Raw genomic sequence first — 57,671 nt, forward strand, 5'->3', positions numbered from 1 at the left:
GCCGTCGCGTCCGGTGGATTGCACGATCCGGTGGGTCTGGTCCCCTCCGCTGTCGAGCACCGTGCGTGCGGTGCCGTCGATGGTGACCAGGTGGGAGGTGTCGTTGACGCGGAGGACGTCGCTGCCTGCGACGGTGTTGCCGTGGACGTCCATGAGCCGGGGCGTGCCGTTGGCGGGGGCCCACCAGCGGTACGCGGACCGCAGGCCGCCCAGGGTGGGGTCGTTGCTGACCAGGTAGGTGGTGCCGTCCCTGACGACGAGGTGGTCGCCGCTGGCGAGGGGGGTGATGGTGCCGGGGACGGGGTTTTCCTCGGCGTCGACCAGGCGGAGGGGGTTGCCGGGGCCGGTGTCCAGGATCTGGAGGTCGCCGAGCGGTCCTCCGGTGAGTTGGGTGACGCGGTGGTGGAAGGTGTCGTCGAGGGCGTGCTCGGTGGTGTGGTTGCCGGATTGGATGGTGACGGTGTTGTCGTCGGACCACGCGCGGTCCGAGATGTCCTGGCCGCCCCGGTGGACGGTGGGGTGGCCGTCCGGGTCCAGGGGGTAGGCCCTGACGATGTCGCCGGGTGTGCCGTCGGGGTTCGGTGGCCGTACCGCGTCGTGGGTGTGCGCTCCCGTGCTGTTGACGACCTGGCGTCCGACGTTGTCCACCTCGATCAGGAACATGTCGTCGGCCAGGCGTTCGACGCGTGCGCCCTCGAAGGGGAGGCCGTTCGCGTCCACCACGTCCGGCAGGCCGCCGCCCGGCGGCAGGATCAGGGAGTAACCGGACAACGTGCCGTTCAGCGGCTCCATCGTCTCCATCGACGTCAGCGCGGGCCGGGCGGTCGCATAGGAGTTGTCCTGCGACCGCACGGTGTACCAGCCCTCGCCCAGCGGGGTGACGGTTGTCCCGGGTACGGGGTGGTCGCCGGGTCCGAGCAGCCTCGGCGCGTTGTCGCCGGAGTCGACGAAGCGGAAGCCCGCCAAGGATCCCGTGGTGATCTCCAGCGTGCGGATGGGGGCGGCGCCGTCCGCCCCTTCGGCCGTCTCGGAGCTGGTGCGCACGGTGACATAGGGCGCCGGGGTCATGGCGCCGTCCGCCCCAAGACGGTCGGTGCGGACCACGAACGGAGCGTGGTGGGTCTCGTCGAGGGGCAGCAGCGCCAGCTCGTTCGAGGCGTTCCCGTCACGTCCTGGCAGTGGCTCGACGTCGTAGTCGCTGAGCACTGCCCTGTTGAGGAGCACATGGCCGCGGCCGGGCACCTCGACCAGGAACTGGCCGTCCAGTTCCAGGGGGCGCACGGGCGCCCCGGGGAGCGGTGTCCCGTCGGGGCGGACCACGAAGGGCGTGTCGCTGCCGTGGGGGACGGCGAGGATGTTGCCGCCCAGGGGCCCGTCCGGGGTGCGGTGCGCGTAGCCGAGGAAGGTGCCGTCCGCCGCGAAGAAGGTGGCGACGGGGTAGTCGCCGTCCACGCGCAGGGCCGCGCCGTCCATCCAGAAGTCGTCGCTCGGGCCCGTGCGGTCGGTGCCGATGGGCAGGGCGACCAGGCGGTCCTGCGCGCCCGGCACCTGTACCACGGTGTGGGAGTGCCACATGTATGGCCCCAGCACGGCGCGTCCGACTCCGGGTGCGTCGATCATGTTCAGCTCGGTGCCGAACGGCCTGAGGGTCACGCCCGCCACCGGAGCGCCGGTCTCGATGTGGATGACCTGGGCCGTCACGGTGCCGTCGGGCAGCTCGGTCAGCTCGAAGCGGTATCCGGTGAACGAGTCACGGCCATCCCCAGGCCGCACGGTGGACTCCAATGTCCCGTCCAGGCGGTGGAACGTGGTCACCTCCGGGAGGGTGCGGATGACGGTGAGCCGTCCGTCGCTCTCCACGACGTTCGAGCCGGGCACGCTCCTCCCCCCCAAGCCGTTCTCGAAGTGGTTGTAGAGCGTCCCCCGGCCCGAGCCGCTCGTCGGCCAGGTGGCGATGCTGCCGGTGTCCCGGCCGGACAGGGGCGGCAGCTCGGCGTGGTTGCGGTAATCCCCGGAGCGGCTGTCGATGACCACCGGGTCACGGCCTGGGATGGTCACCAGGACGTCGGGGTAGCGGGGGTCGGCCCAGGCGTTCAGGTTCCGCACGTTGGCGCCGTTCACCGGACGCCCGTCGGCGGTGACGACCCAGGAGCCCGCGTCGTCGGCCTGGGTGGTCGAGCGCCATTCGTGGAGCTGGTGACCGGCGAGCCGCCCATCGGTCATGGTGAGCCGGACCCCGCGGTAGTTGCCCGCCCAGTCGAAGAACAGGGTGGCGTTCGCCGCGCGGCCACTGATCCCGGCCGCGTCGGCGACCAGGGTGAATTCCCGCCGTAGTTCGCCCCCCGGGGTGAGCACGAAGGGATCGTCCCCGCGCAGCGGCAGGGCGGCCCAGCCGAAATGGGTGTTGCCCCAGTGGAGCTTCACCGCGTCGTGGGTGTGGGTGTGGGTGTCCTGGGTGTTGACGATGCCTGGGCGCTGGCGGGGGGTGTTGACGAGGTAGCCGCCGTTGTCGAGCGGTTTGGCCGTGGCGTTGGGTACGGGGGTGCCGTCGGGGCCGATGACGTGGGCTGTTCCGTCGTGAGCGATGTCGAGGTGGTTGCCGGGGCCCAGGGGGCCGCCGGGGTGTCGGGTGCTGGAGTCGATCAGGGTGCCGTCGGGGCTGTGGACGGTGTACGCGCCGGGGGTGTGGACCACGACGCGGTTGCCGCCGAACGTCGAGTGGACGTCGTCGCTGTGGAGGCGGCCGTCGCCGCGGAGGACGGCGTGGGTGTCGGCGTGGCCGGTGGGTGGGGCGAGGAAGAGGCCGGAGGGGTGTCCTTGGTCGTCGAGCAGGTTGACGGTGGGGGTGAGGCGGCCGGTGTCGTCCACGATGTGGGGGGTGTGGTCGCCGATGCGGACGAAGGTGCCGCGGTCGCCGAGGGGGGCGAGGGTGATTCCGTCGCCGGAGCTGTCGTGGATGACGAGGGGGCTGTCGGGGCGGTTGTTGGTGGGGACGGCGATGAGGGGGGTGTGGTCGGGGCGGTGGATGAGCCAGCCGGTGTTGTCGGGGAGGCGGGTGACGTGGTCGTGGATGACGAGGGGGCTGTCGGGGCGGTTGTTGGTGGGGACGGCGATGAGGGGGGTGTGGTCGGGGCGGTGGATGAACCAGCCGGCGTTGTCGGGGAGGGGGGTGACGTGGGCCTGGGGGAGGAGGTTGCCGTCGTGGTCGGTGACGCGGGCGGTGTTGTCGCCGGTGATGGCGAGTGTGTGGTGTTCGTCGCCGGGGAGGCGGTGGAGGGTGGTGTGGTGGGTGCCGCGGGCGTCGTGGATGTGTGTGGTGGTGTCGGTGCGGTGGATGGCGAGGAGTCCCTCGTCGAGGAGCTCGACGTCGTGGGTGGGGGTGACGGTGTCGTTGAGGCGGATGAGTTGGGGTGACCGGTCGGCTACGAGGGAGATGGCGTGGCCGGCGAGGGGGCCGTCGCGGTGGATGTGGAGGTTGGCGAGGAAGCGGCCGTCGTGGTCGTGGAAGGTGGTGGTGATGCCGGTGCGGATGGCGATGGAACGCTCGGTGATGCGGATGTGGTCGGTGGCGACGGGCTGGCCGTCGCGGGTGAGGGTGGGGGCGCCGCCGCCGGGCGGGGTGGTGAGGGTGGTGCCGGTGGGGTGGCCGTCGGGGCCGAAGAGCCTGACGGGGTGTGGTAGTTCGGTCAGCTCGACATCGCTGTCGCCCATGCCGTGGCGGGCCGGGCCCGGGACACCCGAGCCGTCGGCGGCGTCGGATCCGGGGCTGCCGGGGCGGGTGGCGTCGATGGTGTAGCGGATGTCGGGGGCCATGAACACGGTGCGGCCGGTGTCGCCGGGAGGGAGCGGGACGTCGGACCGCCCCCTGTCGCCCAGCAGTTGGCGGCTCACCTCGACCTTGTCGACGTGGTCGAGCCTCATGAACTCGTCCGCGTCCACCTTGTCAAGGGCCGGCGCCGAGGGGCCGTCGGAACGGAACTGGCCGGTGGCGGGATCGTAGGCGGCGAACCGCTGCCCCGGGCCGAAGACGGCCACGAGGGCCGAGTCGCCGCCGGGCGGGATGTGGCGCACCACCCGGTCGGAGAGCCGCCCCAGGTCCGCGTCGCGCGGGAAGGGGTAGAACTGCCCGTCGGAGCGGGCCAGCGCGAGCACATCCGGCTCGCCGGGTCGCCCCGAGAGCCGCACCACCGTGTACGAGGACCGGCCGTCGCCCGTGACCAGGTGAACGGTGTCTCCCTGCCGCACCAGGTACTCGCCGGAGTCCAGCACGGTGACGGTCGCCCCGTCCACGACGCGGCCGTTCTGGTCCCGCAGCCCCAGCGCGCCGTCGCCCGGGTCCACGACGCGGAAGCCGGTCAACGGCCCGTCGTCGATCTCCATGGTGCGCGTGGTGAACGCATCGGAGCGCCCGTTCACCGCCTCGACGTGGCCGCCGCCAGGCCCGACCACGCCGGGGGTGCCGCTGACGGGAACGGCGGGCGTCGCCTGCGGCATGGCCGCCAGTGGCACGGTGCCCTGCTGGGCCGTGGGGAGGGGCGGCGGGGGCATGATGCTCTGCGCAGCGGGGGTGATGCCCTCCACCGAAACCAGGCCCGAGTTCGGGGCGCTGTCCGCCTCCCGCAGTGGCGGCGGGACGCTGTCGAACTCGGCACTGGCGCCGTCCGCGGCGCGGGGCGCGGGGGGTGGGACCGAGGCAGTGATGCCGTCGGCGGTGGCGCCAGGCCGACTGGTCAGCGAGTTGAGGGCGACCGGCGGGGGGCCGCCGAGGGCCGGGGTGGTGACCGTGGGGGGCGCGACGGCCTGCGCGGGCGGGGTGAGTCCGTTGGCGGCCAGCGCGAGCGGCGTCACCGGGGGCGCGGAGGCGACCTCTCCGGCGATGTCGTCGAACCCGTTGGTGAGGTTTCCGTTGGTGAGGTTGACGTCGACGTGGCTCGCCGGGCCGACGTCGAAGGAGGCGGGGCTGGAGAGGGTGATGTCGTCGGCGCGGGTGTGGACGCCGGGGCCGGTGTCGACGGGGGCGAGGGGGTTGACGTCGCCGAAGTGGCGTGCGCTGGCGCCGGTCTGGGCGACGTCGGGGGGGCTGAGGGAGAGTCCCTGGTCGGCGAAGTGGCTGTGGAGAGAGGGTGCGGCGGTGACGTCGAGGTCGAGGGCCGCTTCGCTCGGGGGGAGGCGGTTGACGGCGGCGGGGGTGGTGAGGGGGGTGCTGACGGGAGGGGTGAGGTGCGTGCTGACGGCGGTGATGCTGGTGGGCAGGACGTTGGCGTTGGCGTGTGGGACGGCGACGGTGTCGCCGAGGACGGGCATGTCCGCGGTGTTGAACGCGGGCAAGTGGGTGGCGCTGGTCCCCGTGGGGGAGATGCCGGAGGCGTTGGCGCCGATATCGGAGCGGAGGGGGGAGAACGCGCCCTGGTCGAGGTTGATGACGGCGTCGCCGCCGGCGGTGCCGGTGCCGTTGCCGACCAAGGTGTGGGTGGCCTGAGTGGGCGCGGGCGTCGGGGTGGGTGTGGGTGTGGGTGTGGGGGTGGCGACGTGGGCGGGAGCGCCGGTGGGGTTGGGGAGGTTGGTGGGGAGGTGGGCGAGGCCGTCGGTGGTGAACGCGTGCGCGGGATTGGGCACGGCCATCGAATTGCCCTGGTCGGCGAAGTGGAGGGAGAGGGGCTGGATGGGGCGGAGGTCGGCGAGGGAGTTGCCGGCGCCGGGGTCGGGGGCGGTGACCGGGTGGGAGGCGTTGTGGGTGCCGACGAAGCTGACGGGAGTGGTGGGCCGGGTGAGGGACAGGTCGGTGACGGAGGAGTGGGGGGAGGGGATGGGGGAGTGGATGGGTGCGGAGCGGGCGCCGTCTCCGATGAGGGGGACCACGGAGGTGTTGGCGGCGGTGAAGCGGCTGAGGGACAGGTCGGTGACGGAGGAGTTGGGGGAGGGAACGGGCGAGGTGCTGACGGGGGTGCCGGCGGCGGGGGTGATGGTGAAGGGGGTGTTATGGAGGCGCATGCCGTCGACGCCGAGAGTGATGACGGGGGCATGGGAGATGTCGTTCCAGAAGTGCATGCCGCCGAAGAACTGGGCGTAGTGGCCCGCGCCCGGTTGGTAGCGGGCCATGAGGGCGACGTTGACCTGGGGGCGGCCCATGGGGTCGAAGCCGCTGATGGTGCGGATGTCGATGAGCTGGTTGCCGTGGAGGAAGGCGCCGGTGCGGTACTGGCCGAGGACGCCGCGGTTCCACAGGCTGATGCGGAAGGCGTTGCCGATGCCGCCGCCCATCTCGGCGGCGTTGACGGGGAGGAAGAGGGCCAGCGCGCCGCGTCCGGTGAAGTGGGCGGCGAAGTATCCGGCGAAGCCGTTCTTCCCGCCCATGCCGATGAAGATGGGGTTGTCGGCCCAGGCGCCGCCGGTGCGGGCGTGGAGGTAGCCGTCCTTGATGGTGTTGAAGATCTTCGGGACGGTGACGACGACGAAGTTCCTGAAGCCCGTCCAGGTGGCGTCGCCGACGTTGCGCATCAGCTGGGTGACGCTCCCGCCGCTCTTGGTCCAGGCGCCGGTGATGCGGGTGTTGGCGCCGCGGATGATGCCGCCGATGTTGATGCCCCGGGTGGTGGGGATGATCATGCCGAAGATGGCGAGCATGAGGTCGGTGATATTGCCCCGGCCCGAGGTGAAGTCGATGATGCTCTTGACCAGGAGGACGGCGCTGAGGGCGATCAGGAGCAGGGCGGTGGGGCCGCCGAAGATGATGGCGGGAAGGATGAGGCCGATCACGAAGTAGGTGAGGAACTTCCAGAACTCCTCGCAGGGGTCGATCATCGAGGAGATGCCGGAGGTGGCGGCGGAGACGACGCCGGCGGCGGTGGCGGCGGCTTCGTCGAGGGCGTCACCGGCGTTGCGCGCGATGGTCCGGTAGTTCTCGACGTCGGGGTCGTCCTCGTCCAGGCCCGCCGCGGCGCTCAGGGCGTTGTCGGCGATCTCCTGCTGCTCGATCATGACGAGGCGATAGGCCGACAGGGCGCTGTGGACATCACTGTGGGATTCGTGGAAGCTCTGGACGAAGTTGCGGACGCGTCTGTCCATCTTGTCGCGCAGGGCGTCGGCGGTTTCCCCGATGAAGTACTCGCTGTTCTCCTCCATCAGCGCGTCGAGGTCGCGATCGATCTCCTCGGCGAGGTCGACGATCTGTCCCTGGGCATCGAGGAGTTCCTTGAGCCGGTCGGGGTCTCCCGGAGTCGGGTCGCTGCTGAGGCCGAGCGCGCTCCAGTCCGGAGGACGAGGCATGACCGGCTTCCCTTCTCTCGGCGACACGGCGACACGGCGACCACCGCACGACGTGCTCGCCTTCTTCGCCCTTGCACATCCACGGCGCCGCGAGGGGACCGCCCGCGGCCAGCTGCGGGCGGCCCCTCGCACCTTCTACGCGCGAGAAGGCCGGGGGGTTCACCAGATCCACGCGGGGGCTGAACCTTCCGCGGGGCTGGTGCGTGGAGGGGGTGAGGGCGTGCCCCGCGGGGCCGCGAACGCAACCGGCAAGGAAGGAGGCGCCATGCCCGATTTCGCCATGGACTACGACAAGCTCTACGCCATGCAGCGAGGGCTGCACGGCTTGGCCGAGCGGGCCGAAACCGCGGGCGGTCTCGGTGCGTGGGAGGAGATCGGCGAAGGCACCGCCACCTCCAACGAGTCGATCTTCGGCAACTACCAACTCGCCTACGAGTTCCAGCTGTTCTACGGGAAGTCGAAGGTGCGGATCGACGAGGGCAAGGAGAAGCTCGAGAGCTTCGGCGACATGTTCGGCGGCGTCGCCGACGCGCTGCTCCAGCAGGACGCCATGGTCGCCGGGCAGTTCACGACCATGGCGGGCCAGACGATCTTCGACCGGTGGCTCTCGGAGCACGAGGCGGTCGAGGACTGGGACCGGCGGAACGAGGAGTGGAACAACTACATCGAGGAGATCGGGGCCGCCGAGTACTTCGAGGAGCACCCGGACGCGAACGTCTGGGAGGTCTGTTCCGCGGAGGACGCCCCCGAGTGGTGCAAGACGTGGGAGGGCGACTACGGCGACCGTCCCGTGCAGCCGGGTGAGCGGCCGGACGAGCCGCCGGAGCACCCGCCGAGCCGCATGGAGATCACCGATGACGACGGCGGCAAGATCGAGTTCACGGTGCAGTACGACGAGGACTACAACATCCTCCAGGAGAAGAGCACCGTCACGACAGCCAACGGCGACACCGTCACCACCACCGTCGACTACGACGGACCGCCAAGTCCGAGCGACCCCGACAACCCGGACAACTCCGTCGACACCCGCGACTACACGGTGACCACCGTCGCCCCGGACGGCAGCAAGTCCACGGTCGAGGTGGAGATCAGCGACGACGGCCAGACCCGGACGGAGACCAACACCACCTGGGACGAGGACGGCGACGAGGAGGTCGAGGTCACGGAGTTCGTGCGTTCCGACGCCGAGGACGAGATCTGGAAGGAGGTGGAGGACGACGACGACGACTGATCCGCCGCACCCCACCACCGCACCGGAACGCATCACCACAGGAGTGAGCTCTCATGCCCAACATCAGCATCACCTTCGATGACGTCGACGCGGCGGCCGCGGCGATGGACAACTCCAGGACCGAGGTCATCGAGCCGGCGGTGGACGCCGCCAAGCTGGCGATCGACGAAACCCTTGGCCGGGATCTCGTCCTCCAGGATACCGAGGCGGCGATCACCGACCAGTACAACATCCTCCACGGCCAGCTCGTCGACCTCGCCCTTGCGATCAAGAGCTTCGCCGATCAGTTCCTCAACATCAAGGACGGCATGATCAAGTTCGACCAGCAGTACGCGGAGCTCATCCGCAACCCGAAGTGAGGTCGGCATGCCAGATATTTCCGCCGATTACGCCGGGATCGTGGATGCCGCGGGCAAGCTCAGCACGACGTGCAACATCATCGTGCCCGAGATCTACAGCCTCATGGGCACGGTCGGCACGCTCCTCGACGAGGGCCTCTACCTGGAGCAGGCGAGCCCCGCGCTGAAGACCGCCTACGAGGAGTTCAGCAAGTCCATGCAGGCGGCGGCCGCCGGCCTCCAGAACTGGGCCAACCTCCTCACCGCCATCAAGGATGCCTTCGAGAACAACGACGCGGAGCTGTTCGCCATCACCCTCTCCGCCATCGACGGCGAGGGTGGCTTCGAGGTGACCGCGAACGAGGTGACGACCACGCCCGGCGAGGTGCCCAAGTGGGACAGCCAGCACGAGCTGAACGGCACGCCCGTCGACTGGAACGAGGATCGCACCCGGCTCGAACCCTGACCCCGCGGGACGCCGGAGGGCTGCGGGACGCCGGAGGGCCCGGGACCGGCTCTCCGGTCCCGGGCCCTCCGTTTCCGCGCCCCACGCGGGGAGTCACGTGAGCACGGTCAGCGGCACCTGGACCGCCAGCAGACGACCCGAGGTGTCCGCGGTCCAGGCCCGTCCCGGAGTGGTGGCCGGGCGCACGTGCTCCGGCATCAGCCTGGCGCCGATGAGCTCGCCCTCGTTGAGGTTCTTCGGGCCCAGCAGCAGCCCGCGCCGCCCGCGGCGCGCGACGCCGATCCAGCCCATCGTGGTCATGCCGTCCGCGGGCCCGGCCAGCAGCAGCCCGAGGCCCCGGTCGCGCCCGGCCGAGCCGACCTTGCGCAGCTGCGGGTCCAGCTTGCTGTTGACCAGCAGCTCGGCGTCGTCCACGACCACCACGGCGGGCTTGTCGCCCACGGCCGCCAGCGCCTCCTCCAGCATCGCCGCGCTCGGCTCGGGATCGTCGATCACGTGGGCCAGGCCGTGCGCGGACAGCCGCCGCAGCGGCGAATCCCTCGGGGTGACCACCACGAGCGCGGTGCCGCCCATCACCAGCGAGACGCACATCGCCGCGAGCGCCGTCGACCGTCCGCTGTGCGGCGGCCCGGCGACGAGGAACGAGCCTGAGCCGTCGGCGAAGTCGTAGCCGAGCACTTCGCCGTCGTCGCCGCCGACGCCGAGCAGCGCCCACAGCGGCCTGCGCTGCTCGTCGGCGATCCGGTCGGCGGCCTCCTGGAAGCCGACGACCTCGGGCAGTGGGGCCACGGTGAACGGCCGCGCCTCGTCGGCCACCCCGCCGTCCCTGGCCGTCGTCTGCCGCCCGATGGCGCGCAGCGCGTCCGCCTGGTCCCCGCCCTTGGCCAGCGCGGACAGCGGCAGCGTGAGGATCTGCCCCTCCACGCCGCCGGGGGTGGACCAGCCGCGCCCTGGCGGCACGTTCTCCGGTACGTTCCTGCGGTTGACGCCGACGATGGCGAAGTCCATCCGGTCCGTCTGGCGCAGCAGGATCCGCCGGTCGTTGTGCTGCCCGGCCCGGCCGCTGAGCAGCATCCGCTCGGATGTGGCGATCACATGCATGCCCGCCGTGACGCCCTCCCGCAGCAGCCGCAGCAGGTCGTCGGTGCTCCGCCCGCCGTCCTGCTTCTCCAGCATGGACACCAGGGCGTCCCAGCCGTCGATCAGGATCAGCAGGTGCGCGGGGCGTTCCGGCCTGGGCAGCTTGGCCCGCAGCTCGGTCAGGGAGTTGACGTCGTGCCGGGCGAGCAGCGCCTGGCGGTCGGTCAGCTCCTCCAGCAGCCGCCGCACCAGCCGGGCCAGGCGCTCCCCGTCGTGCCGGTGCACCACCGCGCCGCAGTGCGGCAGCGCCTCCAGGGCCGAAAGGCCGCCGCCGGCCGCGTCGATGCCGTAGATGTGCAGCTGGTCGGTCGTCACATGCAGGGCGGCCGAGCCCGCGATGGTGCGCAGCGTCTGGGTGCGGCCCGAGCGCGGCGCGCCGATCACATAGAGGTGGCCGAACGACTCGAAGACGACATGCCCGAGCCGCTGGTCCTGGTGGGCGGGCAGGTCGAAGAAGACATACGGCACCGGCTCGAGCCTCAGGGCGCCGGGGCGCGGGTCGCCGTCCGGGGCCGTCAGCGATATCGCCTCGGGCAGCGGCGGCAGCCAGGGGCGCGGCTGCGGTGCGAAGTCCTCCAGGGCGGAGACCGCCGCCCGCACGGCGTTGACCAGCGCGGTCAGGTCCGTGGGCGGATCGGTCGCCGCCTCGTCCCCTTCCCCGCCGTCCTTCTCCCCCTCGGCCGCCTCCTCGGCCTCCTCGGCCTCCGGCTGGGCGCCCTCGTGGATGACCCGGGGCGGCGGCAGCGGGTGGCCCAGCCGTTCCAGGCTCAGCTCGGCGCCGCGCACCGTGCGGGGCACCAGCTGGGCGGCGGGCGCCGCACCGTCGTCGGCGGGGCGCTCGGCGCCGACCCAGGCGGTCTGGAACGGCATGGGCGGCCCGTCGCCCCGCCTGACCAGGGCCCGGCCCGGGGTCGAGGGCGAGATCGCCGCCGCGGTGGGCGCGTTGATGATGTCCGTGCTCTCCGTGCGGTCGGTGACCCGGAGCGCGATGCGGAGGTTGGTGTTGGCGCGGATCTCGTTGGAGACCGCGCCCGCCGGACGCTGCGTGGCGAGCAGCAGGTGCAGGCCCAGCGAACGGCCGCGCTGTGCCAGGCTGATCAACCCGGGCACGAACTCCACCAGCTCGCGGACCAGCGTGGCGAACTCGTCGATGACCAGCAGCAGCCGGGGCAGCGGCGGCAGCTCGGGCTCCCGCGCGCGCTTGGCCCGGTACTCGCGGTGGTCCTTGACCCCCACGTCGGCCAGCAGCTGCTCGCGGCGGCGCAGCTCGGCGTCGAGCGACGCCAGCGCGCGCTGCACCAGATGGCCGTCCAGGTCGGTGATCATCCCCAGCGTGTGGGGGAGTTCGGCGCACTCGCGGAACGCGCTGCCGCCCTTGTAGTCGATGAGCACGAACGTCAGCTCGTCCGGCCTGTTCAACGCCGCGAGCGAGGCGATGATGGTCTGGAGCAGCTCGGACTTGCCCGATCCCGTGGTGCCGCCGATCAGGCCGTGCGGCCCGTCGGCCACCAGGTCGAGCGCGGCGGTGCCCTCGTAGCCCGCGCCCACCGGGAACGCGGTGCTCGCGGGCAGCCGCTCCCAGCGGCGCGCCAGGGCCGCGGGGTCGGGGGGCTCCTGGCCCAGCAGCGGCAGCAGCCGCACCTCGGCGGGCATCCCGGCGTCGGACTCCACGGTGACGTCGCGCAGCGGGGCCAGGGCGCGGGCGGCCTGCTCGCACCACGCGGGATCCACCTGGTCGGCGCGGATGCCGGAGACCGTGGGGGCGCCCGAGACGCGCATCGTCAGCCGGTTCCCCGTGGCGGTGACGACGGCGTTGCACTCCTCGGGCAGCAGGTGCTCGCGCTCGTCGAGGCAGAGGCTGTAGATCCGCATCGGCGGGCCCTGGGCCAGGATGCTGACCACGCCGGGCACGTCGCGCAGCCGGTAGGCGCCGTCCAGGATCACCAGGATGTCCGGCTCGCCGGGGGCGACGGCGTTCCCCGTGTTGTGCCCGGCGCCGGCGGCCCGCGCCTGGACGTCCGCGTACAGCTCGCTGACCCGCCTCGCGGTGGAGTCGGGGTCGGTGCCGATGGACACCAGCGGGGCGCCCGCGGCGCCGGGGCGGGCGGGGCGCAGATGGGTCAGCCAGCGGGCCCACGCCCACTCGGCGACGTGCTCCTCGTCGGTGAGGATGACGACGCGCAGGTCGCGGGGGCTGTGCAGGACGGCGGCCTGGGCGACGGCCCAACGGGCCACGGCGCGCGCGGTCCTGTCGGTGCCGGTGAGTCCGATCACGCCGAACATGGGCAGCTCGACGCCGATGGGCACGTCGGCGAGCCGCCAGTGGACGGTGCGGTGGTTGCTCTCCCGCGCCCCGTCGGTGATGCGCTTGAGCGAGGCGCGGGTCACCGTGCCCAGGCGCAGGGACAGGTAGTCGCCGTGGTGGCGGCGGCGTTCCCACAGCTGGTGGCCGGGGCCCGTGGCGGTGAGCAGCACGGCCGCGGGATCGGGGGACGCGGTGTTGCGCTGGTGGCGCTCGTCCACGGTGGCGCGGCGCATCTCCCGCTCCAGGGCGGCGCGGCGCAGCCGGAAGCGGCGCACCTTCTCCGCGTGCTGCTTGCGGTTGCTGCGGCGGCCCATCAGCCAGTTGGCCACGGCCATCAGCGGGGTGAAGGCGATGAGGATGATGAAGAAGAAGGACCGGAAGAGCGTCATCATGGCCAGGCCCATGATCATCGGCGAGATCATCAGGAGGAACGGGAAAGGGCGGGGGCCCGGGGGTCCCGGGGGCCCCGGCAGGTTGAGGTCCTCGGCGTCCAGGTGCGGCAGGATGCGCGGCGGGCGGCTGTACTCCAGGGTGTGCCCGTCGCCCGACGGCTTGACGGCGGCGTCCGCCTCGAAACGGGGCCCGAGCCGCAGCAGATGGTCGCCAAGGGCCAGGTCGGCGAACTCCGGCCAGTGCCACGAGCCGTCGTCGGGCGGCGGCCGGTGGCCCGGCGGCGGCAGCGGCGGGCGCAGCGGCAGCCCGTCCTCGCCCGCGGGCGGTGGCTCCGCGCTGTGCCCGCCGGGGCCGCCGTCCCTGGGGCCCGCGGGCTCCTCGTCGGTGAGCGGCGTGCCGGTCTCGGGGTCCACCGGCGGGGGAGGGGTGAGGCTGCGCAGGCCGCACCACCGCCGGTCGGCGTCCTCGGGCAGCCGGAAGCTGGCCGAGCCGTCCGTGTGCACCGTGATCCAGGTGCCGGATTCGGGCGTCCAGGTCTCCTCGGCCGCCTCCACGGGCGCGCCGGGGTCGTCGGGGTCGGGCACCGCCAGGCGTATCGCGCAGCGGCGGTCGGTGCCGACCTCGTAGCTGCCGGGACCCAGCAGCCACACCTGTCCGGCGTTCGGCCCTGAGACGTGCCGCAGTTCGAGCAGCACCGGGTCGGAGTCCGGGGGGCGCCAGGCGTGGGCGGCGTCATCGGTGAGCGGGGCGGGGGCGCCGAGGCCGAGCAGCGCGCCGTCGCGGACGCCGCAGGCGCCGAGCGGCGTCCCTGAGTCGAGCGGCCGTTCGCCGAGATAGAGGCGAGGGGTGGCCAGCGCGGCGGCGAGCTCGCCGACCGTGGCGTCGCCCGGCAGGTCGAGCAGGTGGTCCGTGTGCCGCCCCTGGGGGTCGGCGGTGGTCACGGTGAGCTTCACGGGCAGTCCAACGGTGAGTCCAACGGGGGGTCCGACGGGCAGTCGGAGGCGAGGCGTCGGGAGACCAGGGGTCGGGAGAGCAGGGGTCAGGAACGCACCGGGTGGGCGGAGGGGGCGGGGGCCGGCCGGGTCTCCTCCTCCGCGGCGGCGGGCGCCTCGGCCTCCTCCTCGAACTCGTCCTCCCGCTCGGGGGCCGGGGGCCGGGGAGCGGCGGCCGCGGGGGCGGTCGGCAGCTCCTCGGTCTCCTCGTCGGCCCCCTCCTCCTCGTCCAGCTCGGCGAACGCGCGGACCGAGCTGATCGCGTCGTCCCCGCCGGGCCCTGGCGGCAGCACGGGCGGGATCGAGGGGAGCACCCTGGCGAGGGCGCGGCTGAGGGCGTTGCCCTCGGTGATCAACGGCGTGCCCACCACGGAGACCTGCCCCGACCTGCCGGTCAGCAGGGTCCGCGCATAGCCGCGGCCCTCGCCGAGCAGCAGCAGCCTCAGCTCGGGGAACTCCTCGGGCGGCGCGGTCAGTTCGGGCGGCAGCGGGGAGGGCAGCTCGGCGCACACCAGCACGGGGGCGAGCCCGGCCCTCGGCCTGAGCTGGTCGGCCGCCCGGTGCGCGGCGCGGATCGGGAGCCCGTCGAACGCCCGGTGCACGCCCTCCGCCACGACCACCATGCCCTCGGGCAGCCGGGCGTCCAGCTGGGCCGCCACGGACTGGTGCAGCGCCACGCCGGAACGCCGTTCGCCCTCCACGCAGACCATCGGCGGGCCCGCCGCCAGGTCGAGGAACGCGCACTGCCCCTCGACCTCGCCGACCGCCACCAGCACCGGGAGCGCCAGGTCGGGCACCGGCACCACGGGCGGCAGGTCGGCGCGGTCCGCGCTCCAGTGGTCGGGGCCTTCGCCCTCGGCGATCCACCAGGGCTCGCGCTCGGGGGCCTCCAGGTCGGGCCCGGTGACCAGCACGGTCACCGTCCGCTCGGCGACCAGCACGGCGTAGGGCCTCGGCCCGCCGGGCCCCGCGGCCTCCCGGGCGGCGGCCACGGCCCGTTCGGCGTCGCGCCAGGTCGCGGGCGCCCGCAGGCCGTGCACCAGGACGCGCAGCGAACGCCGGTGGCGCGTCCACGCCTTCACCGGAGCGGCGAAGGCGTGCGCGGTGATCGCGCACTCGCGGCGCAGGCGCGCCCATGCGGCACTCCAGCCGCCGAGCCGCATGGCCACGGCCCTGATCAGCAGGAAGACCACGAGCAGCACGGCGAGGAAGCCGAGCACGCGGAAGATGGTGTCCCGATGGCGGTCGAGGAACTCGAAGGGGTCGGTGGTCCTCATGCTCCGGCGAACTCCCGTCGCAGCGCGGTCAGGGCGTAGTGCAACCGCGACTTGACGGTGCCCTGGGGTATGCCCATGATACGCGCGGTGTCGGCCCTCGACCGATCGCGCAGGTGCACATGGACGAGGACGTCGCGGTGCCAGGGACCGAGGCGGGCCAACGACCTGGTGACGGCCACGCGGTTGACGGCGGCCTCGGCCACGTCGGCGTCATCGGCGGCCCGTTGGAGCAGGTCGGGGGGCGTGATCCCCACGGGGACGCTGCGGTCGCGGCGGTGGGCGTCGACGGCGAGGTTGCGGGCCACGATGTGCAGCCAGGCGGCGAGATGGTCGTCGTCATGCCGGAACCCGCTGCCCTCCCCGGCGAATTCGTCGGCGGCGAGCCAGGCGCGCAGCATCGTCTCCTGCACGATGTCCTCGGCGCGGTGCGAGTCACCCGCCGTCAGCCGGTTCACATAGCGCAGCAACCGGTCCCGGTGCCGCTCGGCCGCCGGAAGCTGCGGCCCGGCGGAGGGCGCGGCCCGGGCGACCGGTGCCGGCGGGGCGGCCGCCGCCCGCTGCGGGGGCGGCGGCGGTGGTGCGGCGAGAGGGGGGCCGGGCGTGCCGACCCGCCGGGCAACGTGGTGAGGCGAGTGAGCCAGAGTCATCGCATGTGCTCCAACGGCGCGTTGCGGGGGGCACTCCTGAGGCTATGTGCGCGAAACGGTGTCCGACGTTTCGTTTCGGTTGCGGCCACCACACTATCGGGGCATAGGGGGTATTTGTAGCTCAAGAAAACCTCTGAACCTCAACGGCCCAGCCCCCGGGCCGCCTTGACGATCGCGCCGCACCCCGGGGACCCGCCGTCCTGGGGGCCGTCGTCAGACCGGGAAGCGCACGCCGACCAGCTCCTCGGAGACATCCCAGACCCTGCGGGCCTCGTCCATGTCGCGCAGCGGGGCCCACAGCTCGCGCAGGGCGGGGGCGCCGCGGAGGTGGCTGCGCGCGCCGGGGCCGTAGAACTCGCCGCCCCGCGCGTCGGGCCCGGTCGCGGCGAGCAGCGCGGGCAGGGCCGCGGTCTCGACGGTGCCCGCGAGGACGCCCATGCGGGAGAGCAGGCCGATCATGCGGCGCCCGCCGGTCTCCTTCTGCCGCCCGAGGCCCGGCTGCGCGGAGAGCAGGTTCGTCGGGGAGATCCCGGGGTGGGACAGGTTGCTGGTGATGCCCCAACCCGCCGCGGTGCTGCGGGCGTCCAGCTCGCGGGCGAACAGGCCGACGGCGATCTTCGACTGCCGGTAGGCGTTCATGACGTGGTAGTCGCGATCCCAGTTCAGGTCGTCCCAGTTGATCTTGCCGCTTCGGGCCGCGATGCTCGTCTGGTGCGTGACCCGGGCCCTGCCCTGCCGCAGCAGCGGCAGCAGCCCCTGGGTGAGGGCGAAGTGGCTGAGGTGGTTGGTGCCCCACTGGAGCTCGAAGCCGTCCTGGGTGACCTGGTGGCTCGGCGGCGTCATCACCCCGGCGTTGTTGATGAGGATGTGGATCGGGCGGCCCTCGCCCACGAGCCGGTCCGCGAGGGCGGTCACCGAGGCGAGCGAGGCCAGGTCGAGTGGCCGGGTGGAGACCCGCGCCCCTGGGACGAGATCGCGGAGGTGACCGGCGGCGTTCTCGCCCTTGGCGGCGTTGCGGACCGGCATGATCACCTCGGCGCCCGCCGCGAGCAGGCGGCGGGCGATGACGAGCCCGATCCCGTCGCTCGCCCCGGTGACGACGGCGAGCTTGTCCGACAGGTCGGGGATGGTGATGTCGATGGTGCGGGCCATGGGCGGTCTCCTTCGTTCCGCGGCGGATCCGCCGCGCCTGTGGGCCCATCGTCGGACCTCGCCGTCCGCGGATTCAGGGCCGCGCTGTCCACGGATCGCCGATCCACCCTTCGGCGGCGCGGCCCCCGGCCCCTCGTTGGGGGGGATCGGCGATCCGTGGCTACCTGGCGTCCTGGCGAGGTACAAACGAGGCAGCACCGCGAGACCAGGGAGGCCCCATGATCGATCGCGCCGGGCTGGCGGAGTTCCTCCGGAGTCGTCGGGCGGCACTGCAACCCGAGGACGTCGGCCTGCCGCGCGGTCCCCGTCGCAGGACCGACGGGCTGCGACGCGAGGAGGTCGCGTCGCTGTGCCACATGTCGACCGACTACTACTCCCGGCTCGAGCGGGAGCGCGGGCCGCAGCCGTCGAGCCAGATGCTCAGCTCGATCGCGCAGGGGCTGCACCTGTCCCTCGACGAGCGGGACCATCTGTTCCGGCTCGCGGGACACAACCCGCCCGCCCGCGGCGGGGTGAGCGAGCACATCAGCCCCGGCCTGCTGCGCATCTTCGACCGCCTCAACGACACCCCCGCGGAGATCGTCACCGAGCTCGGCGAGACCCTGCGGCAGACCCCCATGGGCGTCGCGCTCACCGGCGACACGACGCGGTACACCGGACCCGAACGCAGCTCGGGATACCGGTGGTTCACCCTTCCGGCCGCCCGGGAGCGCCACGCGCCCGAGGAGCACGCGTTCCTCACCCGCATGTACGCCTCGGGGCTGCGCCAGCTGGTCACCCTCCGCGGCCCCGACTCCCGGGCCGCGCACCTCGCCGACCTGCTCCTCGCCAGCAGCGAGGAGTTCCGGAGGGCGTGGGACCAGCACGAGATCGGGATCCGCCCCCACGAGGTCAAGCGCTTCGTCCACCCCGAGGTCGGCCCGTTGGAGCTGACGTGCCAGCGGCTCGTCGACCCGGGGCAGGCCCACTCGCTGATGGTCTACACGGCCATTCCCGGCACCGAGAGCCACGAGAAGCTCCAGATGCTGGCCGTCATCGGATCGCAGGCGCTTCGCTGACGCCGGTTCTCGACGCACTCGGCGCGTCCGCAGCGTCTCGCCCGCCGCACCACCCCAGGAGCACCACCGTGGAGATCACCCCGAGCATCCGCCGCGTCGGCAGCGACCACGTCGCCGCCTACCTCGTCGTCACCGACGAGGGCATCACGGCCGTCGACGCCGGGCTGCCCGGGTTCTGGAAGGCGCTCCGGCGGGAGCTGGCCGCGATCGGCGCCACCCCCGCCGACATCCGCGGCGTCGTCCTGACGCACGGGGACGTCGACCACCTCGGCTACGCGGAGCGCCTCCGCGGCGAGTACCAGGTGCCGCTGTACATCCACCACGCCGACGCCGAGCGCGCGCTGACGGGCAAGAAGCCGTCCACGCCCGCCGGTACCTTCAAGCCGCTCAGGGCGATCAGGTTCGCGTGCTACGTCCTCGCGAACGGCGCGTGGCGCGACGACCATGTGAAGGAGGTCGTCGAGGTCAAGGACGGTGACGTCCTTCCCCTGCCCGGCGCGCCGGTGATCGTGGCGGTCCCCGGGCACTCGCCCGGCAGCGTCGCGGTCCATGTCCCCGCCGTCGACGCGCTGTTCGTCGGGGACGCCGTCACCACCAGGCACCAGCTGAGCGGGGAGGAACGCGTCCAGGTCGGCGCGTTCGCCGAGGACCAGGAGAGCGCGCGCGTCGCGTTGCGCCGCCTCGCCGGGATCCGCGCGTCCTGGGTGCTGCCAGGGCATGGGACGCCCTGGCACGCGACGCCCGAGGAGATCGCGGCGACCCTCCGCGCCGCCGCGCACTGATCGGCGGGCGCGGCCCGCGCGGCTTCCTCGGGTGGGCGCCGGCCCGCGCGATGCCGGGTCACCAGGGGATGACGCCGTCGTCCTCGAAGAACGAACCGGTCGGGCCGCCGTCGGGCAGCGTGGCGAGCCGGATCGCCGTGGCCGCGCCCTGCCGGGGGGTGCGCGGCCCCTGGAAGCCGGTGAAGTCGGTCGCGACCAGCCCTGGGCAGGCGGCGTTGACCAGGATGCCCGTACCGGCGAGCTGCCGGGCGTACTGCACCGTGACGGCGTTGAGGAACGACTTCGACGGCGCGTAGGCCGCCATGACGGGGCCGACCTCGATGCCGGGGTCCGCCTGCCGGGTCAGCGAGGCGACGGCGCTGGAGACGTTGACGATCCGTGGCGACGCCGAGCGCCGGAGCAGCGGCAACATCGCGTTGGTGACCCGGATGACCCCGATGACATTGGTCTCCACGACCCTCAGAACCATGGCGAGGTCGAGCGTGGTCGGGTCCTGCGCCCAGCCGGGGCCCGTCTCTCCCGAGATGCCCGCGTTGTTGACCAGGACGTCGAGGCGCCCGGCCCGCCGTTCGACCAGCTCCGCGGCAACGGTGACGCTCAGGTCGCCGGTCACGTCCAGGGGCACCCCGAACGCGTCCACCCCGGCGGCGCGCAGCTTCTCCACGGCGGACCCGCGCCTGACCTCGTCGCGCGCCCCCACGCCCACGCGGTACCCGAGGGCGCCGAGCCCGGCCGCGATCTCGTATCCGATCCCCTTGTTCGCGCCGGTCACCAGCGCGATCCTCGCTTCGCTCATGCCGCCGATGCTCGCTCGCGGACCAGCGGCGCGGCCAACACCGATCCGGTGCCCTGTCATACCCGACGGGTATCACCGGCCTACGCTGTGGCCATGGACACCGTGGAGACGCGCGAGCTGAGGTACTTCATGGCCGTCGCGGAGGAGCTGCACTTCGGCCGCGCCGCCGAGCGCCTCGGCATGGCCCAGCCGCCGCTGTCCCGGGCGATCCAGCGGCTCGAGCGGCGCCTCGGCGTCTCCCTGCTCGAACGCGACCGCCGCGGCGTCTCTCTGACCGGCGCGGGAGAGGTGCTGCTGCACGAGGGCCGCGCGGCCCTCGACGCGACCACCGCCGCCGCCCGCCGCACCCGTCGCGCCGGTGGCGCGGACCGGCCGGGCGGCACCCGGAACCGCCTGGTGCTCGCGGTGAAGGCCGCCGCGTCCCACGAGCTGCTGCGGAAGCTCCTCGCCGCCTACGCGGCCGAGCCCGACGCCGCCGAGGTCGAGGTGCTGCCGAGCGGCACATGCGAACAGGGCGAGATGCTGCGCGACGGCCGCGCCGATGTGGCGCTCATGCACGCGCCGTTCAACTCCCTCGTCGGGTTCGACAGCGAGGAGCTGCTGACCGAGGGACAGATCGCCATCCTGCCCGCCGGGCACCCCCTCGCCGCGCACCCGGCGTTGTCCCTGGCCGACATCAGCGACATCCCCGATCTTCCGCTCGCCCGCTGGTCCCGCCACGGCGCCCACCCGCCGGGTCCAGGACCCGAGATCCACGATCAGACGCAGCTGGCCCAGCTGATCGCCCTCGGACGCACCGTGGCCGTCTTCCCCGACTCCGCCCGCGCCTGGCTGTGGGCCGAGCACGCCGCCGTCCCCCTGACCGACGCGCCCCCCGTCGTGACCCACATCGCCTGGCCCGCGCACAGCCGCTCCCTGGCCCTCGCCGCACTGATCCGCACGGCCACAGGGCTCTGACTCCCGGACATCCGCCGGCTCAGGCGCTCCGCGAGGGCACGGCGGCCGAGGAATCCGGCGCGTGATCGATTGTCAGTGGTGGGTGGAACGATAGGAGCACCGAGTCGGAGAGAAGGGGAGCTGTCTTGTCCGGAGCTCAGAATTACATCAATCATGTCGCTCTTGTGCTGGACGCCAGTTCGTCCATGTCGCACCTGAGCCGCAAGGTCGTGGACGTCGCCGATCGGCAGATCGCTTATCTGGCGCGCCGATCGCGGGAGTTGGACCAGGAGACCCGCGTCACGGTGTATGTCTTCTCGGACAAGGTGAAGTGCGTCATCTATGACAAGGACGTGCTGCGGATGCCGTCGCTGAAGCAGCTGTACCGGGTCGGAGGGATGACGGCCCTGCTGGCGGCCGCGCTGAAGTCACAGCGGGAGCTGGCGCAGACGGCTCAGCTCTACGGCGACCACAGCTTTCTGACGTTCGTGCTGACCGATGGGCAGGAGAACGCGAGTCATCGTTCCCCGGACGCCCCCACGAGGGATCCGCGTGAGCTGGTCAGGAATGTGGCCGAGATGATCGAGACTCAGGAGGACAACTGGACGTTGGCCGTCCTGGTGCCGGATCAGATGGGCAAGCGCGAGGCCACGCAGTGCGGTTTCCCCAAGGACAACATCGCGATCTGGGACGCCACGAGCACCCAGGGTCTCGAGGAGGCCGGGCAGGTCATCCAGGAGGCCACCGAGAAATTCATGGTGGGCCGCACCCAGGGCATCAGGGGATCGCGGGCGGTGTTCTCCACAGGCGCGAAAGCGGTCAACAGGAAGACCATCAAGGCGGCCGGTCTCGCCCCGGTGAATCCCTCGGAATACCAGCTGATCCAGGTCTCTCGTGACGCGGCGATACGGGACTGGGTCGTCGAATGCGGGCACACCTACCGCACCGGTGGCGCGTTCTACCAGCTGAGCAAGTCGGAGAAGATCCAGGCGCGGAAGCGGATAGCGGTGCTGGAGAAGAAGACGGACCGGGTGTACACGGGGCCCGAGGCCCGAGCCCTGCTCGGCCTGCCGGACGTGGAAGTTCGCGTCACGCCCGACCACAACGACGACTTCACCATCTTCGTGCAGAGCACCAGCGTGAATCGGAAGCTCGTGCCGAACACCCGGCTGCTGCTGATGCTCTGACGCCGGTGGCGTCGCGGACGGCGTTCGCGACGGCGGCGGCCGTGCCGGTCAGGCGCGGAAGGCGGCGACGGTCAGGGCGAAGAACGAGCGGATGTACGGGCTGGTCTCCGCCTTGGCACAGGCGACCACGCGGTGGCTCGGGGGCATGTCGCGGAGGGGGACCATGGCCAGGCCCTCGCCGGGCCGGTGGTCCATGGGGGTCATGCCGACCGTGCCGTTCCACAGGACCGCCTGGCGGCATTCGGTGACCGCGCGGACGAGGGGGCCCGAGCGGGGCTTGCCGGCGTTCCAGTAGGAGCGCCACTGGGCGTCGGTGGTTTCCGGGAAGCGGAACCACTGGCGTTCGTCCAGGTCGGCGAGGGTCAGGTGGGGGTGTCCGGCCAGGGGGTCGTCGGCGCGCAGCAGGGCGGCGACGGGGTCGGTGGTCAGGCGCGTGACCCGTAGGCCGGTCTCGTCGAACGGGCCGCGGGTGAGGGCGACATCGACGCGTCCCGCGGCGAGGCCGCAGGTGGGGTCGGTCAGGTCCGTCTCGCGGATACGGATCTCCACCCGGGGGTGGCGGCGGCGGAACGTTTCCATGACGCGGTGGGTGGCGGGGGTGTCCCCGTCGCCCAGCAGGCCGAGGGTGAGGGTGGCGGGGCCTGACAGGGCGGCGACGCGGTCGCGGGTGCGTTCGGCGTGTGCCAGCAGGGACCTGGCCTCGTCCAGGAGGACGGTTCCGGCCGGGGTCAGGGTGACTCCGGCGGGGGTGCGGTCGAACAGGGTGGTGCCCAGGTCCGCTTCGAGTTTTCTGATCGCCCGGCTGAGCGGGGGCTGCCGGATGTGGAGGCGGACGGCGGCGCGGCCGAAGTGCAGTTCCTCCGCGACGGCGACGAAGTAGCCCAGCAGGCGCAGATCCATTCCCGCACGATACCCGTGGGGTATCGGCGTGCCGGAAGAGGTCTTGGACAGGGCGCGCGCGGGGGCGGTGGAATCGAACCGTGGTCCGGCGGCCCGGTCTCGGCCGGGAGCGTCGTACCACGGTGACAGGGCCGCGGGGAACGGCCGTCGAGGCGGAGCCGGAAGCAGAGGTGGGAACCGATATGGGGTTCGCGTCGGAGCGCGGAGCGGGATTCGGCATGGGGCGGCGCGGTGTCGTCAAGGCGCTGGCGTCCGGGGGTGTGCTGGCGGCGGGGGTGTCCGCGCTGGCCCGGCCCGCGGGCGCGGCGGGGGCGGTGGCCGCGGAGCCGTCGCCGGGGCCCGCCGCGGTGCGGGCGCGCTGGCGTCCGAGGTCGCCGCTGCCGGTGAAGCGCGCGGAGGTGGCGGTGGCCGCGCTGGGCGGCCGGATGTACGTGGTCGGCGGCACCGTGCAGAACGGTGACGAGCCCCCGGTGTGGGCGACGACGGCCGTCCACGGCTACGACCCGCGCCGGGACCGTTGGGCGGAGCACGCTCCGCTGCCCAGGCCGCTGACCCATGTCGGGGCGGCCGCGCTGGACGGGCGGCTGTACGTGTTCGGCGGGTTCGTCACGGCCGTGCACATGCGTCCGCAGCCGGACGCGTACGTGTTCGACCCGCGCCGGAACCAGTGGAGTCGGCTGCCTGACCTGCCGGTCGCGCTGGGGTCGATCGCGGTGGCGGCGGTGGGTGGCCGCCTGCACCTGCTGGGCGGCCGGGACTCCCGGCGCGTCGAGACGCCGGAGGGATCGCCGGTCTCCTTCGGGCTCGGGACTGTCCGTACCCACCATGTCTATGACCCGGTGCGCCGGTCCTACAGCACGGCGCCGTCGCTGCCGGGTGAGCCACGGGACCATGCCGGGGTGGCGGTCCTGGACGGCCGGGTGCACCTGGTGGGGGGCCGGGTGGAGGACACCGTGGACAATCTGACCCGGCACGACGTGTACGACCCGCGGCGGGCGTGCTGGACGCGGGCCGCTCCGCTGCCGGTCGCCCGGTCGGCGGGGGCGGCTGTGGCCCTGGACGGTCGGCTGGTGTACGCGGGCGGCGAGTGCAGGCCGGGTGGGGACGAGGAGACGTTCGGTGACGTCACCGTGTACGACCCGCGGGCCGACCGGTGGGACGCGGTCACGGATGTGCCGGGCAGCCGCCACGGTTTCGGCGCCGCGGCACTGGACGGCCGCGCCTACTTCGCGGCGGGCGCGCCCAGTTGTGGCGGCGGGGCGAGCGCGGACACGGTGGAGCTGACCCTGAGCCACTGACGGGCAGAAGCCCGAGTGCGGCCGAGGCACGGGCGGAAGGGGCTCGGGGAGGAGAGGAACGGGCCGGATTCCACGTCATGAATCCGCCACGGCCGCCGCACCCACCCGCACACACAAGAAAACCCCGGACTCAGCAAGTCTGCTGGTCACGGGGCGCGTTGCGGCCTCATTCACTGTGCCCCCGGCAGGATTCGAACCTGCGCACACGGCTCCGGAGGCCGTTGCTCCTCCCGGTGCGCTGGCTGGTGAGAAGGGTGCGTCCGGCCGATGGTGACCCTTCCCGCCGCGAATACGCCACGGCCCGGGTTCGTGCCTAGGAGCTCAGGGGAGGTGTGATTGTGTAGCTGAACGAGATGCGGGTGTGCAGCGACACCATCACACCGACGGAGGGATGCTCGGGCATGGCGTCGGAGTTCACGGAGGATGTGGCGCGGGGCGTTCTCGCGGAGGCGTGTGCTGCCACGGGGCTGAACGCGGGTGGGGCCGAGCTGCTGCGGCTGGGGTCCAACGCGGTGTTCCGGCTGGCCTCGGCTCCCGTGATCGTCCGGATCGCCCAGGACCCGAGCGCCGCGGAGGAGATGAAGCGGGGCGCCGCGGTCGCCCGGTGGCTGGCCTCGGAGGACTACCCGGCGACCCGCCTCGTTCCCGGCCTGGCGCAACCGGCCGTCGTCGGCGGTCGGGTGGTGACGTACTGGGAGAGCGCTCAGGACCGGGTGGAGTATGTACGGCTGGATGAGCTCGGTGATCTGCTGAAGCGACTGCACTGGCTGGACGAGCCGGAGTCGCTGGGCCTGTCGTACTACGATCCGTTCTCGCGTGTGGCGGGGGGGCTGGCGGCGTTGACCGAGGTGTCCGAGGACGAGCGGGAGTTCCTGGAGCAGCGCGCGGCGCGGCTTCAGAAGGATCTGGCCCGGGTGGACTTCGTGCTTCCCTTCGGGGCGATCCACGGTGACGCGAACGTGGGCAACGCGATCCGGCACCGGGACGGGCACGCGATCCTGATCGATCTGGACAGCTTCGCCCTGGGGCACCGTGAGTGGGATCTGGTGCTGACGTCGCTCTACTACGAGCGGTTCGGGTGGCACACGAAGGCCGAGTACGAGTCGTTCGTCTACCACTACGGCTTCGAGCTGAGGAACTGGCCCGGCTATGAAGTGCTTGCCGACATCCGCGAGTTGATGATGACGCTGTGGCTGGGCACCCGGACGTCGGGTGACCCGAGGTTGGTGGGGGAGTTCCGGCGTCGGCTCGACGCGTTGTGCACCGATGGCAGTCGCCGCGACTGGCAGCCGTTCTAAGGGCCGGTGGCGAGCCACAGTCGGTGTTCGGCGGCTTGCTCTTGGAAGTCGCGGGTCGCCGCGGTGTCGCCGACGTGGGCCAGGTGCTCGCGGAACTCGGCGAGGTAGCTGACGCAGCGGGCGGACTTGAGCTGTTCGCCGAGGTCCAACGCGTCCAGCGCCACCCGGCACGCCTCCTCGACGTCACCGGCGCGGAGATGGGCGTCGGCCAGGACCATGGTGGCGAAGAAGTCGCTGCGGATGTGGGAGCCGCTCATCGCGTTTTCGGCGTGGGCGACGGCTTGGCGAGCGCTGTTCACGTCGCGGAAGCAGTGGGCGGCCTCGGCGGCCAGCTCGGCCTCGTCGAAGTAGGTGATCCACTCGGGCTCTTCGGCGTTGTTGCGGCTCTCCAGCGCCCTGGTCGCCTCGGCGAGTGCCATCTCGCAGGCGCGGGCGTCTCCGGTACGGGCCAGGGCGCGGGCCTCCATCGCGTGGAACTGGGCCATAAGCGTCGGCGTCGCCACGCGGGCGATGCCCATGCGGGCGGCGCGGGCGAGGGTGGCGGCCTCGGTGTAGCGGCCGAGGAAGGTGGCCTGGTGGCTCATGGCCGACAGGATGCTTCCGGCGAGTCGGCGGTCGGCGCCGTCCTGCGCGAGCCGGAGCGCCTGGAGGAAGTACCGCTGCGCCAGGCCGTGATGGCACGCGTCGTAGGACATCCAGCCCGCGAGGAGGGTGGATTCAGCCGCGGTGGAGAACAACGCGCGCCCTACCGCCTCCTTGTACTGGCCTCCGAGGAGCGGGGCCACGTCCCGGCTGAGGTACTGGATCACGGAGTGCCGTGCGTGGTCTCCGCCGAAGCGGTCGTCCAGTTGCGAGAACAGGTCCGTCGTGGTCTTGATGGCCGCGACATCGGCCAGGCCGACACGCAGCCCGCTGCCGCGCTCGGCGGCCAGGGGCGCGGGGTCGGGCGCCACGAGCCAGGTCACGGATGCCTCGTGCCAGGTCGGCTCGGACGGCTGTGACGTCAACAGCGGCTCATAGCCGTTGAGGTCGGCGCGCCAGAGCTGGGTGACGGAGGCGATCGCGCTTTCCACCGTCGCCGGGTAGCCGGTGTCGAGTAGCCGTGCGTCGTGGCCGCTGAGGTGGTTGAGCCCCAGTTCGGCGGCGCTCATTGCCAGGGCCCTGGAGAGGATGGGGCCGTAGAACTCGTCGGGGACGCTGTGGCCGTTCTCCCAGCTGGCGATCCGCCGCTTCACGCTGGCGTCGGCGGGCAGCGACCTGCCGTGCTGGGCGGCGGCGGTGCGCATCTCTCGGACGAGCCGGAGCTGGCCCCAGCCGCGGTTCTTGCGGGCCTGACGCAGAAGATCCCCGGCGAACGCGGGACTGTCGGTCATGGTTCGCCTCCTGCCTCGGCCTTCCTCCGTTGGCATCTGACTGTACGGAGCCGAAGGCTCACTGTGAACCAATTCCCGCATGCTGTGGACCGCTTGGCCGGTGACGAGGGATGACGGGGGCGGGGGTGACCTGTCATCCCCCATCATCTGTCGTCATCTCCCGGGGGCGCGCCGGGGCGCCGAAGCTGGATGAACGGCGGCCGTCGGGGCCGTTCAACCGGCTCGGAGTGAGGTGAGTGGGCGTGCAGATGATGACGCGGCGGGGGCTCGGCTGGCTGTCGGAGGCGGCGGACCTGCCGGAGCATTGCCGCGAGGTGTGGGCGGACGATCCGCGCCGCCCCTACGCGCTGCCCACGGGCCGCGTCTTCGACATGGTGGTGCTTGAACAGCGGGTTGGCGTGGAGACGTTCGACCAACTGGAACGCCACCACATGCCGGTGGGGCCCGTTATGGCGGACTGGGCGACGCGGCAGGTCGGCTTCTTCCTCGTGCCCGGCTCGCGCGAACGGTTCGAGCGCACCCTGTCCACCGAGACGCCCGAGCCACCCGCCTACCGCTACCTGGGGAAGGACTGCGTGGCCGTCGTTCCAGGCCCCATGCCGCTGTCCGGCGACCGCTACACCTGGCTGCGCGCGCCGATGGTGCGCCTGGACAGCGCCCCGACGCGCGCCGTCGCGCTGGCCGCGATGCTCGTCGCCGCTCACGAACTGGTCTGCCGCGCCGACCGATATGGCGAGGCGCTGTCACGTCGTCCCGCCATTGCCCGGGGAGAGGAGCCCGGCCATGACCGGTAGCGACGACGAGCCGCCGATGGATGCGGCCAGTTGGTCCCCGATCCACAGCCGCGAGTGGTACGCGGCCCGCGACGCCGTCGCCGGACTGCGCGATGTGCTGATCGCGGCCGGACTCGACCGGGAATTCCCCTATCTTCGCGCCGACGTGAACGCGTTCGGCATGGGCCTGATCGAACTCGGCCGCATCTCCCCGGAGACGGCGGAACGGCTGGCGGAGCTGCTGCGCCTGGCGCTCACCTGTCGGCAAGAACACCAGGACATCGGCGGGCTCGGAGGAGGGACAACATGACCGACGCACGAGGAGTCTGCGCGAGGAGCGCGACGGACCTGAGCGTGAACGCGCCATACGTCCGCGGTTGGGCGGAGGCGAAGCACGCGGCCGACAGATTGGCTGAGCAACTCCACACCCTCGACCTGGACGCCCTCTTCCCCCAACTCAAGGCCGACGTCAACGTCTTCGGCGAAGGCATCGTCCGCCTCGGCACGATCCGCCCGGCGACTGCCCAAGCTCTGGCGACGCTGATTATGACGGGCCTCACCAACGAGGTTCTCCGCAGGGCTGCGGCCGAGGACGATCCCCCCACGGCGACGTCCTGACTCCCAACTCCCGTGCCGCTGCGGGTAGAGAGGTCCACCCGCACCGACACGGGCCCCAGCCCCGCGTGCCACCGTTTGCCGTTTCCCCGACGGGCGGTCGGCGCGCGGGGCCTCTTTATCACAGAATCGTAACGCTTCATCCAGGATCGGCAATTGGCGGTCTGGCGCGCCGTATTGAAGTGAGAGCCGGTTGACCGGAGCGACATCCAGGTAGGTCCGCACCGAAGCGAGCGGGCGGCCGGAGAGTGTTGGGTCGGTGTCCTGCCCGGATTGGGGTCGGGCATGTCCAGGGGGCCGTACGCTGGCCCGCGAAATCGGGCAGCCCTTGGCCTGCCCGCTGTTGTGCCCGATTGGCCCCCTGGGCTTGCCCGACGCGGGCCCCGGTCCGGGGAGGTGGCTCAAGACTCGGAGGCCGTCAGCCCCAGCCCTGTGCGGCGATAGGCCAAGCGGCTACCCGCGCACGGCGACAATCAGAGCTGCGATCGCACCAATGAGAGTAGCCAGAGTGCTAAGCCAGCTGAGAATGGATGGTGTCAAGTGCGAGTTGGCCAACTCGGAATTGACATGACTGGCATCATGTCGACTAGGTTGAGACGTGGCGTTGACGTCGCGTTCGGTGGTCCGGTCTTCCAAGTTCCACCCCTGTAGAGATTGTCGCAGGCCGCAACGGACAATTTGCGCCAGAGCACCCCGTGCAGAGGATCGCCAAATCAGACGCACGGGGTGCTTGGCGTACTCCGAATGATTGGCGACTTGAAGGTAGCAGGGATGCTGTTCCAGTCACGCGGTAAGTGAAAAGTTTGAGCGAAGAGGGAGCAGAGACCGGACGGACGTGCCCATAAGTCTGTGACATGCGTTTTCGTAATACAGAAACTAGCGCCGAGCTCGGCAGATTAGTAACGCAAGTGCAGCGCAAATACGCTCGGGGCGGAGGCAGTGGGGGAAATGTCGCGATTTACCGGCTCGGCTCGAATGGCCGAAAATGACGTCCGCTGAGGGCAGGGGCAGCAAGGTCGGGGCGAAGGCAACGCGGGGCGCCTGCCGCTTGGCCGGACCGGCGCGTCAGCGCCGCAGCCGGGCCGGGGCGGTGGGACGCCGGGCGGCGCGCATGCGCCGCCTTGAAGACGTAAGGAAAGTCTGAGCCAACCGTGCTGCGGCAAGCGCCTCAGGGGCGATACATGAGCTCTACGTCGTCGCCTGGGATGTGGAACTCCTCCAGGGCGAGGGGCTTGGTGCCGTTGCCGTGCGTGACGCGGAAGATGTGGAGCAGGGGGACGCCTTCGGGGAGGCGGAGAGACTGGGCCTGATCGGGGAGGGGCATCCGTGTGCGTACGTACTCGGTGAAGTCAAGTTCGTGGCCAAGCTGGGTCAGTGCCTCGTACAGGTGCGGCGCCGGTGGTGGCGCCTCGTCCTCGTACTTTGTGCCGACCAACGCGGAGAACGGCACGTAGGTGCTGTGGAGTTGGCGGAGGCGGCCTCGGTCGGCCGTTTGTAGGGCCTGGTACGTGAACAGCGGTTCGCCCGGGGGGATGCGGAGAAGGTCGGCGAGTGCGAGCGGGGCATCCGTGCGCGTTGCTACTGGCTTCTCGGCGTTCTCCCAGCGGAGGCCGTCGGCCTCGGTGAAGCGGCCGTCCAGCTCGTGGCGGACCCCGCGGGGGCGGGTGAGACTGGGGCGACCGTGTGGCGAGCGCACGAACATGCCTCGGCCCATGAGGACTTCGACCAGACCGTTCGCCCGCAGCTCTGCGACAGCCTGCCGGACCGTGGGCCGGGTCACGCCGAACTGCTTCGACAGCGACTCCTCCGAGGGGAGCGGCTGGCCTGCCGGGTAGTCGCCACTGAGGATGCCTTCGCGCAGGTGGTCGGCGATGAGCCGGTACTTCGCCGGGGCTCTCTCTTGCGGCATGGGCTTCTCCGTGGGCTGTAGCTCTTTGGCCTGTCCTATACAGGCACGGCCTGTCTGAGATAGATTCCCGCACTTCCTCTCCCTTGACAACCCGTACTACGGGCCTCCACTCTTGAGATCCACCCGTACTACGGGTGGAAGTCACCCCGGAGGTGCGACATGCCCCGGGCCCGAGAGAAGGGAGTTCGACAGTGGTAGCCCTACCGATCGACACCGCGAAGTTCACGGGGATCATCTGCGCCGTTCCGCCGATGCCGCGTGTCGCGAACCGAGAGACCGGTCAGCTTCGCGTGGACCGCGAAACCGGCAAGACCGTGTACCAGGTCGGCCTGTGCCTCATGGCGGGCACGTCGGCCGACGTTGTCACCGTGAGCGTGCCGGGGGAGCCGACCGGCGTTCAGGTCGGCGTGCCCGTGCAGGTGCGTGACTTGGTCGCCACGCCGTGGGAGAACGAGGGACGGCACGGAGTCGCCTTCCGCGCGACGGAGATCAAGCCCCTGACCGCCTCGTCTGGGAAGGCGGCTTGACGGTGACCGTCGCGGAGGCCGGACTGGCCTGGGTGCTCATGGTGGCCGCTGCGTTGGGCGTGGGCCTGCTCGTCGCGGGCCCGACCCTGCGCCGTCGCCACCCGGTGGCCTGGTGGCTGTGCGTCGGATTTCCCGCGGCGGCCTGGCGGGTGGCGTGTACGTGGCGGCCGTTGATGGCCGCGTGCGGGCTGGCACAGAGCCGTAAGGCCGCGCTGACGGTGGTCTCCGGCCTGGTCGGCAACGGCGCGCCCCCGCCTCAGCCGCGCGTGCCTGGACGTTGGCGGATGCACCCGACGTCCGGAGGATTCTGGTTCCTCGTCAGGCTGCTGCCCGGCCAGGTCCCGGAGGACTTCGTCAAGGCGGCCCCGGCCATGGCGCACGACTGGGAGATGCACGCCGTCCGCGTCACGACGTGGCGCCCCGGCGTCGTCCGGATCGCGGCGACGTTCGCCGATCCGCTGCACCAGCCGCGCGCTCCTCGGCAACGGGGCGCTGGTCGTCTGCTCCAAGTGGCGGTCGGCGTACTGGAGTCCGGCGCTCCGTGGGTCATCGACCTGCGCGAGGTGCCGCACTGGCTGATCGTCGGCGCCACACGGTCGGGGAAGTCCACGCTGGTCAACGCGCTCGTGGCGGGCCTCGCTCCGCAACGGGTCGCGCTGGTCGGCATCGACTGCAAGGGCGGCATGGAACTGGCCCTGTACACCCGGCGCTTGTCGGCCCTGGCCACCGACCGGGCCCAGGCCGTCAGGCTGCTGGGCGCGTTGGTTGAACTCACACAGGACCGGATGACGATCTGCCGCAAGGCTCGCGTTCGGAACATTTGGAGCCTGGCCGAACAGGAATGCCCCGTCCCGGTCGTCGTCATCGTGGACGAGCTGGCGGAGCTGTTCCTCATCGCCAACCGCACCGAGAAGGACGAGTCCCAGGCGGCGGCCACCGCGCTGGTCCGGCTGGCTCAACTCGGCGCGGCGCTTGGGGTTTTCCTCGTCGTCGCCGGGCAGCGTGTCGGTTCGGACCTGGGCCCTGGTGTCACCGCGCTGCGCTCCCAACTCGGGGGCCGCATCTGCCACCGGGTGGCCGACTCCGGCACGGCTGAGATGGCCCTCGGGGACCTCAACCCGGATGCGTTGCACGCTGCGCAGTCCATAGCCCCAGGCGCGCCGGGAACAGCGGTGCTGGCCTCGGCCGACGGCTGGGAATGCGCCCGCTCGCACCTGGTCACGGAGACGGACGCGGAGGCGGTCGCTGCCGAATTCGCGCACTTGGCTCCGTCTCTGCCTGAACTCGCCGACCACGCCCCGTGAAAGGAGGTGTCCGATGCTGCTGTCCGTCTCCGCCGTGTTGCTGCTCGGCCTGCTGATCTGGTTCCTGGTTCGCATCCGCTACCTGCGGTCGCTTGAGGCCGTGCTCTGCACGACGTTCGGCTTCCTGCTCGGCCAGACGGCTGCCGCCCCGCTCATTCAGGCGGTGCTCAACGAGGTCAGCGCGCTCCTGGCACAGATCCAGCTCTGACCCAACTCAACGACAGAAAGGAGAAGTTACTCATGTCCGCATACCAGATCCGCACCGGCGACCGGGCCGCGATCGTCGCGGGTCTCCGCGAGTTGGCCGATTTCCTGGCCGACCATCCCGACGTCCTGGTCCCGCCGTACGCGAGCGTGAGCGTCATCGTCCGGGCCGACGACGCCGACGTGCGCCGATCGGTCGCCGAGGCCGTTGCCGCGCCGCTGGGCGTCCCCGTCGAGTACTTCGGCGGGGGCCACTACGCCGCGCATCGAGACTTCGGCCCGGTGGCCTACCACGTCATCGCCCCGCCGCCCGAGAGGCGGCCGACATGATCCGCACGGAAACGGGCTCCCGACCGGGTTCGCAGTCGCCAAACCCGACCCGGTCAGGTGCCCACTCCAACCCCCGCATCAGGAGAGAAAGGAGCACCCCCACTGTGTCCAGCGCGAAGCGCTCGCGCAAGCCGCACTCGCCCCTGTGCGAGATACGCGAGGAGGAACGGCCCACCTGCGTGGGCCGCGAACAGGTCGTCCTCGTCGGAACGGACGGTGTGGAACGGCGGCTGTGCCCGGCGCACGGCGCGGCCCTGTGGCTGACCGACCCGACCTTCCGCTTCTCAGCAAAGACCCGGCCCGCGGCCGTGGCGGCGGTCCTGCGGCAGGCGTTCGGGGAGCCGCGATGAACGACTCCCTGACAGCCCTGCTCGAACGCGCCGCCCAACCGGGCTTCGAGAACTGGCGACGCGGCATCGTCCGCCTCGGCGGCTGCACCAACCCCGTCAACCTGACCGGCCACGGCACCACCGTGGACCCGGCCACGGGCGAGGTGCTCCGTTCGCTGAACGGACGGCTGTTGGTCGCGTGCGGCAACCGGCGTGCGGTGGTCTGCCCGACCTGCGCCCGCGTCTACCGAGGGGACACCTACCACCTCATCCGGGCCGGACTGGTCGGCGGCAAGGAGGTGACCGAAGAGGTCGGCGGGCACCCCCGGGTGTTCGCCACCCTGACCGCCCCCGGCTTCGGCCCGGTCCACACGCGCCGTGAAGGGAACGGCAGGCTGCTCGCTTGTCGTCCCCGCCCGGCCAAGGACCGCTGCCCGCACGGGGAACCGGTCGGCTGCCACGCCCGGCACACCGAGAACGATGCCCGGCTCGGTGAGCCGCTGTGCCCCCACTGCTACGACTACGCGGGCGCGGTCCTGTGGCAGGCGTACGCGGGGGCTCTATGGCACCGCTTCACCTTGGAACTCCGCCGCGAACTGGCCCGGCGAGCTGGTCTCTCGCGCTCCGCCTTCGCCGAACGAGTCCGGCTGTCCTACGCCAAGGTCGCCGAGTACCAACGGCGCGGCCTCATCCACTTCCACGCCGTCATCCGCCTCGACGGACCCGACGGGCCCTCGACCACTCCACCCACTTGGGCAACGACCGAACTGCTCGCGGACGCGGTCCGTTCGGCCGCTCAACGCGTCCGCCTCCGGGCGATCGGCGCCGAGGTCGTGGGCCGCCGCGTGCTCCGTTTCGGCGCACAGGCGGACGTGCGGCCCATCGCCGCGTTCGGCGCGGATGAGCGGCTGACCTCCTCCGCCGTGGCGGGCTACATCGCGAAGTACGCCACGAAGGGCGCGGAGGCCGCGGGCGCCACCTCCGGCCGCATCCACCACGCCTCGGAACTGGTCGCGTTGCCGCTGCGCCGCCATGTGCTCCGCATGGCGGGCGCCTGCTGGTGGCTCGGCGGACTGCCCGAGTTCGAGCCGCTCGGCCTCCGCCGCTGGGCCCACATGCTCGGCTACCGCGGCCACTTCACCACCAAGTCCCGCCGCTACTCCACCACCCTGACCGCCCTCCGCACCGCCCGCGCCACCCACCGTGCGAGCGGCACGGACATGGTCACCGTGGGCCAGTGGCGCTACGCCGGACGCGGCTACGACCTCGCCGGGGCCCTCATCGCCGCGTCCGTCCGCGCGGAAGGGGACGGCCATGGCGCGGGATGAGCTGATGACCGTTCCCCAGGTCCTCGCCGAACTCGGCGGCGTCTCCCGCCGCACCTTCTACCGTTGGCGAGAACTGGGGGATGCACCGCGGGCGTTCAAGCTGCCCAACGGGGAGTTGAGGGTCTGGCGGAGCGACTTCCTCGCCTGGCTGCGCAGGCGAAGGGAGGCGTCCGCGTGAAGACCACCGATGTGCGGGTCTGGGGCATCCGGCAGGACGCCCGAAGCAAGAAGGCGTCCTATCAGGTGCGTTGGCGCGTCAGCACGGCGACCTTTCCGCAGACGTTCAGGACGAAGGCGCTCGCCGACTCGTTCCGGTCCAAGCTGATCCGGGCCATGCGGGACGGCGAGGAGTTCGACACGGAGACCGGGCTTCCCGATTCGCTGGCCGAGAAGCCGCCGTCGTTGACCTGGTACGCCTTCGCTCTGAAGTACCTGGCGATGAAGTGGCCGCACGCCGCGTCGAACACCAGGGACGGGATGAACGAGGCGCTGGCTCAGGTCACGATGGCCTTCCTCGACGGCCTTTCCGGTCGCCCGGATGAGCGGCTGCTCAGAACGGCACTGCGGAGATGGGCGTTTGTGCTTCCTGGCCCGACCGACCGTGAGGTTCCGCCGGAGATCGGCAACGCGCTCGACTGGGTGGCCAGGGCGTCGCGGCCGTTGGGGGATCTGGCGAAGCCCCCGGAGATGCTGGCCGTTCTCAACGCGTTGAAGCTCAAGCTCGACGGCACCCCCGCCGCCGCAGAAACCGTACGGCGCAAGAAGAACACGTTCGTCAACGCCATGAAGTACGCCGTCGACCTGGGTGAGTTCGCGGACAATCCGGTGACCGCCGCCCGCTGGCAGAAGCCGGAGGTCGTCACGACCGTGGATCCACGCGTCGTGGCCAACCCGGCGCAGGCGGAGTCGCTCCTCACCGCCGTGTCCTATGTAGGCCGAACGCGTCGGTCGCGCGGCCCTCACCTCAGGGCGCTGTTCGCGGGCATGTACTACGGCGCGTTCCGCCCCGCCGAGGCCGTTGGTCTGGCCGAGCCGGACTGCACGTTGCCAGAAACGGGCTGGGGCCGTGTGCTCCTGCACCGCACCCGACCGACGGTGGGCAAGCGGTGGACGGACAGCGGGGAGACCCACGACGACCGAGGGCTCAAGAATCGGCCGGAGCAGGAGACCCGACCGGTGCCGATACCGCCCCGGCTGGTCGCCATACTGCGCGAGCACATGGACACCTTCGGGACGGCCGATGACGGGCGGCTGTTCTTCAACGAACGCGGTGGGCTCGTCGCATCGTGCACCTACTACCGCGCGTGGCACGAGGCCCGAGCGTTGGGACTGCCTCCCGAGCAGGTGGCCTCGCCGTTGGCGGGCCGTCCCTACGACCTGAGGCACTCGGCCCTGTCCACGTGGCTCAACGCCGGAGTGGACCCGACGGAGGTGGCGGAACGGGCGGGGAACAGCGTCGAGGTGCTGTTCGCTCGCTACGCGAAGTGCCTCTTCGGCAGGCACGAGGTCGCCAACCGGCGTATCGAGGAGCTGTTGCGCGAGTACATGTGATCGGTTGGCGGCTCTGCATCAGGCCCCTGGCTTCGCCGGGGGCCTTTGCCGTTCTCGGGTGCTGACCAGGGAAAACGGGCTGAACTCCACGCCACGAATACGCCACAAGTGGTGGCAGGCAGCCGCTCAGACCCGCATTCGGCTGCGCACACAAAAAGACCCCAGACACAGCAAACATGCTGGCCAGGGGGTGAACTACCGCCTCACACACTGTGCCCCCGGCAGGATTCGAACCTGCGCACACGGCTCCGGAGGCCGTTGCTCTATCCCCTGAGCTACGGGGGCGACGGGGGAAACACTACCAGCTCGGGGGTGGGGGGTCGCACGTGTGATTCCGTGCGTGGGGGCCCGGGCGCTACCGCCGGGTACCTCTTCGGGGGAACGCCGGACGTGCGGGGTGGGGCGCGCTTACCCTGGTGGGGTGCCAGGCGATGCCGGCCGGGTCCTTGTCGTCGACGACAACCAGGTCATCCGGCAGTTGATCAAAGTCAACCTCGAGCTCGACGGCTTCGAGGTCATGACCGCGTCCGACGGCGAGGAGTGCCTGGAGGCCGTCCACCGCTTCAGGCCCGATGTGATCACCCTCGACCTCGCCATGCCGCGGCTCGACGGGATGCGGACCGTGGGGCGGCTGCGGGTCGACGCGCGGACCGCGGAGATCCCGCTCGTGCTCGTCAGCGCCTCCGCCGCGCCCGAGGTGCCGGTCGGGGTCGACGCCGTGCTGGCCAAGCCGTTCGAGCCCGCCGAGTTGGTCGGCCTGGTGCGCGCGCTGTGCGAGCGGGCGCGCGAGCGGGCCGTCCACCTGGCGAAACCGCTGGCCGAGCGCCGGTGTCCCTCTCGTACGCTGGCTCCGTGACCCCAGCCCAGCTCACCCGGGCCGTGCTCAGCTCAGCGAGCGAGCTCGGCGTGGCCGACGTGCCCGGGGGCGTGCGGCTCGCGCCGCGCGGGGCGCGGGCGTGGGGGACCGGGATCGCGCTGCGCCTGGCCGGGCCCGTCGGCGTACCGGCGGTCGAGGTGGCGCGCGCGTTGCGTGCGCGCCTGGTGAACGCGCCCGGCGTGCACGCCGTGGAGGTCAGCGCGCGCGGCTTCCTCACCATCGAGCTCGGCGCCGACGCGGACGCCGCGCTGCTGGCCGAGATCCTTCAACGCCCCGCGCCCGAGCCGCTGTCCGACGACCCCGCGCGCGATGTGGCGCGTTGGGCGGAGGCGGCCGGGGGAGCGCCCGAGGCGCTGCTGGTCCAGCGCGAGGAGAACCCCCTCTTCCGCGTGCGGTACGCGCACGCCCGCAGCCGCGCGCTGGTGCGCGGCGCGCACGCGCTGGGCGTGCGCCCCGATCCGCGCGGGGCCCGGTTCGACGACGCGCCCGCCGCGCCCGAGCGCGCGCTCCTCACCGCGCTCGGCGAACAGGTCGGGAACGTCCGCCGACTGCTCGCCGTCGCCGACGCGTTCCTCAGGGTGGAGCGGGAGCGTCCCACGCTGCCCGTGGGCGACGAGAAACCCTCGGCCGTCCACCGCGCCCGGCTCGCGCTCGCCCAGGCCGCCGGGGCGGTGCTCGCCGACGGCCTGCACCGGATGGGCATCAGCGCGCCCGACCACCTGTGAGACCAGGACATACAGAGGACTTCCCATGAGCCGTTCCGCCCACCCCGCAGGGCCACGCCACGCCGACGTGCTGCCCGAGGGCCACTACGCCGCGCCGCCCGTCGACCTCAACGCCCTCGAGCCCAAGGTCTGGTCGCGCACCGTGACCCGCGACGCCGACGGCGCCCTCACCGTCGCGGGGATCGGCGTGCGCGAGCTGGCCGAGACGTTCGGGACGCCCGCGTATGTGCTCGACGAGGCCGACTTCAGGGCGCGTTGCCGGGCCTGGCGCGAGGCGTTCGGCGCGGGCGCCGACGTCTTCTACGCGGGCAAGGCGTTCCTGTCGCGGGCCGTGGTCCGCTGGCTGGCCGACGAGGGGCTCAACGTCGACGTGTGCTCCGGCGGCGAGTTGGCGACCGCGCTGGCCGGGGGCATGCCACCCGAGCGCATCGCCCTGCACGGCAACAACAAGTCGGTCGCCGAGATCACCCGCGCCGTCGAGGCGGGCGTGGGGCGGATCGTGCTCGACTCGTTCCAGGAGATCGAACGCGTCGCCGCGGCGGCCCGGCGGCACGGCACGCGGCAGCGGGTGCAGATCCGCGTCACCGTCGGGGTCGAGGCGCACACGCACGAGTTCATCGCGACGGCGCACGAGGACCAGAAGTTCGGCCTCGCGCTGGCCGACGGCACCGCGGCCGAGGCGGTCAGGCGCGTGCTGCGCCACCGCGACGACCTCGAACTCGTCGGCATCCACTCGCACATCGGCTCGCAGATCTTCGACATGGCGGGCTTCGAGGTCTCCGCGCGCCGCGTCGTCGGGCTGCTCACCGCCGTCAGGGACGAGCACGGGATCGAGCTGCCCGAGGTGGACCTCGGCGGCGGCCTCGGCATCGCCTACACCGCGGAGGACGACCCGAGCGAGCCGCACGAGATCGGCAAGTCGCTGAGCGAGATCGTCGCCAAGGAGTGCGACGCCGCCGGGCTCGCCGTGCCCCGCCTCTCCGTGGAGCCCGGCCGCGCGATCGTAGGGCCTGGCGCGTTCACGCTCTACGAGGTCGGCACGGTCAAGCCGCTCACCGGGCTGCGCACCTATGTGAGCGTGGACGGCGGGATGTCGGACAACATCCGCACGGCGCTCTACGACGCCGACTACTCCGTGGTGCTCGCCTCCCGCTCATCCGCCGCGCCCCCCATGCTGGCGCGCGTGGTCGGGAAGCACTGCGAGAGCGGCGACATCGTCGTGCGCGACGCGTACCTCCCGGCCGACGTGGCCCCCGGCGACCTGCTCGCCGTGCCCGCGACCGGCGCGTACTGCCGCTCGATGGCCAGCAACTACAACCACACGCCCCGCCCGCCCGTGATCGCGGTGGCCGAAGGGCGGGCACGAGAGATCGTGCGGCGCGAGACCGAGGACGACCTGCTCCGCCTCGACGTCGGCTGAGCGGCACGCGTCGGGCGCTCCGCGTCCGTATGGTGAACGCGGGGTGGGGCTCGCGCGCGGGTGCGTGAGACTTGAGGGATCAAGGGACCTTGGGGATCAAGGGACACACGGAGAGGCGAGGTCGAATGGTGCGCACGCGTCCGCTGAAGGTGGCGCTGCTGGGCTGCGGGGTCGTCGGCTCGCAGGTGGCCCGCCTGATGACGGCGCACGCCGGTGACCTCGCCGCGCGCATCGGGGCGCCCGTCGAGCTGGCCGGGGTCGCCGTGCGCCGCCTCGGCAGGGCGCGCGGCGACGTCGACCCCGCGCTGGTCACCACGGACGCCGAGTCCCTGGTCACGCGGGGCGACATCGACGTCGTGGTCGAGCTGATCGGCGGCATCGAGCCCGCCCGTTCGCTGATCAACGCCGCCTTCGAGAGCGGCGCGAGCGTCGTCACCGCCAACAAGGCGCTGCTCGCGGGGGACGGGCCCGCGCTCCAGGCCGCGGCCGAGAAGCACGCGGCCGACCTCTACTTCGAGGCGTCCGTCGCCGGCGCCATCCCGCTGCTGCGCCCGCTGCGTGAGTCGCTGGCCGGGGACAAGGTGGACCGGGTCCTCGGCATCGTCAACGGCACGACCAACTTCATCCTCGACCGCATGGAGTCCAGCGGCGCCAGCTACGGCGAGGCGCTGGACGAGGCCACCGCGCTCGGGTACGCGGAGGCCGATCCGACCGCCGACGTCGAGGGGTTCGACGCGGCGGCGAAGGCGGCGATCCTGGCCGGGATCGCGTTCCACACGCGGGTGCGCCTCGACGACGTGCACCGCGAGGGCATCACCGAGATCACCGCGGCCGACATCGCGGGCGCGCGCCAGATGGGCCACGCCGTCAAGCTGCTGGCGATCTGCGAACGGGCCGAGGACGGCCGCTCGGTGACCGCGCGCGTCCACCCGGCGATGATCCCGCTCAGCCACCCGCTCGCGAGCGTGCGTGAGGCGTACAACGCCGTGTTCGTGGAGGCGGAGGCGGCCGGGCGGCTGATGTTCTACGGTCAGGGCGCGGGGGGCGCGCCGACCGCGTCCGCCGTGCTCGGCGACCTGGTGGCCGCCTGCCGGAACCGCCTGACCGGCGGCCTGGGGCCCCGCGAATCCGCCTACGCCCAGCTCCCGGTGAGCCCGATGGGCGAGGTCACCACGCGGTACCACGTCAGTCTCGACGTGGTGGACAAGCCAGGCGTGCTCGCCCAGTGCGCCGCGGTCTTCGCCGACCACGGGGTCTCGATCGACACCGTGCGGCAGACCGGCAAGGGCAACAAAGGCGGCAAGGTCGGCAAGGGCGGCAACGTCGGCAACGACGGCCAGGAGGGCAGGGGCGGCGAGGCCAAGCTCGTCGTCGTCACCCACCGGGCGCCCGACGCCGCGCTCGGCGCGACCGTCGAGGCGCTGCGCAGCCTTGACACCGTGCATGGCGTCGCGAGCACCATGCGGGTCGAAGGCGAATAGGTCCGCGGCCCCGGGCGAACGCCCACGGGCCCGAACAGGAGAGGCAGCAGGCATGTCTGTCACCGGCACGAGCCGACAGTGGCGCGGGGTGATCGAGGAGTATCGCGACCGGCTTCCGGTCACGGCCGACACCCCGGTGGTGACGCTGCGCGAGGGGGGCACGCCGCTGGTCCCCGCGGGGGTCCTCTCCGAACGCACCGGGTGTGACGTTTATCTCAAGGTCGAGGGGGCCAACCCCACGGGGTCGTTCAAGGACCGCGGCATGACGATGGCCATCTCGGTGGCCAAGGCCGAGGGCGCGCGGGCCGTCATCTGCGCCTCGACGGGCAACACCTCGGCGTCCGCCGCCGCGTACGCGGTGCGCGCCGGGATGGTGTGCGCCGTGCTGGTGCCGCAGGGCAAGATCGCGCTCGGCAAGATGGGCCAGGCGCTCGTGCACGGCTCCCGCATCCTCCAGGTCGAAGGGAACTTCGACGACTGCCTCACCCTGGCCCGCCAGCTGTCGGACAAGTACCCGGTGGCGCTGGTCAATTCGGTGAACCCCGTGCGCATCGAGGGCCAGAAGACGGCCGCGTTCGAGATCGTCGACATGCTCGGCGACGCGCCCGACGTCCATGTCCTGCCCGTGGGCAACGCCGGGAACATCACGGCCTACTGGCGGGGTTACCGGGAGTACGCCGCCGAGGGCCCGGCCACCCGCACCCCCCGGATGTGGGGCTACCAGGCGTCGGGCGCGGCGCCCATCGTGCGCGGCGAGCCGGTCAAGGACCCCTCGACGATCGCCACCGCGATCCGCATCGGCAACCCCGCGTCCTGGGCCTCGGCCGAGCGCGCCAGGGACGAGTCGGGCGGGCGCATCGACGCGGTGACCGACCGCCAGATCCTGTCCGCCTACCGGCTGTTGGCGGCGGGCGAGGGCGTCTTCGTGGAGCCTGCCTCGGCCGCGTCCGTGGCCGGTCTGCTCAAGGCGGCCGACGAAGGCGAGGTCGATCCTGGCCAGGTCATCGTGTGCACGGTCACCGGCAACGGGCTCAAGGACACGGAGTGGGCCGTCTCCGGCGCCCCCCGCCCGGTGACGGTCCCGGTGGACGCGGACGCGGCGGCCCAACGCCTCGACCTCGCCTGAACGCGGAGCGCGAGCGCGGCGCGTGTGCGGGGGCGGGCGTCAGGGCCGCGCGCCGGGGCAAACGCCGGTCCGCGCCCGGCGGATGACGACACCGACCCGCCCTGTATCGCGCATGAACCTTCCTTCGATAGGCTGGTATTCGTCCCGAAGTGGTGTAACGCTCGCAGTCGCCCGCGCGAGGCGGGGCTCGCGCCGTTCATGCCGGCGCCGCACGCCCGTCGAGGACATGCCGCACATCTCACCAAGGAGAGTCATCGAGCGATGGCCCATCCCGCCTTCCGCGCCGCAGCCGTGCGGGTGCGTACGCCCGCGACCAGCGCCAACCTCGGTCCCGGCTTCGACGCGCTCGGCTTGGCCCTCGGGCTCTACGACGACGTGGTCGTCCGGGTGGCGGAGTCGGGGCTGCACGTCGACCTCGCCGGCGAGGGCGCCGACACCCTGCCGCGCGACGAGCGGAACCTCCTGATCAGGGCGTTGCGCACGGCGTTCGACGCGCTCGGTGGGCAGCCGCGCGGCCTCGAGGTCGTCTGCGCGAACCGCATCCCGCACGGCCGGGGCCTCGGCTCGTCGTCGGCCGCGATCTGCGCGGGCCTGGTGGCCGCCCGCGCGGTGACCTCGGGCGGCGAGGCCCGCCTCGACGACGCGACGATGCTGGAGCTCGCGGCCGAGATGGAGGGCCACCCCGACAACGTCGCCGCGTGCCTGCTCGGCGGCTTCACGCTGGCCTGGGGCGAGAACGGCGCGGTGCGCGCGATCCGGATGGATCCGGCGCCCACGGTCGTTCCCGTGGTGTTCGTGCCGGCCAGGCCGCTGGCCACGGAGACCGCGCGCGGCCTGCTGCCGCGCACCGTGCCGCACGTCGACGCGGCGGCCAACGCCGGCCGCGCCGCGCTGCTCGTCGAGGCGCTGACCCGGCGCCCCGAGCTGCTGCTGCCCGCCACCGAGGACCGGCTGCACCAGGAGTACCGGGCGTCCGCGATGCCGGAGTCCATGGACCTGGTCGGCCGACTGCGGGCGGACGGGGTGCCCGCGGTGATCTCGGGCGCGGGGCCCACGGTCCTGGCGTTCGCGGAGGACGGCGAGGCGGACAAGGTGGCCAGGCTGGCCGGCGAGGGCTGGACGGCCAACAGGCTGGCCCTGGACACCGCGGGCGCCTGCGTTCTGCCACTGACCGGGACCGGTCAGTGATCGCCGAAAGACACCGAAGAACGATCGCCGGAACGATCGCCGGAGAACATGGATAGGGGGAATGAAGGCAGGATCCGGTAGTGTTAACCTCAAGTCTGCACGTACCGTCCCGGTGGACGCCGTGCGGAATTCCGGGGTCCCACCTCCTGGGACCACCTCTTCTTCCGGGAGCCTCCACTCATCTGCCCGAGCAGCCTGCCTGGCAGTGCCGAGCCCGCTCCGGAAGCGGTGCGAGACGGTTCGTCGAATCCTCCTCGATCCTCCCCGCACCACACCTCATGAATTGATCTTCCGCCGCGATGAGCAGGCGGATCACCGCACCGGCCGGTCCGCCGCACGAGGCCGCAGCCGGAGAGCACGACCGGTCGCCGAGCCAGACAGGCCGACGTCCGCTCCAGGGAAGGACCCTACGTGAGCGACACCACCGATCTGATGGGCGTGAGTGCCGACACCGCCGCCAAGACTGCCGGTGCTGCCACCGCGTCCACCACGGACGCTCCTGCCGCCGCGCCGCGTCGTCGGCGCTCGGGCACCGGCCTCGACGGCATGGTTCTCGCCGAGTTGCAGCAGGTAGCCTCCAGGCTGGGGATCAGGGGCACCGCGCGGATGCGCAAGAGCCAGCTGATCGAGGTCATCAAGGAGAAGCAGGCCGCCGGCGCCGGAAGCCCCGGAGCGGCGGCGAACGGGGAGGCGAAGCAGGCCGAGGCCGCCGCCCCCGCGGACAAGCCCAAGCGCCGCGCGACCTCCCGGGCCCGCACCGGTGACCAGGCCGCCGCAGCCGCGCAGATCGAGATCCCGGGCCAGGCCGCCGAGACCAAGGGCGCGCCCGCCGACGCGGGCACCGGCGGCAAGGGCGAGGGCCAGGAGCGCGAGCGTCCCGACGCCGCGCAGGACGCCGCCACCGTGACCGATGCCGCCAAGGGCGGCGAGGGCCAGCAGGACCGCCAGGGCAAGCGCGAGCGCGACCGCCGCGGCGGCAAGGGCGGCCAGGGCCAGGCCCAGCAGGACCGCCAGGGCCAGAAGAGCGAGGGCCAGGGCCAGCAGGACCGCCAGGGCAAGAGCGACGGCGGCCGCGGCAGCCGGGACCAGAGCCGCGGCGGGGACCGCAACGGCGGTGGCGGCGCGGACCGCGACGACGACTTCGAGGGCGGCCGCAGGGGTCGCAGGGGCCGTTACCGCGACCGCCGCGGGCGCCGCGGGCGCGACGAGGTCACCACCGAGCCGCAGATCGCCGATGACGACGTCCTGATCCCGGTCGCGGGCATCCTCGACATCCTCGACAACTACGCGTTCGTGCGCACCTCCGGCTACCTCCCGGGCCCCAACGACGTGTATGTCTCGCTCGCCCAGGTCAGGAAGAACGGCCTGCGCAAGGGCGATCACGTCACCGGCGCGGTGCGCCAGCCGCGCGACGGCGAGCGGCGCGAGAAGTTCAACGCGCTCGTCCGCCTCGACTCGGTCAACGGCATGGCGGCCGAATCCGGGCGCGGCCGGGCCGAGTTCAACAAGCTGACCCCGCTCTACCCGCAGGAGCGCCTGCGCCTCGAGTGCGACCCCGGCGCGCTGACGACCCGCATCATCGACCTGGTCTCGCCGATCGGCAAGGGCCAGCGCGGGCTGATCGTGGCCCCGCCGAAGACCGGCAAGACCATGATCATGCAGGCGGTCGCCAACGCCATCACCCGCAACAACCCCGAGTGCCACCTCATGGTCGTCCTCGTCGACGAGCGGCCCGAAGAGGTCACCGACATGCAGCGCTCGGTCAAGGGCGAGGTCATCTCCTCGACCTTCGACCGGCCGTCGGAGGACCACACCACGGTCGCGGAGCTCGCCATCGAGCGCGCCAAGCGGCTCGTCGAGCTGGGCCACGACGTGGTCGTGCTGCTCGACTCCATCACCCGTCTCGGCCGCGCCTACAACCTGGCCGCGCCCGCCTCGGGCCGGATCCTGTCCGGCGGTGTCGACTCGGCCGCGCTCTACCCCCCGAAGAAGTTCTTCGGCGCCGCCCGCAACATCGAGGACGGCGGCTCGCTGACCATCCTGGCCACCGCGCTCGTCGAGACCGGCTCGCGCATGGACGAGGTGATCTTCGAGGAGTTCAAGGGCACCGGCAACATGGAGCTCAAGCTCGACAGGAAGCTCGCCGACAAGCGCATCTTCCCCGCCGTCGACGTGGACGCCTCGGGCACGCGCAAGGAGGAGATCCTGATGGGCGGCGAGGAGCTCGGCATCGTCTGGAAGCTCCGCCGGGTGCTGCACGCGCTGGACCAGCAGCAGGCGATCGAGCTGCTGCTCGACAAGATGAAGCAGACGAAGTCGAACGCCGAGTTCCTGCTCCAGATCCAGAAGACGACCCCGACCCCGGGCAACGGCGACTGACCTCGGGGACGGCACGTCGGACGGCGGCCCCGGCTCACCGCGCGGTGAGCCGGGGCCGTTCCGCGTCACATGAACGGGAGGTGTCGCCCGGATGAACGGCGGGCGTGCACCGTTCGACAAGCGAGATCGGGCATACCGGGGCACAATGGGTGAATGGGCCCCCCTTCGGACGGAGAGCGACCGGCCGGTCACCCCCGCGCGGGTGGCCGGGCCCGCCGCCGCAGGCTGCTGCGGTTCGCCGTCCTCGGCCTGGTCCTGCTGGTCGTCGTCACGGGCGTGGGGGCCACCGCGCTCTACGTCAAGCTCGAGCGGAACATCTCGCAGATCGACATCGACGGCGCCCTCGGCCCCGACCGCCCCGAGGACGCCCCGCACGACTCCCTCGACATCCTCGTCCTCGGCTCCGACTCGCGCGCCGGCGCGAACGGCGCGTACGGCGGCGAGGACGCCCAGGAGGGCGCCCGCGCGGACACCGCGATGATCGTGCACGTCAACGAGGGCCACGACGCCGCGACCGTCGTCTCCATCCCGCGCGACACGATGGTCGAACGGCCCGCGTGCGAGCGCGCCGACGGCTCGAAGGCGCCCGCGCGGGAGCGTTCGATGTTCAACGAGGCGTACACCGTGGGCGGTCCCGTCTGCTCGGTCAAGACCGTCGAGGAGATGACCGGGCTGCGGATGGACCACTTCATCGAGATCGACTTCCACGGCTTCGCCGACATGATCGACACCCTGGGCGGCGTCGAGGTCACCACCACCCAGGCCATCGACGACAAGGACAGCCACCTCGACCTGCCCGCCGGCACCCACACCCTCGACGGCGAGCAGTCCCTCGCGCTCGTGCGCACGCGCAAGGCCGTCGGGGACGGCAGCGACCTGAGCCGCATCGAGCTCCAGCAGCAGTTCGTGCGCGCGCTGGCCGACCAGGTCAGCGGCATGGGCCTGATGACCAACCCCAAGCGCCTGTGGGACCTCGCCGACGTCGCGACCTCCGCCGTCACCACGGACTCCTCGCTCGGCTCGGTGCGCGACCTGGCCGGACTCGGGCGCGGCATGCGGGACATCGGCCCCGATGACCTCCAGATGGTCACGCTCCCCGTCACGCGCGACGCCGCCGACCCCAACCGGGTCGCGCCGGTCGAGGACCGGTCGAGACAGGTCTGGCACGCCTTGCGCGAGGACCGCCCGGTGCCACGCTCGGCCACCGTGGACTCCAGGGGCGAGGACGGCGGCGGCACCCCCGTGGCCATTCCGGGGCGGGCGCCGCGCGAGGAATAACGGGCCGCCCGACCTCGTTTTGGCGGGCACGCCCGGTCCTGGCAGACTGGAGCGTCGGCCCCGGTTCACGGCGCGCGCCCGCGCGCCGACCCGGCGCCCTCCCGAATCTAGGAGAGACCGTGAAGCGCGACATCCACCCGGAGTACGTCGAGACCCAGGTCAGCTGCACCTGTGGCGCGTCGTTCACCACCCGTAGCACCGTGAGCACCGGCAGCATCCGCGCCGACATCTGCTCCGAGTGCCACCCCTTCTACACCGGCAAGCAGAAGATCCTCGACACCGGTGGCCGCGTGGCCCGCTTCGAGGCGCGCTTCGGCAAGAACGCCGGGTCGAACCGCAAGTAGCGACCCCGACGGCGCCGGGTCGGCCGCCCTTCCGCACCGCGTACGCGCGGCGGCGGGGGCGGCCGCGACCCGGCGTCTTTCGCGTCCCCGTCCCTTCACCCTTGTCCCCTTGCCGCGCCCCGTCGCAGCCACCCCCCAGGAGCACAGAAGATGTTCGAGGCGGTCGAGGAACTCGTCGGCGAGCACGCCGACCTCGAACGGCGGCTGGCCGACCCCGCTGTCCACGCCGACCAGGCCACCGCGCGCAGGCTCGGCAAGCGCTACGCCGAGCTGACCCCGGTGATCACCGCCTACCGCGCCTGGAAGCGCTACGGCGACGACATCGAGACCGCGCGCGAACTGGCCGTCGAGGACCCGGACTTCGCCGGTGAGGTCAAGGACCTCACGGCCAGGCGCGAGGAGCTGACCGACGAGCTGCGCCTGCTGCTGATCCCGCGCGACCCCAGCGACGACAAGGACGTGATCCTGGAGATCAAGGCGGGCGAGGGCGGCGACGAGTCCGCGCTGTTCGCCGGCGACCTGCTGCGCATGTATCTGCGCTACGCGGAGCGCGTCGGCTGGCAGACCGAGATCATCGAAGGGAACGAGTCGGACCTCGGCGGCTACAAGGACGTCTCCGTGGCCGTCAAGAGCAAGGGCAGCCCCCCGGCGGGCCAGGGCGTGTGGGCCAGGCTGAAGTACGAGGGCGGCGTGCACCGCGTGCAGCGCGTGCCCGCCACCGAGTCCCAGGGCCGCATCCACACCTCGGCCGCGGGCGTGCTCGTGCTGCCGGAGGCGGAGGACGTGGACGTCGAGATCAACGCCGCCGACCTGCGCATCGACGTCTACCGCTCCTCGGGCCCCGGCGGCCAGTCGGTGAACACCACCGACTCCGCCGTGCGCATCACGCACCTGCCCTCCGGCATCGTCGTCTCCTGCCAGAACGAGAAGAGCCAGCTCCAGAACAAGGAGCAGGCGCTGCGCATCCTGCGCGCCAGGCTGCTCGCCGCCGCCCGCGAGGAGGCCGACCGCGAGGCGTCCGACGCGCGCCGCAGCCAGGTCCGCACCGTGGACCGCTCCGAGCGCGTGCGCACCTACAACTTCCCCGAGAACCGCATCTCCGACCACCGCGTGGGCTTCAAGGCGTACAACCTCGACCAGGTGCTCGACGGCGAGCTCGACGCGGTCATCCAGGCGTGCGTGGACGCCGATTCGGCCGCCAAGCTCGCGGCGGCGGGCTGATGGCCGGGTGCGTAGGGTGGACGATGTGAGTGCGTCTTCCGGGTCGTCCCGTTCCCTCCTGCTCGCCGAGGTCGCCAGGGCCACGCAGCGGCTCGCCGACGCCGGGGTGCCGTCGCCGCGCTTCGACGCCGAGGAGCTGGCCGCGTTCGTGCACGGCACCGAGCGCTCCCGGCTGCACTCGGTGCCCGACGGCGACTTCGACGCGCGCTACTGGGAGGCGGTCGCCCGCCGCGAGGCCCGCGAGCCGCTCCAGCACATCACGGGGCGCGCGTTCTTCCGCTACCTCGAACTCCAGGTGGGGCCAGGGGTGTTCGTCCCGCGTCCGGAGACCGAGTCCGTCGTCGGCTGGGCGATAGACGCGGTCCGCGCCATGGATGTCGCCGAGCCGTTGATCATCGACCTGTGCACGGGCTCGGGCGCCATCGCGCTCGCCCTCGCCCAGGAGGTGCCCCGCTCGCGCGTGCACGCCGTCGAGCTGGACGAGACGGCGCTCGGCTGGGCCAGGAAGAACGCCGAGGGCAGCCGCGTCGTGCTGCACCACGGCGACGCCCGCACCGCGTTGCCCGAGCTGAGGGGCCAGGCCGACCTGGTGATCTCCAACCCGCCCTACATCCCGCTCACCGAATGGGAGTACGTGGCGCCCGAGGCCCGCGATCACGACCCGGGGATCGCGCTGTTCTCGGGGGAGGACGGCCTCGACGTGATCCGCGGCCTGGAGAGGGCGGCCCACCGGCTGCTGCGTCCCGGTGGCATGGTGGTGGTCGAGCACGCCGACACCCAGGGGGGGCAGGTGCCCTGGATCTTCACCGAGGACCGCGGCTGGGCCGACGCCGCCGACCACCCCGACCTCAACAACAGGCCCCGATTCGCCACCGCCCGCCGCGTCGCCCGGTAGCGGGCGCGGCGACAGAGGAGGACATTCCGTCATGGCACGGCGCTACGACTGCTCCGACGTGGTCACCCGCAAGACCGGCCTGCGCGAGGCGGCGGCGGCCGTCCGGCGCGGCGACCTGGTCGTGCTGCCCACCGACACCGTCTACGGCATCGGCGCGGACGCCTTCAACAGCACGGCCGTCGCCGACCTGCTCGAGGCCAAGGGCCGCGGCAGGGGCGTGCCTTCGCCCGTGCTCGTGGGCTCGCCCACGACGCTGCACGGCCTGGTCACCGACTTCTCCGAACGCGCCTGGGAGCTGGTGGACGCGTTCTGGCCGGGCGCGTTGACCCTGGTCGCCCGGCATCAGCCGTCGCTCACGTGGGACCTGGGGGAGACCCGGGGCACCGTGGCGGTGCGCATGCCGCTGCACCCCGTCGCGCTCGAGCTGCTCAAGGAGTTCGGCCCGATGGCCGTCTCGAGCGCCAACCTCACGGGCCAGCCGCCGCCCCAGGACTGCGACGGCGCCCAGGACATGCTGGGGGACTCGGTGTCGGTCTACCTGGACGGCGGGCCGACGCCCGACACCGTTCCCTCCTCGATCGTCGACGTCACCGGCGCGGTCCCGGTGCTGCTGCGCGCCGGGGCGGTGAGCGAGGAGGAGCTGCGCAAGGTCGTTCCCGATCTGGAGACCGCGTGACCCCGCCCTCGGGTGGTCCCACGGACGTCGGCATACCTCCGCGCGGCGGCTCGGCGCCGCCCCGGCAGGTCTTCCGCATCCTCCACGTCAGCACCGGCAACGTGTGCCGTTCCCCCATCACGGAGCGGCTGACCCGCCATGCCCTGGCCGACCGGCTGGGGGAGCGGGCGGCGGGCCTCGTGGTGGAGAGCGCGGGGACCTGGGGCCACGAGGGCGCGCCCATGGAGGCGCACGCCGCGCAGCTGCTCGGCGAATACGGCGTCGACGCACGGGGGTTCACGGGGCGCGAGCTGCTCGACGAGCACGTCATCCACGCCGACCTCGTGCTGACCGCGACCAGGGACCACAGGTCGCAGGTCATCTCCATGGGGCACTCGGCGGGGCTGCGGACGTTCACGCTCAAGGAGTTCACGCGGCTGGTGCGGGCGATCGACATGGCGACCCTGCCCGCCGCCGCGTCCCCCGAGGAGCTGGTCGAGCGCGCCGGGGCGCTGGCCAGGGCCGCCGCCGCGCTGCGCGGCTGGCTCCTGGCGCCCAACGCCGAGGCGGACGAGGTGCAGGATCCTTACGGCGCCCCGCTGCCGTACTTCCGGTCCGTGGCCGAGGAGATCAGGGTCGCGCTCGAGCCCGTCGTCACCGCGCTGACCGGGGTGCCGCCCCGCGGGGTGCTGGCCCCTCGGGCACTGCTTTAACCTGGTGGCCTGGCGGTAACGACGTGACACCGGGTCGGCGCGGGGGCGCGCGGGCATGAGAGGGTGTTGCGGGTAGTCCTGCGAGACCTCTGGGGCATCTTGTGCGCGAGTACCTGCTGACGCTCTGCGTCGCTGCGGCGGTCACCTATCTGCTGACGGGGCCGGTGCGGAAGTTCGCCATCGCGTGGGGCGCGATGCCGGCGATCAGAGCGCGTGACGTGCACCGCGAGCCGACGCCGCGGCTCGGCGGCATCGCGATGTTCGGCGGCCTGTGCGCCGGCCTGCTCGTGGCGTCGCAGCTGACCAACGTCGGCGAGGTGTTCCGGATCTCCGACGAGCCGCGCGCGCTGCTCTCGGGGGCCGGGCTGATCTGGCTGATCGGCGTGCTCGACGACAAGTACGGCGTGGACGCGTTGATCAAGCTGGGCCTCCAGATGATCGCCGCGGGCGTCATGGTGCTCCAGGGGCTGACCATTCTGTGGCTGCCCGTGCCCACGGTCGGCCTGGTCGCGGTCACCCCGCTCCAGGGCACGCTGCTCACGGTGGCGCTCGTGGTGATCACGATCAACGCCGTGAACTTCGTGGACGGCCTCGACGGGCTCGCGGCCGGGATGGTCTGCATCGCCGCCGCGGCGTTCTTCCTGTACGCCTACCGCATCTGGTACGGCTACGGCATCGAGGCCGCCGCCCCCGCGACGCTCTTCGCCGCGGTGCTCATGGGCATGTGCCTCGGCTTCCTCCCCCACAACCTGCACCCCGCGCGGATCTTCATGGGCGACTCGGGCTCGATGCTGCTCGGCCTCGTGCTCGCCGCGGGCGCGGTCTCGGTCACGGGCCAGGTGGACCCGGACGCGATGCGGCTGTTCTCGGGCTCCATCAGGAACGCCGTGTTCGAGATGGTCCCGGTCTACATGCCGCTGCTGCTGCCGCTGACGATCATCGCGGTGCCGTTCGCCGACCTCGTGCTGGCGATCGTGCGGCGCACCTGGAACGGCCACTCGCCGTTCTCGGCCGACCGCGGGCACCTGCACCACCGGCTGCTCGAGATCGGCCACTCGCAGAGCCGGGCCGTGCTGATCATGTACTTCTGGTCCGCGCTCATCGCGTTCGGCGCGGTCGCGTACTCGGTGCAGTCGGCCAACGCCGTGCTCGTGCCCGTCGTGATGGCGCTCAGCGCCATCGGCCTCGTCGTCCTGCTGCTGCCGCGCTTCACCCCCCGCGTGCCGTCGTGGGCCCAGCGCCTGGTGCCGCCGCGCTACCGCGACCGGATGGCGGCGCGGGCGCCCGAGGCCGGGCCCGCGCCCGGCCCTGAGGCCGCCGGTGCCGAGGCAGGGACCGGTGCCGAGGCGGCGTCGACGACCGCGTCGTCCGAGGCGCCACCGCCCCCTTCGCCCGCCTCGCTGAGCGGCCTCAACGGCGCCACCGCGGTCGGCGACCGGCACCGTTTCGCGGTCCGCCGCAAGATCGACAGCCGCTCTTAACAGAGATGACCTCGCAGGTCATCGCCGCAACGCCGGGGTTACCCCTACCGTGTGAGGGTCTCCACACGAACGGGTAAAGACCTCGCCAAATAGTTTGTGATACCGTTCACGAAACCCGGCGCCGAGCTCACGCGCCGGACCCCGCTCCCGTCAATGACGACCGTCCCCGAAGCACGCGGAGAAGCACTTCGATGCAGTCCAACGACGCCCGGATCATCCGTGGCGCCGCGATCCCCACTGCCGTGGTCGGCGTTCTCGCCGTGGCCATCGGCGCCGTGACGGCCGGGGTGGACGGCGCGGGCGGGGTCGCCCTCGGTGTGCTCGTCGCCGCCGTGTTCTTCGCCGGTGGCCAGCTCTCCCTCGGGTATGTCGGACGCCGCTGGCCCGAGACGTTCTTCGGCGCCGCCTTCCTGATCTACACGACGCAGATGGGATTCCTGCTCGGCCTGCTCCTCCTGCTGCGTGACGCGTCGTTCCTCGACGGACGGGCCTTCGCCGCGGGCGTGTTGGCCGGCACCGCCGCCTGGCTCGGCGGCCAGGTGCGGGCGCACGGCAAGCTCAAGACGCTCTACGTCGAGCCGGAGTCGACCTCCGCGTCCCCCGGCGGTCGGCCATGACCGACGCCGATCGGGGCGGGGGCTGTATACAGGGCGCCGCCTGGGGCTGCTATCGTCCCTCGCCGGAAGGCCGGGCCGCTGCCGGTTCGCGTGCTGCGCGGGACAGCCACGCGAACGATGACCGGTTCTCCTCCCGCCCATTCCGTCCAGTGCCGCTCCGTGGTCGTCCACCACGCCGACACATCGAGGTAGCCGTATCCATGCGTCACGCCGAGGGAGTTCGCGGTGAGTAACGACCAGGTGCTCGCCTTCGAGACCGACTGCCATCTGTTCAACGACTGCGGGTTCCCCTCACCCTCGGAGTTCTCCTTCCTCTTCGAGCCGTTGTTCACCATCGGCTCCTTCGAGGTCAACAAGCCGATGGCGCTGGTCGTCCTCAGCACCCTGATCGTCCTGGGGTTCTTCTGGAAGGCGTTCTCCAAGCCCGCCGTCGTGCCGGGCAAGTTCCAGATGATCGCGGAGGCGGGCTACGAGTTCGTCCGCCGCGGCATCGCGCGCGAGACGATCGGCAAGAAGGCCGAAGCGTATGTGCCGCTGCTGGTCTCGCTGTTCTTCTTCATCTGGATCATGAACATCTGGGCGGTCATCCCCTTCGCCCAGTTCCCGGCGACCTCGATCATCGCGTACCCGGCGGCGCTCGCCCTGGTCGTCTGGTCCACGTACATGACGCTGACGTTCAAGACGCACGGCTTCGTCGGCGGCATCCGCAACCTGTGCGTCCCCAGCGGGCTGCCGAAGGGGATCTATGTGATCCTCACGCCCATCGAGTTCATCTCGAACATCTTCGTGCGGCCGCTGACCCTGACCGTCCGGCTCTTCGCGAACATGTTCGCGGGGCACCTGCTGCTGCTGGTCTTCATCATCGGCACCTGGTACACCCTGGGCAGCGTGGTCGGTACGTTCTACGCCGCCACCTCGCTGGTCATGACGCTGCTGCTGACCCTGTTCGAGCTGTTCATCCAGGCGCTCCAGGCATATGTCTTCACGGTGCTGACCGCGACCTACATCTCGCAGGCCCTGGAAGAGCCGCACTGACGCGCGGCGGGCATCAGGCCGCCGCCCCCGACCCGTTGACCCCAAGAATCCGGTGGACAAACCGCCGCCGGCTCATCAGAGATAAGGAAACAAACGGACATGTCCGCAACTCTCGCCGCAGTTGAAGGCAGCGTCAACACCATCGGCTTCGGCCTCGCGGCCATCGGCCCCGGCGTCGGCATCGGCATCATCTTCGGTAACGGCGTCCAGGCGATCGCCCGCCAGCCCGAGGCCGCCGGCATCGTCCGGCAGAACATGCTGCTCGGCTTCGCCGTCGTCGAGGCCCTGGCCCTGATGGGCTTCGTGCTCGCCTTCGCGGTCTGACGACGCCGTCGGAAGACGCCCTACCGATGAAAGGTCCACCATGCTGATCGAACTGGCAGCCGAAGAGCCGCAGAGTCCTGTGGTCCCGGTGGTGCCCGAGATCGTCATCGGCCTGATCTGCTTCGGGGTCATCTTCTTCGTCTTCTACAAGAAGCTCGTCCCCTCCATCAACAAGGTGCTGGAGGAGCGCCGGGCGGCGATCGAAGGCGGCATGGAGAAGGCCGAGGCCGTGCAGGCCGAGGCTCGCCAGACGCTGGAGAGCTACAAGGAGCAGCTGGCCGAGGCGCGTCACGAGGCGGCCCGCATGCGCCAGGAGGCGCAGGAGCAGGGCGCGGCGCTCATCGCGGAGATGCGCGAGGAGGGCCAGCGCCAGCGCGAGGAGATCATCGCCGCGGGGCACACCCAGATCGCCGCCGACCGCAAGCAGGCCGCCGAGCTGCTCAGGCAGGACGTCGGCAACCTCGCCATCGAGCTCGCAGGCAAGCTCGTGGGCGAGTCGCTCGAGGACCACGCCCGCCAGAGCCGCACCATCGACCGCTTCCTCGACGACCTGGAGCGGCAGGCCGAGGGCGGCGTTCCGGCTCAGGGCCAGGGCTCCGAGGCGGGGCGATGATCGGCGCGAGTCGTGAGGCGCTCGACGCCGCGCGTGAGCGTCTTGACGCCCTGACCGACAACACGCGCGTCGACGCCGCCGCGCTGGCCGCCGACCTGGCGGCCGTCACGGCGCTGCTCGACCGCGAGACCGCACTGCGCCGGGTGCTCACCGACCCGGCGCAGCCGGGCGAGGGCAAGGCGCAGCTGGTCGGGCGGCTGCTCGGCGGGCAGGTCGGCGGCGAGGCCGTCGACCTGGTCTCCGGCATGGTCCGCTCCCGCTGGTCCGCCTCCCGTGACCTGGTGGACGCCGTCGAGGAGCTGGCCGACACCGCCGACATGATCGCGGCGGACCGGGACGGCACCCTGGACTCGGTGGAGGACGAGCTGTTCCGGTTCGGCCGGATCGTCGCCACCTCGCCCGAGCTGCGCGCCGCGCTCAGCGGCAAGGACAGCGAGGGGCCCGCCGTCGCCGCCCGCACCGAGCTGGCCAGGAGCCTGCTGCGGGGCCGGGCGAAGGCCACCACGGAACGGCTGGTCGTCAGGCTGGTGGAACGTCCGCGAGGACGTAGCCTGGATGGAGGGCTCGACGCGCTGTCCGGTCTTGCCGCCGCCCGCCGGGGGCGTTCCGTCGCGGTCGTCACCTCGGCGGTACCGCTCAGTGACCGACAGCGACAGCGGCTCGGCGACGCCCTGGGTCGGCTGTACGGCAGGCAGATCCAGCTGAATCTCGACGTGGACCCGGCGGTCCTCGGCGGGATCTCCGTCCGGATCGGTGACGAGGTCATCCACGGCACCATCGCGGACCGCCTGGACGAGGTGACCCGCCGGATGGCGGGCTGACCACGGCGCCACCCCACATCGAAGAAGCAGGACAAGCGGCCCGGCTGGGGCCGTAGACGTAACTTACGGGCCCAACAAGGAGAGCAGGGAACCCAGATGGCGGAGCTCACGATCCGGCCGGATGAGATCCGGGACGCGCTGGAGAATTTCGTCCAGTCGTACGCGCCGGACGCGGCCTCGCGGGAAGAGGTCGGGACGGTCAGCGTTGCCGGTGACGGCATCGCACGTGTCGAGGGGCTGCCCTCGGCCATGGCGAACGAGCTGCTGCGCTTCGAGGACGGCACGCTCGGCCTCGCCCTCAACCTCGAGGAGCGGGAGATCGGCGTCGTCGTTCTCGGTGAGTTCAGCGGCATCGAGGAGGGCCAGCCGGTGCGCCGCACCGGCGAGGTGCTCTCCGTCGCGGTCGGCGACGGCTACCTCGGCCGGGTCGTCGACCCGCTGGGCAACCCCATCGACGGCCTCGGCGACATCGAGACCGTGGGCCGCCGCGCCCTGGAGCTCCAGGCTCCCTCGGTCATGCAGCGCAAGTCGGTGCACGAGCCCATGGAGACCGGCTACAAGGCCGTGGACACCATGACGCCCATCGGCCGCGGCCAGCGCCAGCTGATCATCGGCGACCGGCAGACGGGCAAGACCGCCCTCGCCGTGGACACGATCATCAACCAGCGCGACAACTGGCGCTCGGGCGACCCGAACAAGCAGGTCCGCTGCGTCTATGTGGCGATCGGCCAGAAGGGCTCCACGATCGCGTCCGTGCGCGGCGCGCTCGAGGAGGCGGGCGCGCTCGAGTACACCACCATCGTCGCCGCCCCGGCGTCCGACCCGGCCGGCTTCAAGTACATCGCCCCCTACACCGGCTCGGCCCTCGGCCAGCACTGGATGTACGACGGCAAGCACGTCCTGATCATCTTCGACGACCTGTCGAAGCAGGCCGACGCCTACCGCGCCGTCTCCCTGCTGCTGCGCCGCCCGCCGGGCCGCGAGGCGTACCCCGGCGACGTCTTCTACCTGCACTCCCGGCTGCTCGAGCGCTGCGCCAAGCTCTCCGACGAGATGGGCGGCGGCTCGATGACCGGGCTGCCGATCGTCGAGACCAAGGCGAACGATGTCTCCGCGTTCATCCCGACCAATGTGATCTCCATCACCGACGGCCAGTGCTTCCTGGAGTCCGACCTGTTCAACGCGGGCCAGCGCCCCGCCCTGAACGTCGGCATCTCCGTCTCCCGCGTCGGCGGCTCCGCCCAGCACAAGGCGGTGCGGCAGATCACCGGGTCGCTCCGCGTGGACCTGGCGCAGTACCGCGAGCTCGAGGCGTTCGCCGCGTTCGGCTCCGACCTGGACGCCGCGTCCAAGTCCGCCCTGGCGCGCGGCCAGCGCATGGTGGAGCTGCTCAAGCAGGAGCAGTACAGCCCGTACCCCACGGAGAACCAGGTGGTCTCCATCTGGTCGGGCACCAACGGCCTGATGGACGAGATCCCGGTCCCCGACATCCGCCGCTTCGAGCGCGAGCTGCTTGACTACCTGCACCGTGAGCACAAGGACCTGATGACGTCGATCCGCGAGGGCGGGAAGATGTCGGACGACACGCTCCAGGCCGTCCGTTCCGCGGTCGACTCCTTCAAGCAGCAGTTCCAGACCTCGGACGGCAAGCTGCTGGGCGAGGGCTGACGATGGGCGCTCAGCTTCGGATCTACAAGCGCCGGATCAAGTCCGTCACCGCCACCAAGAAGATCACGCGGGCGATGGAGATGATCGCCGCGTCCCGCATCATCAAGGCGCAGCGCAAGGTGGCGGCCTCCAAGCCGTACGCCGACGAGCTGACCGCCGCGGTGACCGCGGTGGCGCACGGCTCGGACGTCAAGCACCCGCTGACGACCGAGGCGGAGCGCCCCCGGCGGGCCGCGGTGCTGCTGATCACCTCCGACCGCGGTCTGGCCGGCGGGTACAACAGCAACGCCATCAAGGCCCACGAGCACCTCGTCGGCGAGCTCGTCAGCCGCGGCCTCAGGGTCGACAGCTATGTCGTGGGCCGCAAGGGCCTGGCCTACCTGTCGTTCCGCGAGCGGAAGGTGACCCGGTCCTGGACCGGGTTCACCGACAACCCCGAGTACGCCGACGCCAAGCGCGTGGCCGAGCCGCTGATCGAGGCCCTGGGCCGCGACCCGGACGAGGGCGGCGTGGACGAGGTCCACATCGCGTACACCGAGTTCGAGTCGATGATGACCCAGACCCCGGTCGAGCGCAGGCTGCTGCCGTTGACCCTGGAGAAGTCCGCCGAGGACTCCGCCGAGGTCTTCGAGCGCGGCCCCGGCATCCACCCGCTCTACGACTTCGAGCCGTCGCCCGAGCAGGTGCTCGACGCGCTGCTGCCGCGTTACCTGGAGAGCCGCATCTACAACGCGCTCCTCCAGGCGGCCGCGTCCAAGCACGCGGCGACGCGGCGGGCGATGAAGTCGGCGACGGACAACGCCGAGGAGCTGATCAGGTCGCTCACGCGGCTTGCCAACGCGGCCCGCCAGGCCGAGATCACCCAGGAAATCACCGAGATCGTCGGTGGCGCGAGCGCCTTGGCCGACGCGAGCGCGGGGAGTGAACGCTAACCATGACCACTGCTGAGGCGGCCACCGAACGGGTCGCGACGGGCCGTGTCGCCCGAGTGATCGGGCCGGTCGTCGACGTGGAGTTCCCCGTCGACACCATGCCGGAGATCTACAACGCCCTCCATGTGCAGATCGCCGACCCGGCGCACGAGGGCGAGACCAAGACGCTGACC

Annotated in this window: 51 protein-coding genes and 2 tRNA genes (1 of these 53 running past the window's edge); 42 read left to right on the top strand and 11 right to left on the bottom strand. The window is 71.8% G+C overall.

The genetic code is table 11. From position 1 onward, the window contains the following. Positions 1-7,266 (bottom strand): hypothetical protein (locus D7318_RS13240; protein ID WP_147437678.1); only part of this gene is annotated, 7,266 nt, incomplete at its 3' end. Between the two features lie 265 nt (positions 7,267-7,531). Here D7318_RS13240 and D7318_RS13245 point away from each other — a divergent pair. Genes D7318_RS13245 through D7318_RS13255 form a run of 3 tightly spaced genes read left to right on the top strand, consistent with a single transcriptional unit; the run spans position 7,532 to position 9,301 of the window. After that, positions 7,532-8,497: a hypothetical protein gene (locus D7318_RS13245; protein WP_120697158.1), complete on the top strand. Its 966-nt coding sequence runs from the start codon at positions 7,532-7,534 to the stop codon at positions 8,495-8,497. A 53-nt stretch (positions 8,498-8,550) separates the two neighbouring features. Continuing rightward, positions 8,551-8,856 carry a hypothetical protein gene (locus D7318_RS13250; protein WP_120697159.1) on the top strand — a complete coding sequence of 102 codons (306 nt, stop codon included), beginning with the start codon at positions 8,551-8,553 and terminating at the stop codon, positions 8,854-8,856. Between the two features lie 7 nt (positions 8,857-8,863). Continuing rightward, positions 8,864-9,301: a hypothetical protein gene (locus D7318_RS13255; protein ID WP_147437680.1), complete on the top strand. Its 438-nt coding sequence runs from the start codon at positions 8,864-8,866 to the stop codon at positions 9,299-9,301. 93 nt (positions 9,302-9,394) lie between these two features. Here D7318_RS13255 and D7318_RS13260 read toward each other — a convergent pair whose 3' ends face one another. The 4 genes from D7318_RS13260 to D7318_RS13275 all read right to left on the bottom strand — a co-directional run bounded on the left by D7318_RS13260 (position 9,395) and on the right by D7318_RS13275 (position 17,207). Then, positions 9,395-14,092, bottom strand: coding sequence for an FtsK/SpoIIIE domain-containing protein (locus D7318_RS13260; protein WP_120697161.1), 4,698 nt, complete (start codon positions 14,090-14,092; stop codon positions 9,395-9,397). Positions 14,093-14,178: 86 nt separating this feature from the next. Then, on the bottom strand, positions 14,179-15,408 hold the full coding sequence (locus D7318_RS13265) for a hypothetical protein (RefSeq protein WP_120697162.1): 1,230 nt from the start codon (positions 15,406-15,408) through the stop codon (positions 14,179-14,181). Continuing rightward, positions 15,405-16,055 carry a sigma-70 family RNA polymerase sigma factor gene (locus D7318_RS13270; RefSeq protein WP_120697163.1) on the bottom strand — a complete coding sequence of 217 codons (651 nt, stop codon included), beginning with the start codon at positions 16,053-16,055 and terminating at the stop codon, positions 15,405-15,407. Before D7318_RS13270 ends, D7318_RS13265 begins: the two co-directional genes overlap by 4 nt. 213 nt (positions 16,056-16,268) lie before the next feature. Further along, complete coding sequence (locus D7318_RS13275; RefSeq protein WP_120697164.1) at positions 16,269-17,207, bottom strand: SDR family oxidoreductase; 939 nt, start codon at positions 17,205-17,207, stop codon at positions 16,269-16,271. A gap of 218 nt (positions 17,208-17,425) precedes the next feature. Here D7318_RS13275 and D7318_RS13280 point away from each other — a divergent pair, with 218 nt between their 5' ends. Together D7318_RS13280 and D7318_RS13285 are read left to right on the top strand one after the other, a co-directional pair. Then, complete coding sequence (locus D7318_RS13280; protein WP_120697165.1) at positions 17,426-18,265, top strand: helix-turn-helix transcriptional regulator; 840 nt, start codon at positions 17,426-17,428, stop codon at positions 18,263-18,265. Between the two features lie 68 nt (positions 18,266-18,333). Continuing rightward, positions 18,334-19,047, top strand: a complete 714-nt coding sequence (locus D7318_RS13285) for an MBL fold metallo-hydrolase (RefSeq protein WP_120697166.1) — start codon at positions 18,334-18,336, stop codon at positions 19,045-19,047. 58 nt (positions 19,048-19,105) lie between these two features. On the opposite strand, the gene D7318_RS13290 is transcribed toward D7318_RS13285, so the two are convergent. Then, complete coding sequence (locus D7318_RS13290) at positions 19,106-19,843, bottom strand: SDR family oxidoreductase (protein WP_120697167.1); 738 nt, start codon at positions 19,841-19,843, stop codon at positions 19,106-19,108. Between the two features lie 93 nt (positions 19,844-19,936). On the opposite strand from D7318_RS13290, the gene D7318_RS13295 reads away from it, so the two are divergent. Next, positions 19,937-20,800, top strand: a complete 864-nt coding sequence (locus tag D7318_RS13295) for a LysR family transcriptional regulator (RefSeq protein ID WP_120697168.1) — start codon at positions 19,937-19,939, stop codon at positions 20,798-20,800. 125 nt (positions 20,801-20,925) lie between these two features. Then, entirely contained in the window at positions 20,926-21,966 is a 1,041-nt protein-coding gene (locus D7318_RS13300) for a vWA domain-containing protein (RefSeq protein WP_120697169.1), read from the top strand. A gap of 48 nt (positions 21,967-22,014) precedes the next feature. Here the strand turns inward: D7318_RS13300 and D7318_RS13305 are convergent, their stop codons facing one another. After that, positions 22,015-22,866, bottom strand: a complete 852-nt coding sequence (locus tag D7318_RS13305; RefSeq protein WP_120697170.1) for a LysR family transcriptional regulator — start codon at positions 22,864-22,866, stop codon at positions 22,015-22,017. Positions 22,867-23,084: 218 nt separating this feature from the next. Between D7318_RS13305 and D7318_RS13310 the strand changes: the two genes are divergently transcribed. Continuing rightward, on the top strand, positions 23,085-24,164 hold the full coding sequence (locus D7318_RS13310) for a Kelch repeat-containing protein (protein ID WP_120697327.1): 1,080 nt from the start codon (positions 23,085-23,087) through the stop codon (positions 24,162-24,164). 176 nt (positions 24,165-24,340) lie between these two features. Here the strand turns inward: D7318_RS13310 and D7318_RS32845 are convergent. Continuing rightward, a tRNA-Arg gene (locus D7318_RS32845) sits at positions 24,341-24,407 on the bottom strand. 158 nt (positions 24,408-24,565) lie between these two features. Between D7318_RS32845 and D7318_RS13315 the strand changes: the two genes are divergently transcribed. Further along, entirely contained in the window at positions 24,566-25,462 is an 897-nt protein-coding gene (locus D7318_RS13315) for an aminoglycoside phosphotransferase family protein (RefSeq protein ID WP_120697328.1), read from the top strand. On the opposite strand, the gene D7318_RS13320 is transcribed toward D7318_RS13315, so the two are convergent. Continuing rightward, positions 25,459-26,697, bottom strand: coding sequence for a hypothetical protein (locus D7318_RS13320; protein WP_183091417.1), 1,239 nt, complete (start codon positions 26,695-26,697; stop codon positions 25,459-25,461). The two genes, D7318_RS13315 and D7318_RS13320, sit on opposite strands and share 4 nt — an antisense overlap. Positions 26,698-27,083: 386 nt before the next feature. On the opposite strand from D7318_RS13320, the gene D7318_RS13325 reads away from it, so the two are divergent. The 3 genes from D7318_RS13325 to D7318_RS13335 are packed head-to-tail and all read left to right on the top strand — an operon-like array spanning position 27,084 to position 28,226. Beyond that, entirely contained in the window at positions 27,084-27,629 is a 546-nt protein-coding gene (locus D7318_RS13325) for a bifunctional DNA primase/polymerase (protein WP_230423729.1), read from the top strand. Beyond that, positions 27,619-27,918 (top strand): hypothetical protein, encoded by a 300-nt coding sequence (locus D7318_RS13330; protein WP_120697172.1) that lies wholly within the window; start codon positions 27,619-27,621, stop codon positions 27,916-27,918. Before D7318_RS13325 ends, D7318_RS13330 begins: the two co-directional genes overlap by 11 nt. Then, positions 27,915-28,226: a hypothetical protein gene (locus tag D7318_RS13335; protein WP_120697173.1), complete on the top strand. Its 312-nt coding sequence runs from the start codon at positions 27,915-27,917 to the stop codon at positions 28,224-28,226. Before D7318_RS13330 ends, D7318_RS13335 begins: the two co-directional genes overlap by 4 nt. Before the next feature lie 1,165 nt (positions 28,227-29,391). On the opposite strand, the gene D7318_RS13340 is transcribed toward D7318_RS13335, so the two are convergent. Continuing rightward, positions 29,392-30,132 carry a GntR family transcriptional regulator gene (locus tag D7318_RS13340; protein ID WP_120697174.1) on the bottom strand — a complete coding sequence of 247 codons (741 nt, stop codon included), beginning with the start codon at positions 30,130-30,132 and terminating at the stop codon, positions 29,392-29,394. 191 nt (positions 30,133-30,323) lie between these two features. Between D7318_RS13340 and D7318_RS13345 the strand changes: the two genes are divergently transcribed. The 8 genes from D7318_RS13345 (at position 30,324) to D7318_RS13380 (ending at position 35,705) form a co-directional block, all read left to right on the top strand. Continuing rightward, the gene (locus D7318_RS13345; RefSeq protein ID WP_120697175.1) at positions 30,324-30,659 is read left to right on the top strand and encodes an SCO3933 family regulatory protein; all 336 of its coding nucleotides are present in this window, start codon (positions 30,324-30,326) and stop codon (positions 30,657-30,659) included. Positions 30,660-30,697: 38 nt separating this feature from the next. Continuing rightward, on the top strand, positions 30,698-31,963 hold the full coding sequence (locus D7318_RS13350) for an FtsK/SpoIIIE domain-containing protein (protein WP_120697330.1): 1,266 nt from the start codon (positions 30,698-30,700) through the stop codon (positions 31,961-31,963). Positions 31,964-31,976: 13 nt separating this feature from the next. Beyond that, positions 31,977-32,171 carry a hypothetical protein gene (locus D7318_RS13355; RefSeq protein ID WP_120697176.1) on the top strand — a complete coding sequence of 65 codons (195 nt, stop codon included), beginning with the start codon at positions 31,977-31,979 and terminating at the stop codon, positions 32,169-32,171. 32 nt (positions 32,172-32,203) lie between these two features. Then, positions 32,204-32,497 carry a hypothetical protein gene (locus tag D7318_RS13360; RefSeq protein ID WP_120697177.1) on the top strand — a complete coding sequence of 98 codons (294 nt, stop codon included), beginning with the start codon at positions 32,204-32,206 and terminating at the stop codon, positions 32,495-32,497. A gap of 104 nt (positions 32,498-32,601) precedes the next feature. Further along, positions 32,602-32,847, top strand: coding sequence for a hypothetical protein (locus D7318_RS13365; RefSeq protein ID WP_120697178.1), 246 nt, complete (start codon positions 32,602-32,604; stop codon positions 32,845-32,847). Further along, a complete protein-coding gene (locus D7318_RS13370) occupies positions 32,844-34,154 on the top strand; it encodes a replication initiator (RefSeq protein WP_120697179.1) in 1,311 nt (436 codons plus the stop codon). The genes D7318_RS13365 and D7318_RS13370 overlap by 4 nt, the downstream gene beginning before the upstream one ends. Next, positions 34,141-34,332 (top strand): helix-turn-helix transcriptional regulator, encoded by a 192-nt coding sequence (locus tag D7318_RS13375; protein ID WP_120697180.1) that lies wholly within the window; start codon positions 34,141-34,143, stop codon positions 34,330-34,332. Before D7318_RS13370 ends, D7318_RS13375 begins: the two co-directional genes overlap by 14 nt. Then, the gene (locus D7318_RS13380; RefSeq protein WP_120697181.1) at positions 34,329-35,705 is read left to right on the top strand and encodes a tyrosine-type recombinase/integrase; all 1,377 of its coding nucleotides are present in this window, start codon (positions 34,329-34,331) and stop codon (positions 35,703-35,705) included. The genes D7318_RS13375 and D7318_RS13380 overlap by 4 nt, the downstream gene beginning before the upstream one ends. A gap of 213 nt (positions 35,706-35,918) precedes the next feature. On the opposite strand, the gene D7318_RS13385 is transcribed toward D7318_RS13380, so the two are convergent. Then, positions 35,919-35,990: transfer RNA gene (locus D7318_RS13385), tRNA-Arg, on the bottom strand. A 136-nt stretch (positions 35,991-36,126) separates the two neighbouring features. Between D7318_RS13385 and D7318_RS13390 the strand changes: the two genes are divergently transcribed. The 22 genes from D7318_RS13390 to atpD form a co-directional block, all read left to right on the top strand. Next, on the top strand, positions 36,127-36,561 hold the full coding sequence (locus D7318_RS13390; RefSeq protein WP_120697182.1) for a response regulator: 435 nt from the start codon (positions 36,127-36,129) through the stop codon (positions 36,559-36,561). Further along, a complete protein-coding gene (locus tag D7318_RS13395) occupies positions 36,558-37,307 on the top strand; it encodes a DALR anticodon-binding domain-containing protein (protein WP_120697183.1) in 750 nt (249 codons plus the stop codon). The genes D7318_RS13390 and D7318_RS13395 overlap by 4 nt, the downstream gene beginning before the upstream one ends. Positions 37,308-37,332: 25 nt before the next feature. Beyond that, entirely contained in the window at positions 37,333-38,727 is a 1,395-nt protein-coding gene (lysA, locus tag D7318_RS13400; RefSeq protein ID WP_120697184.1) for a diaminopimelate decarboxylase, read from the top strand. 125 nt (positions 38,728-38,852) lie between these two features. Further along, entirely contained in the window at positions 38,853-40,208 is a 1,356-nt protein-coding gene (locus D7318_RS13405) for a homoserine dehydrogenase (protein WP_120697185.1), read from the top strand. Positions 40,209-40,260: 52 nt separating this feature from the next. After that, a complete protein-coding gene (gene thrC, locus D7318_RS13410) occupies positions 40,261-41,334 on the top strand; it encodes a threonine synthase (protein WP_120697186.1) in 1,074 nt (357 codons plus the stop codon). Between the two features lie 261 nt (positions 41,335-41,595). Beyond that, positions 41,596-42,522 (top strand): homoserine kinase, encoded by a 927-nt coding sequence (gene thrB / locus D7318_RS13415; RefSeq protein ID WP_120697187.1) that lies wholly within the window; start codon positions 41,596-41,598, stop codon positions 42,520-42,522. 411 nt (positions 42,523-42,933) lie between these two features. Beyond that, positions 42,934-44,901 (top strand): transcription termination factor Rho, encoded by a 1,968-nt coding sequence (rho, locus tag D7318_RS13420; RefSeq protein WP_120697188.1) that lies wholly within the window; start codon positions 42,934-42,936, stop codon positions 44,899-44,901. Between the two features lie 153 nt (positions 44,902-45,054). Continuing rightward, positions 45,055-46,179: an LCP family protein gene (locus D7318_RS13425; protein WP_120697189.1), complete on the top strand. Its 1,125-nt coding sequence runs from the start codon at positions 45,055-45,057 to the stop codon at positions 46,177-46,179. Positions 46,180-46,298: 119 nt separating this feature from the next. Continuing rightward, positions 46,299-46,523 carry a 50S ribosomal protein L31 gene (gene rpmE / locus D7318_RS13430; RefSeq protein WP_113686252.1) on the top strand — a complete coding sequence of 75 codons (225 nt, stop codon included), beginning with the start codon at positions 46,299-46,301 and terminating at the stop codon, positions 46,521-46,523. 150 nt (positions 46,524-46,673) lie between these two features. Then, on the top strand, positions 46,674-47,744 hold the full coding sequence (gene prfA / locus D7318_RS13435) for a peptide chain release factor 1 (protein ID WP_120697190.1): 1,071 nt from the start codon (positions 46,674-46,676) through the stop codon (positions 47,742-47,744). Positions 47,745-47,769: 25 nt separating this feature from the next. After that, positions 47,770-48,639: a peptide chain release factor N(5)-glutamine methyltransferase gene (prmC, locus tag D7318_RS13440; RefSeq protein ID WP_120697331.1), complete on the top strand. Its 870-nt coding sequence runs from the start codon at positions 47,770-47,772 to the stop codon at positions 48,637-48,639. Between the two features lie 31 nt (positions 48,640-48,670). Further along, a complete protein-coding gene (locus D7318_RS13445; protein WP_113686250.1) occupies positions 48,671-49,315 on the top strand; it encodes an L-threonylcarbamoyladenylate synthase in 645 nt (214 codons plus the stop codon). A gap of 32 nt (positions 49,316-49,347) precedes the next feature. After that, positions 49,348-50,007 (top strand): arsenate reductase/protein-tyrosine-phosphatase family protein, encoded by a 660-nt coding sequence (locus D7318_RS13450; protein ID WP_183091415.1) that lies wholly within the window; start codon positions 49,348-49,350, stop codon positions 50,005-50,007. Positions 50,008-50,108: 101 nt separating this feature from the next. After that, on the top strand, positions 50,109-51,488 hold the full coding sequence (locus tag D7318_RS13455) for an MraY family glycosyltransferase (protein ID WP_183091411.1): 1,380 nt from the start codon (positions 50,109-50,111) through the stop codon (positions 51,486-51,488). Between the two features lie 191 nt (positions 51,489-51,679). Further along, positions 51,680-52,105, top strand: coding sequence for a hypothetical protein (locus tag D7318_RS13460; RefSeq protein WP_120697193.1), 426 nt, complete (start codon positions 51,680-51,682; stop codon positions 52,103-52,105). Between the two features lie 225 nt (positions 52,106-52,330). Further along, the gene (atpB, locus tag D7318_RS13465; protein ID WP_230423708.1) at positions 52,331-53,140 is read left to right on the top strand and encodes a F0F1 ATP synthase subunit A; all 810 of its coding nucleotides are present in this window, start codon (positions 52,331-52,333) and stop codon (positions 53,138-53,140) included. Between the two features lie 99 nt (positions 53,141-53,239). Then, positions 53,240-53,464, top strand: coding sequence for an ATP synthase F0 subunit C (gene atpE, locus D7318_RS13470; RefSeq protein WP_113686246.1), 225 nt, complete (start codon positions 53,240-53,242; stop codon positions 53,462-53,464). Between the two features lie 43 nt (positions 53,465-53,507). Further along, the gene (locus D7318_RS13475; protein ID WP_183091414.1) at positions 53,508-54,077 is read left to right on the top strand and encodes a F0F1 ATP synthase subunit B; all 570 of its coding nucleotides are present in this window, start codon (positions 53,508-53,510) and stop codon (positions 54,075-54,077) included. Beyond that, positions 54,074-54,898, top strand: coding sequence for a F0F1 ATP synthase subunit delta (locus D7318_RS13480; protein WP_120697195.1), 825 nt, complete (start codon positions 54,074-54,076; stop codon positions 54,896-54,898). Before D7318_RS13475 ends, D7318_RS13480 begins: the two co-directional genes overlap by 4 nt. A 96-nt stretch (positions 54,899-54,994) precedes the next feature. Next, positions 54,995-56,566 carry a F0F1 ATP synthase subunit alpha gene (gene atpA / locus D7318_RS13485; protein WP_120697196.1) on the top strand — a complete coding sequence of 524 codons (1,572 nt, stop codon included), beginning with the start codon at positions 54,995-54,997 and terminating at the stop codon, positions 56,564-56,566. 2 nt (positions 56,567-56,568) lie between these two features. Further along, positions 56,569-57,498 carry a F0F1 ATP synthase subunit gamma gene (locus D7318_RS13490; RefSeq protein WP_120697197.1) on the top strand — a complete coding sequence of 310 codons (930 nt, stop codon included), beginning with the start codon at positions 56,569-56,571 and terminating at the stop codon, positions 57,496-57,498. Positions 57,499-57,500: 2 nt separating this feature from the next. Then, positions 57,501-57,671 carry the start of a F0F1 ATP synthase subunit beta gene (gene atpD, locus D7318_RS13495; RefSeq protein WP_120697198.1) on the top strand. It continues 1,278 nt past the right edge of the window, so the window shows 171 of its 1,449 coding nt (coding positions 1-171); its start codon is at positions 57,501-57,503; the stop codon falls past the right edge of the window.

Source organism: Streptomyces radicis (genome assembly GCF_003626575.1).
Classification (GTDB): Bacteria; Actinomycetota; Actinomycetes; order Streptomycetales; family Streptomycetaceae; genus Streptomyces; species Streptomyces radicis.

Coding starts and splice junctions, on each gene's coding strand:
- D7318_RS13335 (WP_120697173.1), top strand. CDS start 27,915: ATGACCGACGCACGAGGAGTCTGCGCGAGGAGCGCGACGGACCTGAGC.
- D7318_RS13245 (WP_120697158.1), top strand. CDS start 7,532: ATGCCCGATTTCGCCATGGACTACGACAAGCTCTACGCCATGCAGCGA.
- D7318_RS13360 (WP_120697177.1), top strand. CDS start 32,204: ATGTCCGCATACCAGATCCGCACCGGCGACCGGGCCGCGATCGTCGCG.
- D7318_RS13350 (WP_120697330.1), top strand. CDS start 30,698: ATGGTGGCCGCTGCGTTGGGCGTGGGCCTGCTCGTCGCGGGCCCGACC.
- D7318_RS13275 (WP_120697164.1), bottom strand. CDS start 17,207: ATGGCCCGCACCATCGACATCACCATCCCCGACCTGTCGGACAAGCTC.
- D7318_RS13425 (WP_120697189.1), top strand. CDS start 45,055: ATGGGCCCCCCTTCGGACGGAGAGCGACCGGCCGGTCACCCCCGCGCG.
- D7318_RS13280 (WP_120697165.1), top strand. CDS start 17,426: ATGATCGATCGCGCCGGGCTGGCGGAGTTCCTCCGGAGTCGTCGGGCG.
- D7318_RS13355 (WP_120697176.1), top strand. CDS start 31,977: ATGCTGCTGTCCGTCTCCGCCGTGTTGCTGCTCGGCCTGCTGATCTGG.
- atpA (WP_120697196.1), top strand. CDS start 54,995: ATGGCGGAGCTCACGATCCGGCCGGATGAGATCCGGGACGCGCTGGAG.
- thrB (WP_120697187.1), top strand. CDS start 41,596: ATGGCCCATCCCGCCTTCCGCGCCGCAGCCGTGCGGGTGCGTACGCCC.
- lysA (WP_120697184.1), top strand. CDS start 37,333: ATGAGCCGTTCCGCCCACCCCGCAGGGCCACGCCACGCCGACGTGCTG.
- D7318_RS13460 (WP_120697193.1), top strand. CDS start 51,680: ATGCAGTCCAACGACGCCCGGATCATCCGTGGCGCCGCGATCCCCACT.
- D7318_RS13305 (WP_120697170.1), bottom strand. CDS start 22,866: ATGGATCTGCGCCTGCTGGGCTACTTCGTCGCCGTCGCGGAGGAACTG.
- D7318_RS13490 (WP_120697197.1), top strand. CDS start 56,569: ATGGGCGCTCAGCTTCGGATCTACAAGCGCCGGATCAAGTCCGTCACC.
- D7318_RS13315 (WP_120697328.1), top strand. CDS start 24,566: ATGGCGTCGGAGTTCACGGAGGATGTGGCGCGGGGCGTTCTCGCGGAG.
- D7318_RS13290 (WP_120697167.1), bottom strand. CDS start 19,843: ATGAGCGAAGCGAGGATCGCGCTGGTGACCGGCGCGAACAAGGGGATC.
- D7318_RS13480 (WP_120697195.1), top strand. CDS start 54,074: ATGATCGGCGCGAGTCGTGAGGCGCTCGACGCCGCGCGTGAGCGTCTT.
- thrC (WP_120697186.1), top strand. CDS start 40,261: ATGTCTGTCACCGGCACGAGCCGACAGTGGCGCGGGGTGATCGAGGAG.
- D7318_RS13265 (WP_120697162.1), bottom strand. CDS start 15,408: ATGAGGACCACCGACCCCTTCGAGTTCCTCGACCGCCATCGGGACACC.
- D7318_RS13375 (WP_120697180.1), top strand. CDS start 34,141: ATGGCGCGGGATGAGCTGATGACCGTTCCCCAGGTCCTCGCCGAACTC.
- prfA (WP_120697190.1), top strand. CDS start 46,674: ATGTTCGAGGCGGTCGAGGAACTCGTCGGCGAGCACGCCGACCTCGAA.
- atpE (WP_113686246.1), top strand. CDS start 53,240: ATGTCCGCAACTCTCGCCGCAGTTGAAGGCAGCGTCAACACCATCGGC.
- D7318_RS13370 (WP_120697179.1), top strand. CDS start 32,844: ATGAACGACTCCCTGACAGCCCTGCTCGAACGCGCCGCCCAACCGGGC.
- D7318_RS13445 (WP_113686250.1), top strand. CDS start 48,671: ATGGCACGGCGCTACGACTGCTCCGACGTGGTCACCCGCAAGACCGGC.
- D7318_RS13325 (WP_230423729.1), top strand. CDS start 27,084: ATGATGACGCGGCGGGGGCTCGGCTGGCTGTCGGAGGCGGCGGACCTG.
- D7318_RS13310 (WP_120697327.1), top strand. CDS start 23,085: ATGGGGCGGCGCGGTGTCGTCAAGGCGCTGGCGTCCGGGGGTGTGCTG.
- D7318_RS13330 (WP_120697172.1), top strand. CDS start 27,619: ATGACCGGTAGCGACGACGAGCCGCCGATGGATGCGGCCAGTTGGTCC.
- D7318_RS13270 (WP_120697163.1), bottom strand. CDS start 16,055: ATGACTCTGGCTCACTCGCCTCACCACGTTGCCCGGCGGGTCGGCACG.
- D7318_RS13250 (WP_120697159.1), top strand. CDS start 8,551: ATGCCCAACATCAGCATCACCTTCGATGACGTCGACGCGGCGGCCGCG.
- D7318_RS13405 (WP_120697185.1), top strand. CDS start 38,853: ATGGTGCGCACGCGTCCGCTGAAGGTGGCGCTGCTGGGCTGCGGGGTC.
- D7318_RS13295 (WP_120697168.1), top strand. CDS start 19,937: ATGGACACCGTGGAGACGCGCGAGCTGAGGTACTTCATGGCCGTCGCG.
- D7318_RS13255 (WP_147437680.1), top strand. CDS start 8,864: ATGCCAGATATTTCCGCCGATTACGCCGGGATCGTGGATGCCGCGGGC.
- D7318_RS13340 (WP_120697174.1), bottom strand. CDS start 30,132: ATGCCGCAAGAGAGAGCCCCGGCGAAGTACCGGCTCATCGCCGACCAC.